This window comes from Leifsonia sp. NPDC102414, assembly GCF_044765685.1.
In the GTDB taxonomy this organism is placed as follows: Bacteria; Actinomycetota; Actinomycetes; order Actinomycetales; family Microbacteriaceae; genus Leifsonia.
Genome location: NZ_JBIWKN010000004.1, coordinates 290,193 through 347,508, shown reverse-complemented (window position 1 = coordinate 347,508; position 57,316 = coordinate 290,193). Strand labels below are relative to the sequence as shown.

Here is a 57,316-nt window from a genome sequence, read left to right as displayed (position 1 = left end):
ACGCGTCGATGTTCAGGATGTCCGGCTGCTTGCCGGCCTGGATGCGCGTCTTGATGACGTTGTTGATGTCCGTCCACGACTCGACGTCGAGGTTGACCGTGATGCCGCTGTTCTTGGCCTCGAAGTCCTTGATGATCTGCTGCCACTCGGCCTTGGTGTTGTCCGAGTAGCTCGCCACCATCAGGTTGAGGCTCTGCGCGCCGTTGGACGACCCGCCCCCGGAACCGCTGCTGAATCCGCAGGACGCGAGTGTCATGGTCGCGGCCGTCGCCATGGCGACAGCGGCACCCCACCGCAGTGACTTCTTCATTGACTTCCTCACTCTCGAAGGGAACGAACCGTCAGGTGCAATGGTGCAATCTCCTGCGCGACGGTGCGTCAGTATTGATCCTTTGTGACTTGTTTCTGCTCGAAACAATCACATGTATTCAATGGATGCTCGAATCATTGCGCGTAGACGACCGGTCGTCAAGGAATTTGCCCCAGATCGTTACACGTCGTTTACACACCCGCCCCAGATCCCGCCCACATCGAGCCACAGCGATTGAAGATGCTCACTAGACAGAGATATCGCTCATAAGCAATCATTGGCATGAAGCAACCCTCGATTGACAGGAGACGAAGCAGTGACGCAAGCATCCACGCTCGGTGCCGACATGGAGGCCGAACTCCGTTCGCAGCCGGAAACCTGGGCTCGCGCGGTCGACCTGCGCGCAGAGCAGGGGCTCCTGCCCGCTGCCGGTCAGCGCATCGCCGTTGTCGGCTGCGGGACCTCCTGGTTCATGGCGCAGTCGTACGCAGCGCTCCGCGAGACCGCCGGCCTGGGCGTCACCGACGCATTCGCCGCCTCCGAGGCGTTCGTCGACCGCGAATACGACGCCGTCGTCGCTCTCACCCGCTCCGGCACGACGACCGAGGTTCTCGAACTGCTCGAGCAGCTCCGCGCATCCGGAAGCAGCGCGAGGACGGTCGGGGTCGTCGGCGACCCGGACTCGCCTCTGGTCGACCTCGTCGACGACGTGATCAAGCTGCCGTTCGCCGACGAGAAGTCGGTCGTGCAGACCCGCTTCGCCACAACCTCCCTCGCTCTCATCCGCGCGTCGCTCGGCGAGAACCTGGATGCGGCGATCCTGGATGCGCAGACCGCGGTCGACGAGGAGCTCGACGACGCTCTCGTGGCCGCCGACCAGTACTCCTTCCTCGGCGCCAACTGGACCGTGGGCCTCGCCCACGAGGCCGCCCTCAAGATGCGCGAGGCCTCGCAGTCCTGGACCGAGTCGTACCCGGCCAAGGAGTACCGTCACGGCCCGATCGCCATCGCAGCCCCCGGCCGCGTCACCTGGATGTTCGGGGATGCCCCTGCAGGTCTCGCCGACGATGTCGCCGCCACCGGCGCGCACTTCGAGAACGGCACGCTGGACGGCATGGCCGATCTCATCCGCGCGCAGCGGGTCGCGCTCGCCAGGGCTCGCCGGTTCGAGCTCGACCCCGACCACCCGCGCAACCTGACCCGTTCCGTCATCCTGGCACCGTGACAACGCCGTCCACCTCATCGACCAGGTCGGCGCCTCTCGGCGCCGGCCGGGCCGTGCTCGCCTTCGACGTCGGCGGCACGGACATGAAGGCAGCGCTGATCGACGAGGACGGCAGGATCGTCGCCCTCGAACGCCGCGCGACCCCGCACGACGGAGACAGAACGGCGGAGGCCGTGGTCGCCGCCGTCGCCGAGCTGGCGTCGCGCTTCCGGGCGGAGTACCCGGAGGTGCGTCCGCTCGCGCTCGGCTTGCTCGTGCCAGGGCACGTCGACGACGAGGCCGGCATCGGGGTCTTCTCGGAGAACCTGCGCTGGCACGACTTCCCGTTCCGGGCTCGTGTCGAGGAGACGGTCGGCCTCCCCGTCACGTTCAGCCACGACGTGCGCGGCGCAGGAGAGGCCGAGCACAGGATCGGCGCAGCCGCTCCGTTCCGCGACGTGGTCGTGATGGCCATCGGCACCGGCATCGCAGGGGCGATCTTCGTGGACGGCCGGCTGCACACCGGAGGCGGCATGGCAGGCGAGATGGGCCACTCCCGCGTCGCAGACGGCCCGGAGTGCGCGTGCGGCGGCCGCGGCTGTCTGGAGGCGATCGCCTCCGCCGCCGCCATCGCGCGCCGGTACAGCGCCATCTCCGGCGTCACGGTCCCCGGGGCCAAGGAGGTGCTCGAACTGGCAGCCGCAGGCGACGTCGACGCGCAGTCCGTCTGGGAATCGGCGCTGGACGCGCTCGCCCTCGACCTCTCGCACACCGTCGCCCTGCTCGCTCCGGAGGCCATCGTGATCGGCGGAGGGCTCGCTCAGGCCGGTCCTAGGCTGTTCGAGCCGCTGGCCGCCCGGCTGGATGCGATCCTCACCTTCCAGCGCCGCCCCATGCTGCTCCCCGCGAGCATCGGTGAGAACGCCGGGGTGATCGGAGCCGCGCTGCGTGCCAGGGACCTGCTCGATGCGGCCTCCCCTGCCCAGGAGCAGACCGCATGATCCTGACCGTCACCCCCAACCCCGCCGTCGACCTCACATACACGGTCGACGAGCTGGACGTCGGCGAGAGCCATCGCGTCGCCGCGCCCGCGGCCCGCGCGGGCGGCAAGGGCATCAACGTCGCACGAGTGATCGCCCAGACAGGGGGACGCGCCTTCGCCCTGACGACGGCCGGTGGCCCCGCCGGGCTGCGCATCGCCGACGACCTCACCGCGAGCGGTCTCCCGCACGAGGTCGTCCCTGTCGCCGCCCAGACCCGGAGCAGCGTCGCCATCGTCGACAGCACGAGCGGACTCACCACGATCTTCAACGAGACGGGCGAAGCGCTCAGCTCCGCCGAGTGGACAGCGCTCCGGGATGCGGTCACCAGACTCGCTGTGCCCGCCGCCTGCATCGTCGGCTCTGGCAGTCTCCCTCCCGGCGCTCCTGACGACTTCTACGCAGAGCTTGTCGTCCTCGCGATTGCCAGGGGCATCCCGAGCATCGTGGATGCGGTCGGTCCCGGCCTCCTCCGCGCGGCGGAGGCAGGCGTCTCCGTCCTCAAACCGAACCGGCGCGAACTCGCCGAGAGCACGGGAGAGAACGATCCCGTCACCGGCGCACGCCTCCTGCTCGGCCGGGGCGCCGGCCTCGTCATCGTCTCGCTCGGCGCCGACGGGATGCTCGCCGTCGGCCCGTCAGCCGAGCCGATCCAGGCGCGCCTCCCCGAGCCGCTGCACGGCAACGCCACCGGTGCAGGAGACGCCGCCGTCGCAGCCGTGGCGGGCCTCCTGGCGGCCGGGGTCACCGATCCGGAGACCATCCTGCGTCGCGCAACCGCCTGGTCGGCCGCCGCCGTCCTCGCTCCGCTCGCCGGAGAGCTCGACCCGTCGTATCCGCAGCTCGAAGACCACGTCATCGTCACCCGCTGATCCAGCCGCCCCACCAGTAAGGAAGCCATGCCGCTCGTCCCCACCGCCGATCTGATGCACTCCGCCGCCGCCAGGCAGACAGGGATCGGCGCGTTCAACGTCATCCACCTGGAGACCGCGGAAGCGCTCGTCGCCGCCGCTGAGGAGACGCAGCTGCCCGTGATCCTGCAGATCTCGCAGAACTGCGTCACCTATCACGGCGGCCTCGAACCGATCGCGCGGGCGACCATCGCCGTGGCCGCTGCGTCGCAGGCGCACGTCGCCGTCCACCTCGACCACGCGGAGGACGAGGAGCTGACCAGGCAGGCCATCGACCTCGGCTTCGGCTCCGTGATGTTCGACGGCGCGAAGCTCGACTACGACAGGAACGTGGAGGCGACCATCCGGGTCGTCGACTACGCCCACGCCAACGACGTCTTCGTCGAGGCGGAGCTCGGTGAGATCGGCGGCAAGGACGGCGCGCACGCCCCTGGAGTGCGCACCGACCCGGACGAAGCGCGCCGGTTCGTCTCCGAGACGGGCGTGGACGCCCTCGCTGTTGCGGTCGGGAGCTCCCACGCGATGACGGAGCGGACCGCCTCCCTCGACCTCGACCTGATCGGCCGGCTGCACGCCACTGTGCCCGTTCCCCTCGTGTTGCACGGCTCTTCGGGCGTGTCGGATGAGACGATCGTCTCGGCGATCCGCTCCGGCATCACCAAGGTCAACGTCTCCACCCACCTCAACCGCTTCTTCACCGAAGCGGTGCGCGGTTATCTGTCCGCGCATCCGGAGGTCGTGGACTCGCGGAAGTATCTGCGAGAAGGACGCACCGCGGTCACCGGGGAGGCGGCTCGCCTCCTCGCACTGTTCGCCGTCGAGCAGTCGCCCATCCGAACGGAGACAGAACGCCGATGAACAGAGCTGAGCGACTGAACGCCGTGCTCGACCTGCTCGCGGAGACGGGACAGCTCGAGGTCGACGAGCTCGTGTCGAAGCTCGATGTCTCCGCTGCGACCGCCCGCCGCGACCTCGACGCGCTCGCCTCCCAGCAGCTCCTCACGCGCACCAGGGGCGGCGCGGTCGGTCAGTCCGTCGCGTACGACCTCCCCATCAGGTACAAGCGCGAGCAGCACGCGCCGGAGAAACTGCGGATCGCGCAGGCGGCGAGCGCTCTCGTCCCGCGCGGCGCGGTGGTCGGACTGTGCGGCGGCACGACCAGCACCGCGGTCGCCACCGTGCTCGGCTCCCGCCCCGACCTGATGGAACCGTCGCCGCACCCCAACCTCACCGTGGTGACCAACGCCATCAACATCGCCGCTCAGCTCGTGATGCGCCCTCAGATCAAGACCGTCGTCACCGGGGGCGTCGTGCACGCGCGCTCCTACGAGCTCGTCGGCCCGTACAGCGACGTGGTGCTGGAGAAGATCACCATGGACATCGCGTTCATCGGCGTCAACGGCATCGACCCTCTGATCGGCGCGACCGTGCACGACGAGGGGGAGGCCAGCGTGAACTCGCTGATGGCCAGGCGCGCCACCCGCGCCGTCGTCGTCGCCGACTCCAGCAAGATCGGCCGCAAGGCGTTCGCGACACTCGGCGGCCCGAAGGTGCTGAACACGCTCATCACCGACGCCGGCATCACGGCCGAGCAGCGCGCCGCTTTCGCCGACGCAGGCTTCGAGGTGATCGTCGCCTAGGCGACGGTCCCCTGCACCACCGCCCGATTCGGTATCGTCGACACAATGCCTGCGCACGTCATCCACTCCGCCCGCCTCGTCAGCGAGGGCCGCATCCTGCACAACGGCTGGGTCCGTTTCGAGGACGACACGATCGCCGAGGTCGACACAGGCGACGACTGGCGCATCTCCGTCGCGGGCGACCAGCCGGATGCGGTGACCGACGCGGACGGCGCGTGGCTCACGCCCGGTTTCGTCGACATCCACAATCACGGTGGCGGCGGCGCATCGTTCGACGACGGCGACGACAGCATCAGCACCGCGCTCGCGATGCACCAGCGGCACGGCACAACGCGATTCGTGCTCTCCCTCGTCACGGCGCCGGTGGAAGACCTCGCCGTGCGGTTGGCAGGGATCGCCGCGCTGACGGCCGCCGATCCGCGCATCCTGGGCTCGCACCTCGAAGGCCCGTTCCTCGATGTCGCCCACAAAGGGGCGCACGACCCCGCCTTGCTCCGGCCGTCCACCGGCGCAGACATCGACGTCCTCCTCGGGGCGGCAGGCGGCACCCTCCGGCAGATCACCATCGCCCCTGAACTCCCCGGCGGGCTGGATGCCGTCCGCGCCTTCGCGGCCGCCGGGGTCGCCGTCGCCGTCGGCCACACCGCCGCCGACTACGGGCGGACGCTCGCCGCGTTCGATGCGGGGGCGAGCATCCTGACGCACGCGTTCAACGGGATGGACGGCATCCACCACCGTGCGCCCGGTCCCGTCGCCGCGGCCACGCACACACCTGGCGTGACGCTGGAGATCATCAACGACGGCACCCACGTGCATCCGGAGGTCGTGCGGATGGTGTTCGCCTCCGCACCTGGCCGCGTCGCCATGATCACCGATGCGATGGCCGCGGCCGGTTCGAGCGACGGCGACTACGTCCTCGGATCCCTCGCGGTCGAGGTGCGCGACGGCGTCGCCCGTCTCGCGGATGGCGGGTCCATCGCCGGTTCCACGCTGACGCTCGACGACGCGCTGCGACGCGCCGTCACCGAGGTGGGCATCTCCGTCGAGGATGCCGTGCTCGCCATCACCGAGATCCCGGCGGCCGCGGTCGGCAGAGGGCACGACCTCGGCAGACTCGCGGCCGGATACGCGGCGGACGCCGTGATCCTGGACGACGACTTCCGCGTACTGCAGGTATTCGCGGCGGGTGCTCCGCTCCCTCACTGACGCTGCGCCGCGACCGGCGCGGCGGTGGGCCGGGCTAGGGTTCCCGACCCACCAGCGTTCCGCACTGCGGACCCCCTCGTCTGACGGACGTTCGGGTCGTCCATCAAACGCGGCGGAGTGGGCCGAATAAGAGCACTCCGCGCTGTGTCGGCCGTCGATCGTCGACGGCCTCAGTGGGAGAGACGCACCGCGTGGCTGGTTATGACGCCGGTTCGGCAGCTCTTTTCGCGGCTGTTTCCGCCGCAGCAGAACGCTGGAAATAACGGACGTCTCTCAGTCGGCTCCGCCAGAATGTGGGGATGCCCCCGGTCACCGAGCAGTCGGACTCTGCCCTCGTCGAGTTGACGCGCGCGGGCGACACGGAGGCCTTCGCCGAGTTGTGGAGACGACACGCGCGCGCCGCGCTCACCGTCGCACGCTCGCACACCTCGACGTTCGACGCCGACGACCTCATCTCAGAGGCGTACGCCAAGATCTACCAGGCGATCGCTGCCGGGGGCGGCCCGACGACCGCGTTCCGGGCGTATCTCTTCACCACCATCCGCAACATCGCGGCCTCCTGGGGGCGAGCGAAGCGGGAGACGGCCATCGACGAGCTGGACTCCGTCGAGGACCCGGCCTTCAGCGAGAGCGCCACTATGGAGGCACTCGACCGATCGCTGACCGCGAAGGCCTTCCACTCGCTGCCCACCCGCTGGCAGGAGGTGCTCTGGTACTGCGAGGTCGAGCGCATGACGCCGCAGCAGGTCGCGCCGTTGTTCGCGATGACGCCCAACGCCGTCGCGGCGCTTGCCTACCGCGCACGAGAAGGACTCCGCCAGGCCTGGGTGCAAGCGCACATCGCCACCCTGCCAGAGGACTCGGAGTGCCGTTGGACGACGGAACGCCTCGGCTCGTACGCCCGCAACGGACTCGGCAAGCGCGAGAAAGCCAGGGTGGACGCGCACCTCGCCGACTGCGCGAAGTGCACGATCGTGGCCTCGGAGGCGCACGATGTCGGTTCCCGTCTGGCGCTGGTGCTCCTCCCGCTCACGCTGGGCATCGGAGGGGCGGCAGCGTACTCCGCCTGGCTGCAGTCGGGCGCAGACGCCGCCGCGTACGCCATCGGCGAGTCCGGGGCCGTCGTGCCCGGCTCGGCCGCGCCTGCGACCTCCAGTGGCGCCGGCAGCTCGTCCGGCGCCGCGACGGGCGTGTCCGGCACAGGCGCCGGCAATGCGCTCGGCATCGGCCTGTCGGTCACCGGCGTTCTGGTCGCCGCGGCCGTCGTCGCCGGATTCGTCTTCGGACCGCAGCTGTTCGCGCCGGCGTCCGACACCGTCGCCGCTGCTGGGGCGGGCGCGGGCCGCACAGCCCCGTCTTCGCTCCCGGCCGCGCCCACCGCCCCCGACGCCGCCACGGCGCCCTCCCCGACAGCACCAGCTCCTGAGGCGGATGCCCCCTCCCCCGTTCTCGCCCCGGCTCCCGTCGACTCCGCGGACAGGCAGCAGGGCCAGACACCAGGTCAGCAGTCGCCCGTTCAGCAGGTGCCGGTTCAGCAGAAGCCATCCCCCGGCGTGCCGTCGACCCCCGCTCCCACCGAGCCGCCCGTCACCGCTCCGCCCGCTGCCCCGGCCGTCTCCTCCCCTGCCGGCAGCACGGAGACGGCGAGCACCGCTCTCCCCGCGTCCGGCACAGCAGCTCCGGATGCGCGGATCGCCGTCACCGCGCAGCGGACGCAGGGCGCCACTGGCGCGTCTCTCGCTTCCGCCGCTGCCTCCGCGCCGGGCCCCATCACCGTCGGCACGACCACGGCCGACGCAGCGGGAGCGTGGGAGCTGACGCTCGACCTCTCCGCCCTGGGCGACGGCGACTGGACGCTCGGCTTCGTCCAGACCACCGCGGCAGGCGCCTCGGCGGCGCAGAGCGTGGCCGTGCTGATCGACCGCACGGCGGAGCCTCCGGTGCTGAACGCCCCGGACACGGGCGCCGGCGCATCCGCCGGGCTGCTCGCGCCCATCCTGACCGGCACGGCGGAGCCGGGCGCAACGGTCCAGGTCTACGACGGCGACGCACTGCAGGCCACGGTGACCGCGTCGGACGACGGCGCCTGGACCTCCGGGCAGCTCACCGGTGTGCGACAGGACTTCGCCCTCACGGCCAGGCAGACCGACCGGCTCGGCAACGTGTCCGACCGCGCGACGCCGCGCACCGGCTCCGTCAGCATCCCAGGGGTCGCGCTGTCTGCGAGTGCCGGCATGACGTTCCTGATGACAGTCGACGGCACCCCGGGCGCCACGGTCCAGCTCTATGCCGACGGAAGCGCGATGCGGAACATCCTGCGGCTCGACCCGTACGGGCGGCTGTCCGCCCGGTTCGTCTGGCTCGTGGACACCAGCGTGGACCACCGGTTCGGGATGGTCTACGTCGACGGCGACCGCCGCGGACTGCTGGCCGACCAGCCGCTCACGCTGCGCTGACGGGCTCCGGCTCAACGGGCGCATCCACTGGTCGGGCCGATCGCGTCATCCGGCCGATGACGACGACGAGCACCAGAGACACCACGAGCAGCCCGATGTAGACGACCGGGAGCACCATCAGGCCGCCGAGGTCGAAGATCACCGCGCCGATCAGCGCGCCTCCTCCGATGCCGACGTTGAACGAGGTGGTGTACAGCGCGCTCGCGGTGTCGCGGAATGCGGCGGACGACGTGTGCAGCAGGCGGGTCTGCAGCAGAGGAGGGAGCGCACCGAAGGCGAGCCCCCAGACGATGAACGCGATGAGCGCGATCACCGGCTGGCCCGCGAACGCGGCGAGCGCCGCGACAGCCGCTCCGGTCACGATCAGGGCGACGATCAGCCCGAACTGCGGGCGGCGCCCGAGCACGGTGCCCGCGAGCACCAGACCGGCGGCGCCCGCGATGCCGTAGAAGAACAGCAGCCCTCCGACATCGCCGGCCGCCACCCCCATCGGCCCGGTCAGGAAGGGGACGACGAACGTGTAGAAGGTGTAGTGGCCGACCATCGTGACCGCGGCGACCAGGCACACCATGACGACGGCGAGGATCGTGGCGTCCGCGACCTTCGCCGGCCGCTCGGAGCGTGGGACGCCGCGGTCGCGCTTGGGGCGCGCATCCGATTCCCGTTCCACCTTCGGCAGCAGCTTCCAGACCAGGAGCGCGCCGACCAGCATGAGTCCAGCGAGGAATGCGAAGGACAACCGCCAGCCGAACAGGTGCCCGGCGAATGTACCGAGCGGAACGCCGAACACGAAGGCGAGCGTTCCCCCGCCGAGGGTGATCGAAACGGCGCGGCCGATCTGCTCCTTCGGAACGAGGTGACCGGCGTATGCGCCGACGATCGACCAGAACAGTCCGTGCGCGACACCGCCCAGGATGCGCGAGGCGACGACGAACCCGTAGTCGGGAGCCACGGCCGTGAGCGCATTGGAGAGACCGAGCGCGATCAGGATGCCGACGATCATCGCGTGCCGCGGCCAGCGCTTGGTCAGCGCGGTCAGCGGGGTGCTGGTGATGACGACGGTGAAGGCGAAGACGGTGACGAGCAGCCCGATCTGGGCCTCGCTGACGCCGAGCGACGAGCTCATGTCCGGCAGCAGGCCGGTCGGGATCATCTCGCTGGTGACGGACAGGAAGACCGCCCCTGCGAGCGCGAGCAGCCCGGCCCAGGGGAACTTCTGTGAGGTTTTCATTGGCGACGTTGAAGTGGCAGACATGACGAACTGTCCAACGAACGGCGTTCCCCGCCCATTCCGGTCGCCGTTGCGGCAAGACCTCGGATGGCGGGTCGACTACGCGCCGATGTGCGCGCCCAGGGCCGGCGTTCGAACCACCGACCAGGCACGAGTCTACCCGATGGATGCTCGCGAAACCCCGGTCAGCGTCCTTCCTGGCGGCGGATCGCGCCCCGCGAGAACAGCAGGGTGCCGAGGTAGCCGATCACGAGGGCAGCGAGCACCCCGAGGTTCGCGTACGCCCAGTCGCCCGTAGCGCCTCCCAGGCCGAACGGCCCGAGCAGGTATCCCTGCCAGGTGAGCCAGTTCGCCGAGGCGTTGGTGACGAGCCCCCAGCCGATCGCCGTCCCGACGACGATGAGGGCGATGGGCAGCCAGCGGACGCTTCCGTAGCGTCCCCGCCTGTCGTAGAGGTCGGCTTCGGCGTAGTCGCGCCTGCGCAGGCTGATGTCGGCGATGAAGATTCCGCACCACGCCGCGATGGGCACGCCCAGGGTGATGAGGAAGCCCTGGAACGGTCCGAGGAAGTCGTTGGCGAAGAACACGACGTAGACCGCGCCCGCGGTCATGATCACGCCGTCGATCCCTGCCGCGACGTACCGGGGCGCCCGCAGCCCGACGCTCAAGAGCGCGAGCCCGGACGAGTAGATGTCGAGTACGGCGCCGCCGACCAGGCCGAGCACGGCGACGATCACGAACGGAACGAGGAACCAGGTCGGCAGGAGCGACGCCAGCGCGCCGATCGGGTCGGCCGCGATCGCCGTGCTCAGCTTCTCCGATGAGCCGGCCAGCAGGATCCCGAACACTAGCAGGATGACCGGAGCGAGCGACGAGCCGAACGTGGTCCAGCCGATCACGCCCGAGCTGCGCGCCGAGCGGGGCAGATACCGCGAGTAGTCTGCTGCCGCGTTGACCCAGCCCAGACCGAATCCGGTCAGCATGAAGACGAACCCGCCGACGACGTGCGGGATGTCCCCCGCAGGCAGGGCGGAGACGGCGCCGAGGTCGATGTGGCCGAGCACCAGGACGATGTAGACGACGGTGAGCACGCCGGTCACGATCGTGATCACCATCTGCATCCGCATGATGAGGTGGAATCCGATGACGCCGCCCGCGATGATCAGCGCGGCGACGACGATGAGCGCCACCACCTTCGTGGCGACGCCGCCCTCCCAGCCGAGCTGCGTGAACACGGTGGCGGTGGCGAGCACGGCGAGCGCCGTGAGCACCGTCTCCCAGCCCACAGTGAGGAGCCACGACAGCACGGACGGCACCCTGTTGCCCTCGACCCCGAACATCGCCCTGCTGAGCACCATCGTCGGCGCTGAGCCGCGCTTGCCTGCGAGCGCGATGAAACCGCAGAACAGGAACGAGATGACGATGCCGACGATCCCGACGATGGTCGCCTGCCAGAACGAGATGCCGAACCCGAGCAGGAACGACCCGTAGCTCAGCCCGAAGACGGAGACGTTCGCGCCGAACCACGGCCAGAACAGGTCGCGCGGGCGGCCCTTCCTCTCGCTCTCGTGGATGGTGTTGAGCCCGTTCAGCTCGACGCCGAGGCCGGAGGCCGGTGTCGTCGGAGTGTCCGGGGTGTCCTCGCCGGTTGTGGTCATGCACCGATCCAACGGCACGGTGGCGCGCCGCGTCAATGGCGGAGCACGGTGTCGATGCTGCGCGCGCGGCCCCGATGGTGCGGCCGGGCGCTCCATAATCGCTACCCTGATGGGGTGACTCCCTCCGCATCCCCTGTCCCAGCCCCGCAGCCCAACCACTGGGTCCTCACCTTCAGCTGCGCCGACAAGCCGGGCATCGTGCACGCCGTCAGCGGCGCGATCGTCGCCGCCAGGGGCAACATCACCGAGAGCCAGCAGTTCGCGAGCACGGATACCGGGCGCTTCTTCATGCGCCTGCAGGTCGAGTCAGCGGCCGACCGCGCCGAGTTCGAGCGCGCGCTCGCCCCCGTCGTCCAGCAGTTCGGGATGCAGCACCGCGTCGACAACGTCGGCCGGCCTCTGCGCACGCTCGTCCTCGCATCCACGGCCGCGCACTGCCTCAACGACCTGCTGTTCCGGCAGCGCGCGGGCCAGCTCCCGATCGAGATCCCGCTCGTCCTCTCCAATCACGGCACGCTGCGCGACCTCGCAGGCTTCTACGGCGTCCCGTTCGAGTCACGTCCCGTGACGGATGCGGCGAGCAAGGCCGCGTTCGAGGCGCGCGTGATCGAGGCCGTGGAGGAGCACGATATCGAGCTCGTCGTCCTGGCGCGCTACATGCAGATCATCTCCCCGGAGCTCTGCGAGCGTCTGGCCGGCCGCGCCATCAACATCCACCACTCCTTCCTTCCCGGCTTCAAGGGTGCGAACCCGTACCGTCAGGCGCACGCCCGCGGCGTGAAGCTGATCGGCGCGACGGCGCACTTCGTCACGAGCGACCTGGACGAGGGCCCGATCATCGAGCAGAACGTGGTCCGCGTCGACCACTCGCGCACCGTGCACGAGCTGGTCGCGATCGGTCAGGACGAGGAGAGCCGCACCCTCACCCAGGCGGTCAAGTGGTTCGCGGAGGACCGCGTCCTGCTCGACGGGGCGCGCACGATCATCTTCCGATAGCATCCGGTGCCATGGCCTCCGACGCCGAGAACCTGTGGGATGCATACGCCGCCGAATTCGACGACGCGGCCGACCACGGCCTCCGCGACCCCGACGTCCGGCTCGCGTGGGATGAGCTGATCTCCCCCTTCCTTCCCGCGTCGCCCGCAACCGCCGTCGACCTCGGCTGCGGGACGGGCAGTCTCGCGCTCCTCATCGCCGGGCACGGGCTCCGCGTGACCGGCCTCGACATCTCCACCCGGATGCTCGACAGAGCGCGAGCCAAGGCGGGCGCGGAGGGCATCGAGCTCGATCTGGTGCACGGAGATGCGGCAGCACCGCCGTTCGCGCCTGGCAGCTTCGACGTCGTGATCGCGCGGCACGTGCTGTGGTCGTTCGACGACCGGGATGCGGTGCTCGCGCGCTGGACGGAGCTGCTCGCCCCCGGTGGTCGTCTCCTCCTGATCGAGGGCTCGTGGTCGACGGGGGCGGGGCTGTCCGCCGCGGAGTGCAGGCGGCTCGTGCTCCGGCATCGCGCGCGGGCGGACGTCCACGATCTCGCGGCGGACTCCAGGCTCTGGGGTGGTCCGGTGGACGACGAGCGGTATCTCCTGTTCAGCGCGCAATAGAATGGCTCCCGTGACATCCACGCAGCACCCGCAGAGCGACATCAAGGTCGGGCCGAACGACGTCCTCCGATTCCTGCTGGAGCTGTTCGCGATCTTCTCGCTCGGCTTCTGGGGCTTCGTGGCGTGGCCGCTGCCCTGGAACATCGTGGTCGGCATCCTCGCACCGGCGATCGCCATCGTGCTGTGGGCGCTGTTCCGCTCTCCGCGGGCCGTGCTGCACGTCGACCCGTTCGTGAAGGCGCTCGTAGAGATCGTCGTGTTCGCCTCTGCCGCCCTCGCCTGGTGGAACCTCGGCCAGCCGATCGTCGCCGCCGTGTTCGCCGTGATCGCGACGGCGAGCGGCATCGTCAACGGGCGCAAAGAGTTCTCGTGAGCGGCCCCGTCGTCCACAACGCCCGCAAAGTGGATGCGGACGGGCTGGTCGACGAGTTCTGGCTGGTCATCGACGGCGACACCATCGTCGCAACCGGCTCCGGTACGGGCTGGCACACCGCAGCGCAGGCGGGCGGCCGCGAGGTCGTCGACGCCGGAGGACACTGGCTGACGCCCGGTTTCATCGACCTGCACTGCCACGGTGGGGGCGGTCACCCGTTCGACGACGGCCCGGAGCAGATGCTCGCCGGCCTGGCCACCCACCGAGCCCACGGCACCACGCGGTCGCTCGTCTCGCACGTCGCCAACCCGCTCGCCTCGCTCCGCGAGAGTCTCTCGGTCGTCGCCGATCTCGTTGCGAGCGACCCGCTGGTTCTCGGCTCGCATCTCGAAGGCCCGTTCCTGGCAGCAGAGCGCCGGGGAGCGCACGATGCCGCGTTCCTGCGCGAGCCTGGGCCTGAGATGGTCGAGGAGCTGATCGGCGCCGCCAGAGGAACCATGCGCGTCGCGACCATCGCCCCTGAGCTGCCGAACGCGCTGGAGTCGATCGGCGTGCTCATCGAGGCCGGCGTGGTGGTCGGCGTCGGCCACACGGCGGCCGACTACGCGCAGGCGGCTCGCGCGTTCGAGGTCGGCGCCCGGCTGCTCACCCACGCCTTCAACGCGATGAACGGCATCCACCACCGCGCGCCCGGCCCCGTCGTCGCCGCGTTCGAGAACCCAGAGGTGACGTTGGAGCTCATCCTCGACGGGCTCCACGTGCATCCGCTGGTCGCCAAGATCGCCTTCGACGAGGCGGCGGGCAGGGTCGCCCTGGTCACGGACGCGATGGCCGCGGCGGGAGCGAGCGACGGCGACTACCGGCTCGGCGGCCTCAACGTCACCGTGCGCGACGGTCTGGCCGTGCTGTCCGGCACGGAGACGATCGCCGGCTCGACCCTCACCCAGGACATCGCGCTCAAGAACGCCATCACGCTCGTCGGTCTCCCCCCTGCTCGCGCGGTCGAAGCGCTCACGCTCGCGCCGGCCAGGGTGCTCGGCGAGGACCACCGGTTCGGCCGCCTGCGCGCAGGCTACGCCGCGGACGCGGTCATCCTGGACCACGACTGGAGCGTCCGCCGCGTCATCGCGGCCGGCCGCACGATCGCGGGCGACGCGCCGGACGCCTGAGCGCGCGAGCCGAGCCCTACAGCTTCTGCCAGGCCGGCTTGTTCGCGTACGCGTACCGGTAGTAGTCGATGTTCTTCAGCCGGGAGGCGGCGGCCTCGTCGACCAGCACGGTCACGTGCGGGTGCAACTGGATGGCCGAGCCTGGGTTGCTGGCAGAGACCGGTCCCTCGACGGCTCCGGCGACCGCATCCGCCTTGCCTTCGCCGAACGCGAGCAGCAGCAGGTGGCGAGCGCGCAGGATCGTCGACAGCCCCTGGGTGATGCAGTGCATCGGCACGTCGGCCTCCGAGGCGAAGAAGCGCGCGTTGTCCTTGCGCGTCTGCTCGGTCAGGGTCTTCACCCGCGTGACGGACGCGAACGACGACCCTGGCTCGTTGAACCCGATGTGGCCGTCCGTGCCGATGCCGAGGATCTGCACATCCACCCCGCCGGACTCCGCGATCGCCTTCTCGTAGTCCGCGCCGGCGTGCTCGATGGTCTCGATGGCCCCGTTCGGCACGTGGATGAGCGACGGCGTGAGCCCGAGCGGCTCCACGACCTCGCGGCTGATCACAGCACGGTAGCTCTCCGGATGACCGGCAGGCAGCCCGACGTACTCGTCGAGCGCGTAACCGCGAACGTGCGAGACGTCGACGCCCGCCGTCTGCACCTTCGCCGCGAGCGCGCGGTACAGCGCGAGCGGCGTCGAACCTGTCGCCAGGCCGAGCACGGCGTCCGGCTTGCTGGAGATCAGATCGAGGATGCTCTGCGCAGCGAGCTCTCCCGCTGCTGCCTGATCGGGGACGACGACGATTTCAGCCACTTAGTTCTCTCCTACGAGTGCGGCGCCGAGCGCTGCGACGGGTGAATCTTCCGGGACGAGGCGCACGCGGTCCTGCAGCGAGAGCGACGCCAGGAACGACGAGCTCCTCGACCAGGATTCGAGCACTTCGTGGACGTCGCAGAGCAGGCGGTCCCCGAGGTGACTGAGGCCGCCGCCGATCACGACGGAGTCGGCGTCGACGGTCAGCACGAGAACACGCACCGCGGAAGCGATGCCCTCAGCAAGCCTAGCCTTGATCTCCCTCGCCGTCCTGTCGCCGTCGGCTGCGGCGGCGAACACCGCGCGCACCGGCAGCGCGTCGTCCGTCTTCCACTGCCTGGCGACGCCGGATCCGCTCGCGACGGTTTCAAGGCACCCTCGCTGACCGCAGGCGCACAGCGCCCCGTTCGGGTCGACAGGGATGTGACCGATCTCGCCTGCGATGCCGCCGCTCCCCCGCCAGAGCTTGCCGTCGACGACGATTCCCGCCGCCATTCCCGTGCCGAGGTTGAGGTAGGCCATCGTGCCGTCGAGGCCGAGCACGTGATACGCGCCGAGGGCCGCTGCCTTCACGTCGTTCTCGATGCGCACGCCGACGCCGAGCCGTCCGGCGAGTTCCCCGCCGAGCTCGAGCTTCTCCAGTCCGAGGTTGACCGCGTGCGCGACGTGCCCCGATGTGCTGTTCACCAGCCCGGGGATGCCGATGCCGATCGAGTCGAAGCCTGTCGCGGGCAGGCCGGTCAGCTCGCCGATCCTGGCCACCGCAGCGACGGCCGTCTCGACCACCGCCGTCGATCCGAAGCCGGTGGAGAGCCTGACCCGCTGGGCGAGGGAGCCGGACTCGTCGACGGCGACCGCGTCCGTCTTGGTCCCGCCGATGTCGATTCCCAGTCTCACGATTCGAGACCGAGCAGGTCGAGGAGGGCGCGTCCGACCAGCCGGGATGCGCCGAAGGTCGCGATGTCTGCGTACGCGCGATCGTCGCTCGGCCAGCCCATGTCGACCACGAGAACGCTGTCGCGTTCGGCACGCAGCCTGTCGATCGCATCCCTGGCGAAGGCGTGCCTGTGGTTGTCCTTGCCGATGACGAGCACAGGAGACGACGCGGCGAGCACGAGCTCCGGATGGTCGCTCTCCGTGAACACCACCGTCGGGTTCGCGGCGAACGCGGCGGCGAACTCCGACTCCGGGTCGGCGGCCACCTCGGCGAACGGCCCCCACGGCGCGACGCCGACCGCGATGTTCGCGACGGTGTCGATGCGCACGACAGAGCACGGACCTCGGTGGGCGTGCATCCACTGTGCCGCGTGCTCGGAGATGTCGAAGGTACTGATCGCGACGACGACGTCCGACGGGTCGAGCCGCCCTTCCGGTGCGTCGATCGGCACCGGGACGGCGGCCTGCTCGGCGCGGAGCTCGGCGGTCAGCGCGAGCACGCGTCCAGCTGCCTCCTCCACCCTGGATGCGGGAAGCCGGCCACCCTCGACGGCCGCGACGATCGCGTCCTCGATCTCGGTGAGCTGGTCGTCGGTGTTCTCCGTGCCGATGCAGAGCAGATCGCAGCCGGCGGCGAGCGCCAGCACGGCGGCCTCCGGGATGCCGCGCTCTCCGCTCGCACCCCGCATGTCGAGGGCGTCGCTCACGACGACGCCGCGGAAGCCGAGCTCGCCGCGAAGCAGTCCTTCGATGATCGTCGGGCTGAAAGTCGCCGGTCGTTCTGCGTCGAGCTGCGGGAGCAGGATGTGCGATGTCATGATCGTGCGGGCTCCCGCCTCGATCACAGCGCGGAACGGCCGAAGCTCTCGCTCGCGCAGCTGTTCGATGCTGAGGTCGACCTCCGGCAGCACGAGGTGCGAGTCCTGCGCCGTGTCCCCGTGACCGGGGAAGTGCTTGGCGCAGACGGCGACGCCCGCCGACTGCAGCCCGCGCGTCCACGCTGCGCTCTGCTCGGCCACCAGCGTGGGCGACGAGCCGAAGCTGCGCACGCCGATCACCGGATTGTCCGGGTTGGAGTTGATGTCGACATCCGGTGCGAAGTCGAGGTTGCAGCCGGCCCTGCGAAGCTCCCAGCCGACGCGGCGCGCGACCTGCTCGGTGTATCCCGGGTTCCCGAGGCGCCCGAGGACGGCGTTGCCTGGGTACGGCGAACCGGTCTCGTAGTAGAGCCGGGTGACGTCACCGCCCTCCTCGTCGATCGCGACCACCGCATCCGGGTTGGCGGCGTAGATCGCATCGGTGAGCTCGCGCAGCTGGGCGACGGACAGGACGTTCTGGCCGAAGATGCACACCCCGCCGAGGCCGGCGCGCAGACGGTTCTCGAGCCAGCCGGGCAGCGTCGTCCCCACGAAACCGGGAACGAGGGTCGCCGCGATCCTTCTGCGGAGATCGGCGGTCGCGATTCCCGGGTCTGCGGTGTCCTTCTGGTCGGCGATGCTGGGGCCGCTCACCCCTTCACCGCCCCGCTCACCAGGCCGCTCGTCATCCGGCCCTGCACGAAGAGGAAGAAGATGATGACGGGCACGGCGACGAGGGTGGAAGCGGCCATGACTTGGCCCCAGTCCGTTGCGCGGGACGCTGACTGCTGGATGAAGCCGCGCAGCCACAGCGGCAGCGTCTGGCTGGAGTTCTCCTGCAGGATCACGAGAGCGACTGTGAACTCGTTCCACGCTTGCAGGAACGCGTACACGCCGGACGCGACGAGCCCAGGTGCCAGCAGGGGGAACGTGATGCGCATGAACGCCTGCGTGCGGCTGAGCCCGTCGACCATCGCGGCCTCTTCGAGGTCGGCCGGGATGCCGGCGACGAAGCCGCGGAGCATCCAGATGGTGAACGGCACGACCGCGGCGATGTAGATGATGCTCACGCCGACGACCGTGTTCAGCAGGTTGAGGCTTCCCATCAGCTTGTACTGCGCGATGAAGAGGCCCTCTGCCGGGAGCATCTGGATGAGCAGCACGGCCAGCACGAACGACTTGCGCCCGCGGAACTTGAACCGGCTGATCGCGAGAGCGGCGAGGAACGCGAACAGGATGCAGAACACGACAGTGACGACGGCGATGATGACGCTCATCCCGAGCGCGGGGAAGAAGGTGCCGCCGTTGATGACCTCGCTGAAGTTGTCGAACGACCCGCCGAACGGCAGCCAGGTGGGCTTGGTGTTCTGCAGGACGACGTTCGGCAGCAGCGACGAGTTGACCATCCAGTAGACGGGGAAGACCCAGATCAGCGAGATGACGACACCGACGATGCCGAGGATCACCCGGGACGGCTTGATCTTCTGGCGGAGCTTGCGCGGCGGCTGCGGCTTCGCGTCTGCGCCGGCGATGGACGTGGCCGGGGGAAGCGTACTGGTCACGATTCGTCCTCCTTGAGCAGGTTGCGCACGTAGAACCAGCTGATCGCGATGGTCAGGATGAGCACGAAGACGCTGACGGCGCTGGCCATCGCGAAGTCGCTCGATCCGACGCCGAGCTGATAGATGTACGTGCCGAGCAGGTTGGTCTCACTGGCGATCGAGCCCTTGTCCTGGAGCAGCCGGATCTGGGTGAAGACCCGGAGGTCCCAGATGATCTGCAGCAGCAGCACGATTCCGAGCACGGGCCGGATCATCGGCAGGATGATGAAGCGGAGGCGCTGGAACCCTTTCGCGCCGTCCATCTGGGCCGCCTCCAGTACTTCGCCGGACACCTGGGTGAGACCGGCGAAGACGGAGAAGGCCACGAACGGCACGCTCATCCACACCACGATGATCATCGCGACGAAGAAGAAGGAGAGCGGGTTCTGCAGCCAGTTGTGGTTCTGGAAGTCGAGGCCCCACGACGTGAGCGTGTAGTTCACGATGCCGCGGCGCCAGTCGAACAGCCAGTTCCAGACGGTCATCGCTGCGACGACGGGCATGGCCCAGGCGAGCAGCATGGAGATCTGGATGATGATGCGCACGGCCTTGTTGACTGCGTTCATCAGCAGCGCCATCCCGACGCCGACGACGACGGTGACGGCGGCGGTGACCAGGCAGAACGCGATGGAGCGTGCGACGACGACCCACATGTACGGGTCGGAGAAGAGGGTGATGTAGTTCTCGAACCACACGAACGGCGCCGGCTGGCCGAACTGCTGGGCGAGCCCGAAGCTCTGCATCGACGTGATGAGCTGCCACACGATCGGGTAGCCGAGCGCGAGGATGAGGATCGCGACGGACGGGATGAGCAGAGCGTACGGGGTGAACTGGAACTTGCGTTTGCGGGGCGTCGGGGCGCCGGGACGCTCCGGCCGGGATGCGGCCGTCACGGCCTCCTGAGTCGTCGTCACGTCTGTCCTCCTTCCTGAGAGAGTCTGGTGGCAGGACCAGGGGGCGCGGAAGGTCTTTCCGCGCCCCCGGCCTGCTCGGTGGTGCTGTTCTTCTGGTGGTGCTACTTGCCGGACTTGACGTTCATCAGAGCGTCGAGCTTGGTGTTGTACTCCTGCGCGAGGCTCTTGAGATCGGTGGAGTCCTTGATCTTGCTGAAGAACTCCTCCATCACGTTGCCCGCCTCGACGGACGCCCAGCCGGGCGCTGCCGGGGTCAGCTTCGAGTTCGACGCCGACTCGATGAGAGCCTTCGCGAACTGGTCGTCGCCGAGCGAGGAGGTGTAGTTGCTGTTGGCAGGGCCGAGGCCGTTCTTGCCGAGCATCTCCTGGTAGTCCTTCGAGAAGATGATCTTCAGGAGGGTCTTCGACAGGCCGGGGTTCTTGGTCTTGGCCGAGATCCCGATGTTGGAGCCACCGGCGAAGACCGGGGCCGGCTTGCCGTCGTTGCCCGGGAGGACGAACGTTCCGAAGGTGTCATCGTTCCAGGTGCGGACGACCTTGCCATCCTTGGTGGATGCGTCGCCGATCGACCAGTGCGCCCATCCCGGAGCCATGATCGTCGCGGCGGCGAGCGAGGTGTCAGCGGTCTTGTTGCCGTTGGCGTCCACGGTCTGGTCGCTGTCGTTCAGGTAGATGTACTGGTTCGAGTCCTTGGCGTCGTTCGGAGCCTTGGAAGCGTTCTTGTACAGGTCCTGGAGCTGCTGGAGACCCTTGAGCGAACCCTCGGAGTCCAGCGTGGCGACCCACTTGCCGTCCTTCTTCTTCGCGATGTCCCCGCCGTTGGCGAAGACCCACGAGATGCCGTTGCGCCAGTCCTGCCCGCCGAGGTAGAAGCCGGAGAAGTCCGCGATCCCCTTCGGGTTCTTGGACGTGATGGTCGCGACGTCGGTGTTGAACTGGTCGAGCGTGGTCGGCACGGAGACTCCGGCAGCCGACCAGACGTCCTTGCGGTAGAACGCGTAGCGCGAACCGAAGTAGTACGGGAGGGTGTACTTCTTGCCGTCGACCTCACCTGCTGCCACGAAGGACTGCAGCAGGTCGTCGCCGCCGAGGTCCTTGTACATGTCGGAGATGTCGAGGAACGCGCCGACGTTGGTGAAGGTCGGCGACTGGGTGTTGCCGATCTCGGTGACGTCGGGCGTGTTGTTCGCGTCGGGGAGCGAGGTCGTCAGCTTGGTGACGATGTCTCCCCAGTCCTGCTGCTGGATGTTGAGAGTGGCGCCTGTCTCCTTCTTGAACTCGTCCTTGAGGTAGGTACGGAGTGCGTCAGGAGTGTCGGCGCCGACGAGCCACAGGGTGACCGTCTTGCCCTTGCCGTCCGTGCTCGGGGCGGTTCCTCCGCCGGAGGCGCATCCCGCGAGCACGAGAGCGGAAGCCGTAGCCACTGCGGCGAGGCCGACGAGCTTTCTCTTCATTGCTTTGTCCTTTCGTAGTGAATGGGGCTTTTCTTGGGTGGTCAGTGTGTGCGATTGCCACACCGTGGTGCTGGGGTCGGATTGGTTCATGATCGGGCGGTACTGTGTTACGAGACCCCGAGTTGTCCGGAGAGGACGAGTACGGCCGCGCCGCGCAGGACGATGTCCTGCCCGAGCGTGGTCATCCGGAGCGCGAGCGTGGCGTGGTTCTCTGCCATCGTCCTGTTCCGGAGCGTGTTGATGGTCGCCTCGGCGAGGGGGCCATCGAGCAGGTGGGTCGGGCCGCTGAGGACGATCTCCGACAGGTTGAGTGCACCGACGACCGGTGCGAGGGCGATGCCGAGCCGCTGCCCTGCCTCGCGCAGGATGGGCGTGGAGTCCGAGCCGGCGGCCTCCGCCTCGTCGATCCGCTCCTGCAGCCGCGGAACGCTGAGCCAGTGCTCGAGCACCTGGTCGCGGTTGTACGTCGTCTCGAGCCCCAGGTCGGTGCCGACCATGACCTGGCCGATCTCGCCTGCGGCGAACCGGCTGCCGTAGACGAGCGCGCCCGCGACGATGAGTCCAGCGCCGATGCCGTGCCCGACCGTGATGAGCATGAGGTCGCCCGCTGCATCCCCATAGCCGTGTTCGGCGAGGACGGCGACGTTCGCGTCGTTGGCGACGACGACAGGCAGCCCTGTGCGCTCCTGCAGGCGCTGCTGCACGCGCTCGTCGACCCAGCCGAGGTTCGGAGCGGTGAGCACCGTGCCGCTGAGGTCGACGACACCGGGCGATCCGACGCCGATGCCCAGGATGGGGGCGGTCGCCGCGGCGATGAGCGTGTCGGCCAGCTCTGCCACCTTGGCGTACGCGGCCTCGCCGGTCGCCCCATCGAGCGGGATGTCCGCCCTGCTGAAGATGCCGCCGTCGATGTCGAGCACGGCGCCGCGGAACATGGCGTGGTCGCTGAGGTCGATGCCGACGATCTGGTATGCGGTCCTGTTGATGTCCAGCAGGACCGCAGGCTTGCCAGGTCGCGCCGTCTCCCGCTGGCCGAGCTCGACGACGAGTCCCTCGGCGAGCAGCTCGGCGACGAGGTCGGAGATGGTGACGCGGGTCAGTCCGGTCTCGCGGGCGATGTCGGCCCTGCTGCGCTCCCCCGCGCGGTACAGCGTCTGAAGCACGAGCGAACGGTTGTGGCTGCGGGCGTGCTCCGGGAGCACCTTCGCACTCGGCCGCAGGGCCCTGCCAGGCGCGAATCCGCGACCGGGCTGCGACGGCTGCACGTGCGCATCCACGGCCCCAGCCGCGGTGCTGCGTTGCACGTCCGTCGCATTCATGTTTGTTAGTAAAGCTTACGAACAAAAGACGCGCAAGTCTTTAGGCGCATTTCCTGCGTTGTTTACCGAGTCGTAACACGCGCGAGCGTCTGCTGCTCCGCCGGGACGGTCCTCCTCGCGGCCGAAAGCGGGCGTGTCCGATGTCAGCCGGCCAGGCGGCGCACCTGGGCCGCCCCGATCTCCGTCACCGAATGGCGCACATCCACAGATCGTCGAGTTCGGGGATGACGGCGGAGGGACCGCCGACGATCGTGAAGTCCGTGACCTTCCCTGTCGTGAACTGGGCGCCGAGCGGCGCTGGCAGGCAGGAATTCTGGACAGCGTAGACCGGGGAGTGGGTGGAGGCCGCGAGCACCGCGCCGCTCATCGCGTCCGGGAAGTTCTCCCCTGAGGCGAAGAACGCCGACGTGCTAGAGGGGAACGCGGCCTTCGCGACGGCCAGAGAGGTCGCATATCGGTCCTCCCCCGCGATGCGGCTGGTCGGCGCGATCCGGCCGAGGGAGGCGACGATCGTGGCGGTGACAGCACTCGGTCCGCCGACCACGACGATGCGTGCGGGGTGCAGTCGTGCGATCGCCGCTGCGGTGGATGCGGCTACCCCGGGCGACGACGGGTCGACGAGGAGCAGCGGGTCACCCTGCGATCCGGCGGCCGCGCCGGCCCCGAGCGCATCGGGGAATGTGGCGCCCGACGCCACGTACACCGTGCTCGCGGAGTGGAACACGGCACCGACCAGCTGATTCGCTGTCTCGTATCGGGTGGCGCCCGACCGTCGTTGCACTGTCGCGGACGGCAGCAGACGATGCACCGACCGTTCGACCGCCGACCCGATGGATGCGGTTCCGCCGACGATGACGACCCGTCCAGGTGCGAGCGCCTTCAGTTCGGTCGCCGTCGGCGCAGGCAGACCGTCGGACGTGGTGAGGAGCAGGGCTGCGTGCTCAGCGGCGGCGGCAGGTCCTGCGGCGAGCGCATCGGGGAAGTTGGCGCCCGCAGCGAGATAGACGACAGGCGCGCGCGTGGGGAACGCCCGCTTCGCCACGGCGACCGCCGTCTCGTAGCGGTCGTCTCCCGACAGGCGGGTGACGGTCGCGGGTGCCGTCGTGAAGATCTGCACCGGCAGGAAACGACGAGAGACTTCCAGCCAGGTCGCGCCATCGGCGCTGACGCCCCACGCGAAGATGTCGTCGCCTAAGGCGATGGGCCGTCGGGAAATGACGGTTCCATCCGAACGAACATGCACCTGGCCGGAATTCGCCCACAACGTCCCGTCCGGCGCGAGTTCGAAGCCCCCGAAGTTGGAGACGTGTGTGACTCGCCCGTCCTCGGCGATCGCGTCCGTTGCGTAGCTCCCCTCATGGGGACTGCCATCCGGCGGGGGCACGTACGTGGTCAGCCACAGCGAGCGCGAGCCGGGAACCCAGAGGGCGCTGTCCAGACTGGTCAGCGACGGGTCGATCACGGCGTGCCACCCCGGCATTCCGAGCCGGTGCAGGGTTTCATGCCCTGCGTCGAGACGCGTTGTGTAGAACCCCTGATCCCCTGATGAGACACGTTGCTCCACATTGGTGGCGACCGTGGTCAGCGATCCGTCGGAGTTGACCCGCGCGATCACCGTGCCCAGCGACGTCTGCGAGTACGACACGTACTCGACCCCCGCGGCCTGGAACGGCCACATTGCGACGTTTCCGGCGTGAACGGTGTGACCATCGGGATAGATGCCGACCACCCCCGTGTACAGATTGGTCGCCCACACGCTCCCTTCCGGACCGGCATCGGCGTATCCCGTGCCTCTGTGGCTCTCGTTGAGAAACGGCTCGTCGCCGGACTCGGGGAACGCCGTCTGCGTCCCATCCGCTGCGATGCGAACGGCCATCCATCCGCCGCGCGGCGCCAACTGGGTCACCCAGGCCGCACCGTCCACGGCGACTGCCAGGTCCGAGTCCGTGTACGTCCCCTGCACGGGGAAGCTCGCGAACGAGCCGCCCGGCTCGACGCGAGCCACCACCGTCTTATCCTCGGACAGCAGCCACAACGACTGATCCGGTCCCGTCGTCACTGACGCGCGTCGCCACTGGCCCCCTGCTGGAAGCGGATGCGTCACCAGCGCGCCGTGCGAGACGGTCTTGAGCGCAGCGGACTCCACCCACCACGGTTGTCCGCCTGGACCATCGAGGAGTCGATCATCCGTTGGCAACGTCGCTCCAGGAACGGCCGCCGCCACGGCGACGTCGGTCGTCGTCACCCGATCGGCCGCCTGCGCGCTCGAAGCCCCGGTCAGCGCCGCTGCCGGCACCGTCCCGGCCACGACAGCCGCGGCGACGGCCGCACCGATCCACCAGCGACGTCGTTCCGCCACGATATCCCCTCACCCGGCCCTCCGGGCCCCGGATCAATCTAGCTTCTCGAGAGCTCCGCGTCTGACCCCTCATCGAGTCAGTCGGCGTCGCCGCGCTCCCGCCGCAGGAAGAACGCCGGCGCAACCCCGGTCGTCACGCCCACCGCGAGCGCGGATACGACGGTCACGAACACCGGAAGCTGCATCAGGAACCCGACGAACGCGATCACGACGAGCCCGAGCAGTACCACTGACGCATACTTCTGCGTCCGGTAGGCCAGGTCGCGAGGGCCGGACCGCCAGAGGGCGTCCCCCTCCGCCCCTCGACCTCCCGCGAAACGGGTGATCGTCATGCTGGCGACGACGAAAAGAAGTGCCAGCCACGACCAGCGCAGCCCGAACGGGTCGGCGACGCCGAACGAGACGATGGGCAGGAACACCGCGGCAAGCACCACAGGCACGGCGACGCTGAGGAAGCCGAACGGCCCGAACGTCACCGCCGTCGGACGTCGCCCAGCCCCCATGGTCGCCCCCGCGACCTCGCGATTCTGCAGCATGTGCCCGACCATACCCCTTCGCGCGATCGGGATGCACCCGCTCAGCCCGCGGCCGGAGCTGCGACTACGCGCACTCCTTCTGCACGGCCGTGAACTTCGCCGCCAGTTCCTGCGCCTTCGAGGTGATCTCGTTCACGTCCAGGTTCGCCGGGTTCTCCATGACGCCCTTGAGGTACGTCGAGTACGCGTGCACCGAGGTCGCAGCGTCGCTGGTGAGCGATTTGACCTTCTCGTTCGTCACCTTCTCGTCGATGGCGGCGACCTTGGCGTCGACCTCCGCGAGGATCGCGAGCGACTTGGTCGGATTGTCGGTCGAGACCTCGCTCTGCAGCGACGCGACGTCCTTCAGCCCGGCCGCCACGATGGTGCACGCCGCCTCGTGCGTCTGTGTGGAGGCCTGCGCCGTCTTCGTCGGCGTCGCAGCCGCGGTGGCCCTCGGCGCCGGTGCCGACGTGCATCCGGTCAGTGCCGCTGCGGCGACGATGACGGCGGAGACGACCAGCGTCGATCGGAGTGCGTACTTTCCCACGGTTCCCCCTTGATGGTTGCGCTCCCCCGCGATGGCGGAACGCGTCCACGATACAGAACCACCATGCGAATACCGAAAGGCCCTGTGGATGCGGGCATCCACAGGGCCTTTCGACGTGCGTTCGAGCCTTAGCCCAGGCGCGCCTTCAGGTTCTCGCCGAGGGTCGCGAGGAATTCCTCGGTGGTCTGGTACGGCTGCTCAGGGCCGACGAGGAGCGCGAGGTCCTTCGTCATCTTGCCGGACTCGACCGTCTTGATGACGACGTCCTCGAGGGTGTGCGTGAAGTCGATGAGCTCCTGGTTGCCGTCGAGCTTGCCGCGGTGCGCGAGGCCGCGCGTCCAGGCGTAGATCGAGGCGATCGGGTTGGTCGACGTCGGCTTGCCCTGCTGGTGCTGACGGTAGTGGCGCGTGACCGTGCCGTGCGCAGCCTCAGCCTCGACGACCTTGCCGTCCGGCGTGGTCAGCACGCTGGTCATCAGGCCGAGCGAGCCGAAGCCCTGCGCGACGGTGTCGGACTGGACGTCGCCGTCGTAGTTCTTGCAGGCCCAGACGTATCCGCCCTCCCACTTGAGGCTGGATGCGACCATGTCATCGATCAGGCGGTGCTCGTACGTGAGGCCCGCCGCGTCGAACTTCTCCTTGTACTCGGCGTCGAAGACCTCCTGGAAGAGGTCCTTGAAGCGGCCGTCGTACGCCTTGAGGATGGTGTTCTTGGTCGACAGGTACACCGGGTACTGACGGTCGAGGCCGTAGTTGAACGATGCACGGGCGAAGTCGCGGATCGACGCGTCCTGGTTGTACATCGCGAGCGCGACGCCGGCGCCGGGCGCCTGGTACACCTCGAACGACTTGGCCTCTCCGCCGTCGCTCGGCTGGAAGCTCAGCGTGAGCGTTCCTGGGCCGTCGAACGTGAAGTCGGTGGCGCGGTACTGGTCGCCGAAGGCGTGACGGCCGATGACGATCGGCTTGTTCCAGCCCGGCACCAGGCGCGGGATGTTCGAGATGATGATCGGCTCGCGGAAGACGACGCCGCCGAGGATGTTGCGGATGGTGCCGTTCGGGCTCCGCCACATCTTCTTCAGGCCGAACTCCTCGACGCGGGCCTCGTCGGGCGTGATCGTCGCGCACTTGACGCCGACACCGTGCTTCAGGATGGCGTTTGCCGCATCCACGGTGATCTGGTCGTCGGTCTCGTCGCGCTTCTCGATGCCGAGGTCGTAGTACTCGAGGTTCACATCGAGGTACGGGTGGATGAGGGAGTCTTTGATCGCCTGCCAGATGATGCGAGTCATCTCGTCGCCGTCGAGTTCGACGACGGTGCCTTCAACCTTGATCTTGTCCAATGGATCTCCTGTGGTCTGTGCCGTTTTTCAGCCGTCGACAGCTTACCGGAGGCACGCAACTATCTTGACATCGAGACAAATTCGCTCAGCGGATCGGCAGGCAGCGCGACTATGCCAGTATCCCTCGCGCACGTTACCCTTTCGTTATGGCTGAGTTGAGACTTGAAGAGTTGAGCGCGTCGAACGTTGTAGCGGCGAACGCTCTCACGCTGAAGCCGGGCCAGGAGCAATTCGTTGCTCCCGTCTCGTACTCGGCTGCTGCTGCGGTGACCAACCCGCAGACCTCGTGGCAGCGCGTCGTCACCGACGGCGAGGAGGTCGTCGGCTTCATCATGGGCAACTTCGACCCCGACGCCGAGCACGAGGAGTTCCGCGCCATCCTGTGGCGCATCAACGTGGATGCGGACGACCAGGGCAGAGGCATCGGCACCTTCGCGGTCCGCTCGCTGGCCGACGAAGCGCGAAACCGAGGACTCTCGCGGCTCTACGTGATCTGGGAGTCCGGCGAGCTCGGCCCTGAGCAGTTCTTCCTGCGAAGCGGATTCCAGCCCATCGGCGAGACCCAGTACGGCGAGACGATCGGTGCCCTCGAGCTCTGACAGGCGGCGCGACAGCGGCGACCAGGAGCCGTTCGTCGAGCGCGTCCTTTCCGTCGTCGAGTCCATCCCGCCCGGCCGCGTCATGACGTACGGCGACGTCGCGGCCACGCTCGGATCCCGCGCCGCGCGCATGGTCGGCCAGATCATGGCGTACTACGGCAGCGATTACCCGTGGTGGAGGGTCGTGCGGGCGAGCGGGCATCCACCGGTCGACCACGAGCACATCGCGCTGCAGTATTACCGCGCGGAGGGCACCCCTCTTCTCGGTGGAGGCAACGTCGCGTACCGCATCGACCTGCGGGCGGCCAGATACACTCCGTAGGAGGATCATCCCAACGACCGATGAACGTCACAGCTTGATCGTGTTGACTAAGGGGGTCTGTCTACCGCACCTTCAGGAGTTTCTGTGCCCCGTATGCGTCTCGTCGGTCTCGCCGCGTCTGCTGCCGCCATCGCCGTGACCCTCTCCGGATGCTCCGTCGTCGCCGCGTTCGTCCCGCACGTCGACGCGGCCATCTACGACTCGGCCAAGGAGTTCAAGGCGGCGTCGACCGCCGCGTTCGGCTCGCCGACGTTCGTCCCAGACGACGCCACGATCATCCGGGTGGACTACGACACCAAGGGCGGTGGCGCGATCCTCACGTACACGTCGAAGACGCACTTCGTCGCCGGAACCTGCGAGAAGGCCGCGGCCATCCCGAAGCCCACCGTGCAGGACAGCTGGTGGCCTGTCGACGGCATCCCAGCGCAGGGGGTGAGCTGCCCAGGCGGCTGGTCGGCGTTCCTGATCGGCGACCAGGTGTACGCGGCGACCCCGAAGAACTAGCGCGCTAGCTCTCCGCTGCCCCCGCCGCGGCGTGCTGCACGGGGATGGTCAGCTCGATGATCGTCCCGAGCCCGGCGACCGACTGCACCACGGCGTGACCGTCCACGGCTTCGACCCTGTCGCGGATGCCGCCGAGACCGCCGCCCGGTTCGACCCTGGCTCCGCCCTGGCCGTCGTCCTTGACGATGACCGTCACCGTCCCGTCCGACCGGCTCACGCTCACCGAGCAGTTGCGCGCCTGCGAGTGCTTCGCCGCGTTGGCGAGCCCCTCCGACACGCAGAAGTAGATGGTCTCCTCGATCACGTCGGACAGTCGCTCCGGCATGTCGACGTGCACCTCCACCGGCAGGTGGCTGCGATTGGCGAGCTCTTCGATCGCCGACGTCAGATCGCCGTCGGTGAGCACGGTCGGATGGATGCCTCTCGCCAGCTCCCGCAGTTCGCGCAGCGCGTCAGCCAACTGGGTGGATGCGCGCTCCAGGTCGCCCGCCAGCTCCCCGCTCCCCGCCGCCTCGGCCTTCGCCGTCGCGATCCGCAGGCTGATCGCGAGCGACACGAGCTGCTGCTGCGACCCGTCGTGCAGGTCGCGTTCGAGCCGCCGTCTGGCGAGGTACCCCTCTTCCACGATGCGGAGACGCGACTCGCGCACCTCCTGGAGGGTGCGCTCCAGCTTCTGCCGCAGCCGGTCGTTGTCGACGGAGAGCAGGAGGGCTGAGGAGACCGCGTCCAGGAGCCTGTCGTCCTGACTGAGAGCGACGTCGTGCTCGATGAGCGCGATGGGGCCCTGGTCGGAGTCGATCGTGAGCGTCGAGCGGCCGGGCCGTTGCGGCCCTCCGCCGTCCGCGATGCGCTCCCCGTCGCTCGTCTCGTACCCTTCGAGGTGGTCGTCCCACCAGTAGACGCGCAGCGAGCTGTCGTGCAGCGTGCGCGCGAGACTCGACTCCCAGAGCGCCCTGTCGACCTTGTCGCGGGCGACGATCACGAGGTCGGCGACACGCGAGCGGAGTCCGCGCGCATAGAGCACGCCCCCGACGTAGGACGGCGGAATGAGGGCGATGGCGACGGGTGGGACGAACTGCAGCCACCCGCTGTCCCAGCCGAGCGTGAAGCTGACCGAATCCTGCACCGTGCCGTAGCACCAGAGCAGCAGGGCGAGCGGCATCACGAAGGCCACGCGCCTGGCGGGCAGCGTGGACTGGAACCAGCGCATGGCGAGTCGCACCGCCACCGTCAGCAGCAGCGCGAGGCCGGCCAGCCGCCAGCCGACGCCGAGCCAGAAGTCCGCCCCGTCGCTCGGGACGATCGCGTACGCATTGGCCACGCATCCGCACGCGCTCTGGGACGGGGACGAGAACAGGAGGATGCCGCCGAACCGGATCAGGAAGGCGACCGACACCGCGAGGACGACCCAGCGGTCGAACCTGGAGACGATCCGCCCTGTCGGATACGACAGCACCAGGATGCCGACCAGGACCGCCCAGAGATCCGTCACCCCTGCCAGCAGAGGCCACAGCCAGCCGATGTCTCTGACCAGGGGGTACCAGGCGCCTGCCGCCCAGAACAGGGACGCGCCGACCATCAGCCACCCGGCGATCGGGCTGCGGACGACCTTCCACGCGACGATCGCGCATCCGGCATAGACCAGCGCGACCAGGACGAACACGATCGCCCAGCCGAGCCCGTGCGGCCGCGGCCCGTAGTCGCCGGTGACGGCGCTCGCCACCTGGGCGACCACGTTCGCCGCCACGGCGGCCACGACGGCCAGTGAACGGAGCCAGATCCGCGCGGCCCTCATCCCCGCTCCGGTCTCCGCCTAGACGTCCCTGCCGAGGAAGCGCAGCACGGCGAGCACACGACGGTGACCCTCCGCCGAGTCCTCGACGTCGAGCTTGGACATGATGTGGCCGATGTGCGACTCCACCGTCCGCAGGCTCAGGTGCAGGTCGGCCGCGATCCCCGCGTTCGACTTGCCCTCCGCCATCAGCCGGATGACGTCGCGCTCCCTGGCGGACAGGGTGTCGAGCGAGACCCGCGCCGAGCGGGCGGACACGAGCAGCTGCACGACCTCCGGGTCGACCACAGAGCCGCCTGCGGCGACACTGCGCACGGCGTTCACGAGGGTGTCGGCGTCCGCGACGCGATCCTTCAGCAGATAACCGGTGCCGCTGCCGGCGCTCATGGCGCGGATCGCATACGAGGCCGTGGTGTACATCGACAGCAGCAGCACGCCTACAGACGACCCGGATGCGCGCAGCTGCTCCAGAGCGCGCAGCCCCTCGTCCGTGTGCGTCGGCGGCATCTTGATGTCGAGCACGACGGCGTCGATGTCCGCGTCGGCTTCGACGACGGCGAGAAGCTCCTCCGCCGTGTCGACGGACGCGACGATGTCCAGTCCGCCCGCGCGCAGAATCTGCCCGATCCCTTCGCGGAGCAGTACCGCGTCATCGGCGACGGCGACGCGCAACGAGCGCGGCTCGGTGCTGTTTCCCGCGACCACGCGCTTACCTTAGCAGGCTGCGAATCGCCTCGCCGGTCAGTTCTGCCTTGCTGATGAAACCCTCTGCCCCGCTGTCGGCGACGCGGTGTCCGTAGTCGCGCACGGAGCGGCTGGAGGTGAGCACGACGGCGGCTCCTGTCGCGTGCATGGCGGACACGAGCTCGAATCCGCTGGTGTCCGGCAGCGCGATGTCGAGCAGCACCAGGTCGGGGGTGAGGCGGCGGCTCAGCTCGACGCCGCGCGCTCCCGTGTCGGCGTCTCCGACCACGGTGAACTTCTCGAGCTTCAGCAGCTCGGCCGCCTGTGCACGGAAACGCGCGTGGTCGTCGACGATCACAACACGGAGGCACATGTCCACCATCATCGCCGAACGATGGCCGAGAACGCATCCGTGCCCCCACGCAAACGAATGGGGTGGACCCCCGGATGTGGGTCACGGCGGCCAGGGCCAGCATGTGAGTACGCCGACCAGAACCCGAGGGATGCCGCACGGCCCGACGAACGGCATCCCCTGGTCGGCAGAACAGAGCGAGGAGAAAGGCCATGTTCACCGCAACCCGACCCGCACGGTCGAACGGCGCGTCACCCGAAGGCGCGCCGCCGGCTGCGGGGGTGGACATGGACAGAACGGCGGGCACGCACAGCGGAGTGGACGAGACGGCCGCGGTCGAATTCGATCTCGACATCGAGGACCTCGTGGCGCGGCACAGCCTGCCGCTCGTCGTGATCGACGTCGCCCGCGCAGCGCGGCAGTACAGGGCGCTGCGGGAGGCGTTCCCCAGCGTCGAGGTGCACTACGACGTGAGCGCGCTCGCGCATCCCGCGCTGATCGCGGCCATCGCGGAGTCGGGCGGCTCGTTCGTCGCCGCGCACGATGGCGCCCTCGCCGCGTTGACGGCGTCGCAGACCGACCTGCGGCGTGTGCTGCACGCGACGGCCGCGACGCATCCCCACGAGGTGCTCGCCGCGTACAACGCCGGCGTCCGCCGGTTCGTCGTCGACGGACCGGCGGACGTCGAGAAGTTCGCCTCGGCACCGCACGACCTCGACCTCGTGGTGCGGTTGCAGCCCCACACTCCTCCGCGGGCGGCGCACGTCGCACCCCGCGGAGTGCCAGCACGGGATGCGCACCGCATCGTCCGCGACGCCGCCGCCCTTGGCGTCCGCGTCGCCGGGTTCTCGCTGAGCACGCGGCCGGGAGCCGCCTGCCAGGACTATGTGGCCGCGATCGCCAGGACGGCCGCTGTGATGGCCGATGTGCGAGCGGCGACAGGAGCGCGCCTCGACGTCATCGACCTGGGCGACGGCTTCCCAGGGCGGGCCGCCAGGCGTCCCGGCGAGCGGGCGGAGCTGGCACGAGCGATCCGCGCGATCGTCGCACCTGGCAGCTCCCGCGTCGCGATCACGGCGTCGGCAGGACTCGCGGTGACCGCTGGCTGCATCACGATCATCGGCGGCACGGTCGAGCACGACGTCGACCCGTTCACCGCCAGCGAGTGCATCGACGCTGGGGCGGAGGTCGCGATCCTGGTCGAGGGCGACCAGCCGCACCCACTGCTGCGCTTCCCCTTCTTCCGCGCGGTCGCCACCGGTGGGCACCGCATCCTCCGGGGCGCTCAGCGCGGAAACTCGACCGGGTCGACGGCGGGCTGAACTTCAACCCCTCTCCCGCCTCACACGGCGGTGGGGGAAGCGGCAGCTGCCGCTTCCCCCACCGGAACCCGCGTCGTTCAGAACGCTGCGATCACACCAGCGAATCCCTCCACGCTGCGTGCAACTGCGCGAACCGGCCCGTCCCGGCGATGAGGTCGGCAGGCGTGCCGTCCTCGACGATCGCGCCATGCTCCATCACCAGCACCCTGTCCGCGATCGCGACAGTGGACAGGCGGTGGGCGATGATCACAGCGGTGCGATCCGCGAGCAGCGTCTGCAGCGCATCCTGAACCAGGCGTTCACTCGGGATGTCGAGCGAGCTGGTCGCCTCATCCAGGATGAGCACGGCCGGGTTCGCCAAGAACGCCCGCGCGAACGAGATCAGCTGACGCTGACCGGCCGACACGCGTCCTCCGCGCTTGTTCACATCGGTGTCGTAGCCGTTCGGCAGACCCTGGATGAACTCGTCGGCGCCGACAGCGCGCGCCGCGGAGACGATCTCGTCCCTCGACGCGTCCGGCTTCCCGAGCGCGATGTTGTCGGCGACGGACCCGCTGAACAGGTACGCCTCCTGGGTCACCATCACGATCGCCCTGCGGAGATCCTTCGGGTGGAGGTCGCGCAGGTCGACGCCGTCGAGCGTGACGGAGCCGTCGCTCGGGTCGTAGAACCGGGAGATGAGCTTCGCCAGCGTCGACTTGCCTGCACCTGTCGATCCGACGAGCGCGATCGTCTGCCCGGCCGGGATGTCCAGGCTGAAGTTGGGCAGGATCACCCTGTCGCGCTTGTACGCGAACGTGACCTCGTCGAAACGGACATCGCCTCTCGCATCCCACAGGTCGACAGCCTGCACAGGATCGGGAACCGACGGCTCCTCCTCCAGGACACCGGAGATCTTCTCCAGTGCCGCCGCTGCCGACTGGTAGGAGTTGTAGAACATCGCCATCTCCTCCATCGGGTCGAAGAAGCGACGCGTGTAGAGCAGCGCGGCGAGGAGCACACCGATGGCGAGCTGGCCGTCGGCCACCCTGAATCCGCCGACGAGCAGCACGACGCCGACCGTGACGTTTCCGATCATCACGAGCCCTGGATCGAAGATCCCGAACAACTGGATGACGCGGGCGTTGACGTCCCGGTAGTCCTCGACGAGACCGCCGAACTCCTTCTCGTTGCGCTTCTCCTTGCGGAACGCCTTGACGGCGCGGATGCCCGTCATCGTCTCGACGAACTGCACGATCAGCTTCGCCGACGCCACCCGCGAGATGCGGAACAACGACTGCGAGCGCTTCTGGAACCAGCGGGTCAGGAAGTACAGCGGCACCAGAGAGCACACCAGCACCACGCCGCTCACCCAGTCGAGAGAGAACAGCGCGATGGCGATGAACAGCATGTACAGGAAGCCCTGCACGAGCTGGTTGATGCCCGAGTCGAGCAGTTCGCGGATCGAGTCGAGGTCGCTCGTCTGGCGCGAGATGATCCGGCCGGACGTGTACGACTCGTGGAACTCCAGCGAGAGCTTCTGCGTGTGCAGGAACACCCGCTTGCGCAGGTCGATCAGGATCGCCTGGCTGATGCGCGCGCTGAGCACGGTGTACCAGGCGATCAGCACGGCGCCGATGATGCCGGTGAACAGGTACGCGATGCCGGCGGCCGCCAACGGGAACCAGTCCTGCTTGAGCAGGGCCGGCAGGCCGTTGTCGATACCGAACGCGATGATCGCCGGACCGGCCACCTGGCCCGCGGTGCTGACCACGACGACGGCCGCCGTCAGGATCAGACGCAGACGCAGGGGACGCATCAGCGACCCGAGCAGGCGAAGGGAGCGCTTGCGGATCTGCTTGCTCTCCTCCTTGGTGAAGTCGTTGCGCTCTTCGCCCTCGACTCCCAATACGGTTGCGGTGCTCACAGGTTCACCTCCTGAAGGATCTCTTCGTTCTCATCGTCTTCGAGGCTCGAGATGACGAACTTGTAGTGCTCGTTCGTCTCCAAGAGCTCGTGGTGGGTGCCGACCGCCGTGATGCGGCCGTTCTCCAGCAGGGCGACCCTGTCGGCCAGCATCACCGTCGACGGACGGTGGGCGACGACGAGGGCCGTGGTGGCGGCCAGCACGCGGCGCAGCGCTGCCTCGACAAGCGCTTCCGTGTCGACGTCGAGCGCCGACAGCGGGTCGTCGAGCACCAGGATGGACGGGTTCGCCGCGACGGCGCGTGCCAGCGCGAGGCGCTGACGCTGACCGCCGGAGAGGCTGAGTCCTTCCTCGCCGACCTTCGTCTCCAGGCCTTCTGGGAGCTCGTAGACGAATCCGGCCTGGGCGATCTCGACAGCCTCGGCCAGCACGCGCTCCGCCTCGGCTGAGTTCGGGTCGAGGTCGTCGCGACCGAGCAGCACGTTGTCCCGCACGGATGCGGAGAACAGCGTCGCATCCTCGAACGCCATCGCGATGCTCTTGCGCAGGTCGTACCTGGTGAGGTCGCGCACATCCACGCCGTCGACGCGCACCGAACCGCCGGTGACGTCGTACAGGCGGGTGGTGAGGGCCGTGAGCGTCGACTTGCCGCATCCGGTCAGACCGACGAGCGCCATCGTCTCCCCCGGCTCGACCGTGAGGTCGATGCCGTCGAGGAGGTCGGGGAAGCGCTCCGGCGAGTCCTGGTAGCGGAAGTGCACGTCGTCGAAGACGAGCTCTCCGCGCGGGTTCGCGATCTTCTTCGGCTCTGCGGGGTCCTGAATCGTGTTGACCTCGTCCATCACCTCGAAGAAGCGGTCGGCCGCCGTGCGGGTGTCGAAGGTCATCGACAGCAGGAACCCGATCGACTCGACGGGGAACCGCAGCACGGTCGCCGTGGCGAAGAACGCCACCAGCTCGCCGACGGAGAGCTGCCCCTGAGAGGACAGCCAGACGCCGACGACCAGGCAGATGCCGAACGCCACATCCGGGACCAGCAGCAGCCAGAGCCAGATGCCGGCGATCGCCTTCGCCTTCTCGATCTCCGTGCCGCGCAGCTCTTCGGCCTGCGACTCGAAGCGCTTGAGCGCGTGCTTGCCTCGGCCGAACGCCTTGAGCACGCGGATGCCGTGCACCGACTCCTCGACCGCCGTCGCCAGGTCACCCGCCTGGTCCTGGCTGCGCCGGGCGATCACCGAGTACTTGCCCTCGAAGATGAACCCGTAGATCCACAGCGGGATCGAGCAGACCAGGAAGATCAGGCCGAGAATCCAGTTCCAGCTGATCAGGATGGCGAAGCCGACGACGATCGTCACGACGTTGACCACGAGCAGCACGATGCCGAACGACAGCCAGCGTCGGATGAGACCGAGGTCGCTGACGGCGCGCGACAGCAACTGGCCGCTCGGCCAGCGGTCGTGGAACGCGACAGGAAGGTCCTGCAGCTTCTCGTACAGGCCGTTGCGCATCTTCGCCTCGACGTGCGTGCCCGGGGTGAGCACGAACCAGCGGCGCAGTGAGATGAACACGGCCTCCGCAGCGCCGAGGCCGACCACGAGCAGCGCGGCAGGCCACACCGATGCGGAGTCACCCGTCGACAGCGGGCCGTCGACCAGCCAGCGAAGCACCTGCGGGATGCTCAGCGCGACCAGGCTGGCGAGAAGCGCGGCGACCATGCCGAGCAGGATGCGCGGTGCAGCCGACTTGGCGAACGGCAGGATGCGCAGCAGAGTCCGCACGGTGCCGAGGCGTGCCTTGGTTTCTTTTTGTGGGGGGTGCTGATGAGTTTCAGCGACAGACATTATCGATCCGTTTTCTTGTAGTGATTGCTTCGTGGGCCACTCGTTGACCCGATTCTGAGCGTGCTGAGAGGTCGTGCGGGGTCGTCAAAGACGTAAGTTCCACCGAGGGTGGACTCCGCGAACCATGGTTGGTCCGCGCGACGTGCCGACGACAGTCAGCCGGGAAGCATGTCCTGCCTGGGACCTACCAGGCGGGGGCTGGCTCCGGGGACGCATAAGCGACGGCGGCGACGAGTCCGAACCCGGTCATGGTTCGTGTGTTCTCTGTCGTTGTCATGGCGTCCTCCCTAGCCCGAATGCGTTCACGTAATGCCGCCTAGGCAGCCCTACAGCCTATGACGACGCACAGCAAATACACAAGAGGGAAAGAAGAGTTGTTATCTCCGCGCTACCGGATGCGGATGGAGAGGCAGGTCACGCATCCCTCGAGCTTCTCGAACTCGCTGATATCGACCTGCACGACCGTGTATCCGAGGTCCTCGATGAGCGCGACCGACGCCGGTGCGGACGAGGACATCAGCACGGTGTCGTCCGAGAGGACGACGACGGCGGTGCCGTGCGCCTCCGGAACGGGCAGGAAGCGCTCGAAGACGCTGGTGTTGTCGACCAGGGGCTCGTAGCCGATCACGGTGCCGTCCGGGAGGGCGGTCACCGCGGTCTTGAGGTGGAGCGCCTTGGTCACCGGCACGGCGACGACGGTGTAGCCGAGCGGCGAGACAAGCGCGCGGAGCTGGCGGATGCCCTCGGCGTTGGTGCGGCCGCCGCGACCGACGTAGACGGTCGAGCCGACCTTGAGGACGTCGCCGCCGTCGAGCGTGCCCGGCTCCTCGATGCGTTCGATGCGCAGGCCCTGGGCGCGCAGCGCCGCTTCGGTGCCCGGCGTCTCCGCGCGGCGGGAGTCCGCGCCGGGGAGGCTGATGACGGCGGTGTCGCCGAACACGATGGCGGTGTCCTCGACGAAGACGGAGTCGGCCAGGTTGTCAGCGCTCGTGACCTCGACGGTCTGCCAGCCGGCCTGCGACAGGGCGGCGACGTACGCATCCCACTGCTTGTCGGCGAGCTCCGCGTCGATCGCTTCGCGGTCGATGTGGGTGACCAGGCCGTCTGCCAGGTTGGTGGCGGGGATGCGCACGAGCGCGATCTTCAGCCCGGTGCCGAACGCAGACCCCTCGTCGATGGCCTGGTACACGGCGTAGCCAGCCGTCGGGATGGCGATGGCGACGGCCAGCCAGAACGGCAGGTTGAGTCCGATGAGCGACTGGAAGATCTGCTCCCAGACCGCGCCGGACAGCCCGACCTTCAGCGTGGTGAACAGCACGAGCGTGCCGAGCATGGCGCTCACCAGCGCCACGACGACTCCCGTGATGACGGAGACCCAGCGGCGGATCAGGCCGCCGAGGAGCGCCGCGGCGAAGGTGAGCACCAGCGCGACCAGCGCGTTGTACATCACGTACGGCGTGATGCTTCCGAGCGCCGCTGCGTTCAGCTGGTTTGCGGCCAGCAGAACGAAGGTCGCCGCGATGAACGCGATAGCGCCCACCGCGACGGCAGCGGACACGGATGCGATGAGCCGGCGGCCCCACGAAGTCGTCATGAGACCCAACCCTATCTGAGCGTTTCTATGCGTTAGCTGGCTCGCGGAGGCGCGCGAGCGCGATCTCCTCTGCGGCCTCCAGCGTGGTGATCCCTCGCTCCTCCGCGACGGCGAAGATCTCGGTGACCGTGTCCCCGATCCGCTCGACCCTCTCCTGGGTCGCTTCCGCCGACGCATCCTCCTCGTTCATCATCGACAGGAAGATCACACCGCCGGCGTTGACCACGAAGTCGGGCGCCCACAGGATGCCGCGCGCTGCCAGACGCTCCGCCCCGGAGCGGTGGGCGAGCTGGTTGTTCGCGGGGCCGACGACGGCCTTCACGCGCAGCTCGTCGATCACGCTGTCGGTCAGGACCCCGCCGACGCCCGCTGGGACGAACAGGTCGCCTTCGACGGTGTGCGCCTCGGAGGGCTCCACCCAGCGTGCGCCGAGCGCATCCGCCAGCGCCCGCTTCGCCGGGTTGACGTCAGTGACCGTGAGGAGCGCTCCCTCGCTCGCCAGTCGCATCGCGATGATCGAGCCGACGTGGCCGAGCCCGAGCACGGTCACGCGACGACCCGCGACGGAACGGGTGCCGAACGCACGCTCCAGCGTGGAGAGGAGCCCGGCGTACACCCCGGCGGCGGTCGCGTCGCTCGGCTCCCCGACGCCGCCCTCGGAGGACGGCAGGCCGCACACGTGCGCGGTGCGGGTGGACACGATCGACATGTCCTCTGCGGAGGTGCCGACGTCCTCAGCGGTCATGTATGCGCCACCGAGGCTCTCCACGGCATCGCCGAGGTCGAGCATCAGCTCGTAGCGCTGCTCGTTCGTCAGCACGGTCCCGCGCGGGAGGTAGACGACGGTCTTGCCTCCGCCGCGGTTGAGCCCTGCCGCGGCGTTCTTGAGCGTCATGCCCTCCGCGAGGCGCAGCGAGTCGGCCACCGCCTCTGCCCAGGAGTCGTACGTCCAGACACGGCATCCGCCGAGCGCAGGGCCGAGGATCGTGGAGTGCACCGCGACGCTGATCGTCAGGCCGCTCCGCCTCCCCTTCACCACGTGCAGCGTTTCGTGCGGCAGGTTCACTCCGGTCGTTTCGACCAGGTCAGCGGGCAGGACGGACATCGGTGTCTCCTTGTGGGATCGCGGTGAGGTGTTCAGCGGCCTTATGAGCCGCCGACAATTCTCCCACGAGTCCCGCCCGCGCGCCTCCCTCTAGTGGAAGAAGTGACGCTCCCCGGTGAAGTACATCGTGACGCCGGCCGCCTTCGCAGCCGCGATGACGTCCTCGTCCCGGATCGAGCCGCCCGGTTGCACGATCGCGCGCACGCCGGCGGCGATCAGGATCTCCGGACCGTCCGCGAACGGGAAGAACGCGTCGGACGCCGCGACAGAACCGGCAGCGCGCTCTCCGGCTCGGGTCACGGCCAGGTTGCACGAGTCGACGCGGTTCACCTGTCCCATGCCGACGCCGACGGATGCGCCGTCGTGAGCCAGCAGGATCGCGTTGGACTTCACAGCGCGGCAGGCCCGCCAGGCGAACTCGAGGTCGGCGCGCGTCGCCGCGTCCGCCTCGTCGCCGGAGACGAGGGTCCAGCCTGCCGAACTGCCGAACGACGTCGACTCTGCGTCGAAGCGGTCGGCGTCCTGGACGAGCACGCCGCCCGAGATCTGCCGGAACTCGGTGGTCTTCCTCGCGTAGCCCTCCGGGAGCTGCAGGATGCGCAGGTTCTTCTTGGTCTGCAGCAGCTCCAGCGCCTCCGGCTCGAAGCCGGGGGCGATCAGCACCTCGGTGAAGATGCCCTTCACAGCCTCGGCCATCGCCAGGGTGACGATGCCGTTCGCGGCGATGACGCCGCCGTACGCCGACACGGGGTCGCACTCGTGCGCCTTGCGATGCGCCTCTGCGATGTCGTCGGCGACGGCGATGCCGCACGGGTTGGCGTGCTTGACGATCGCGACGGCCGGCTGGTCGAAGTCGTACGCGCTGCGGAGCGCTGCGTCCGCATCCACGAAGTTGTTGTACGACATCTCCTTGCCGCCGAGCTGGGTCGCCTGGGCGATGCCCCTACCGGTCGGGTCGGCGTACAGCGCCGCCGCCTGATGCGAATTCTCGCCGTAGCGCAGCGTCTGCTTGAGTTCTGCCTGCACCTCGAAGCGCTCGGGGAAGTCGTCGGTGCTGGGCGCATCCCCGGCGAACCAGGCCGCGACGGCTCCGTCGTACGCCGCCGTGTGCGCGAACGCCTGCGCTGCGAACGCGCGGCGCTGCTCGAATGTCGTTCCGCCGGCCGCGATGGCGTCCGCGATGGCGCCGTAGTGCTCCGGCGACACGACGATGGCCACGTTGGCGTGGTTCTTCGCCGACGCCCTGACCATCGCGGGCCCGCCGATGTCGATCTGCTCCACGACGTCGTTGCCGACAGCGCCGGATGCGACCGTCTCCACGAACGGGTACAGGTTCACCACCACGAGCTCGAACGGCTTGATCTCCAGCTCCTTGAGCTGATCTTCGTGCGAGGCGAGCCGCAGGTCGGCCAGAAGGCCGGAGTGGATGGCGGGGTGCAGGGTCTTCACACGGCCGTCGAGCGACTCGGGGAACCCGGTGACGCTCGCCACGTCGGTGACCTCGTGTCCCGCATCCCGGATCGTGGATGCGGTGCTGCCCGTCGACACGATCTCAACGCCCGCGTCCGCGAGCGTCCTGGCGAGCTCGAGGAGCCCTGTCTTGTCGCTGACCGAGATCAGCGCGCGGCGGATCGGGACGATGTCCCTTTCGCGGTAGAGGCTGGCGTCGTGGCGGGGTCCACTCATGCTCTGGCAAGCTCCTTGAGGTCGATGTGTCCGTTGGCGATGTCGAGGACGGCGTCGATGAGCAGCCGTCGCTCCACAGGTTTGATGCGCTCGTGCAGGGCGGCCTCGGTGTCGTCCGGATGCACAGGCACGCGCTCCTGGCTGATGATCGGTCCTGCGTCGACTCCGTTGTCGACCACGATGAGGCTCGCACCGGTCTGGGTCACCCCGGCGGCCAGCGCATCCCGCACCCCGTGCGCCCCTGGGAACTCGGGCAGATACGCGGGGTGGGTGTTGATCAGGTTGGGCGAGAATGCCGCGACCACACGCGGCGGAACCAGTCGCATGAAGCCGGACAGGATCACGAGGTCCGGCTGCCACTGCTCGATCTGCCCGAGCAGTTCGTCGCCCCACTCGTCCCTGTCGTCGAACGACGAGAACGGGACGGTGAACGACGGGATGCCGAACTCCTCCGCGTGAGCGAGGCCGTCTGCGTCGCGATCCGCTCCGACCGCGACGACCCGTGCGGGGAATTCCGCATCCTGCGACGCTTCGAGAAGGGCGCGCAGGTTGGACCCGCCGCCGGAGATCAGCACCACAATCGAGAGCACGCCACCAGCCTAGCGGCGCGTCGCAGCGGGTTCAGACCAGCCGCAGCCCCCAGCGCGCGGGGGCGACACTGAAGATCTGCCGGTACAGCGCCGTGCCGACGAGGACGCCGAGCGCGATTGCGACGATCGAGCCGACGATGGTCGGGAAACTGTTCGCGTCGAAGTTGACCCGGATGCGCTCTGCGTCAGCCCGATCAGGCCGGTCGCCCCAGGAACGAGCAGCCAGAACGCGGGCAGGAAGCACACCACTGCCGGCGGAGCACCCCGGATCGACTGGATGAGGTAGGCGACGACCGTGAGCGCGAACGCTCCGAAGAAGCCGCTGAACACACTGCCCATGAGCACCGCGCCGATGAGCTGCGCTCCGTATGCGACGAGCAGCACGAGCGTCAGGAAGTAGACCGACCGCCGCGGGCCGCAGTAGTAGAGGAAGATCCCGAGCGAGAACAGCAGCACCCCCAGCCACGGCTGGAACGCCCCGAGCGCCGGATGCGTGGTGAGCAGAGCAGTGGATGCGGGAACGCCCGTGATCGTCAGCGCCGCCAGGATCCCGAACGACAGGAAGAGGAGCTGCGCGATGCCGGAGACCAGCCTGCTCGCACCCGCCACCATGTCACCGGCCGCCAGCTCCTGGATGCCCGTGGTCAGCACCGCGCCGGGCAAGAGGGTGACGAGCGGCGGCACCAGCACCTGCAGCGGCTCGGCGACCACGACGGTGCGTGCCGCGGCGAAGACGATGAGCGCTAGCGCGAACGCGGTGATCACGGGAAGCAGGATCGCCGCGTACGTGCCAGGCCGGACCAGCAGCTTGGCGACGCCGACCAGCACGCCGAGGACGAAGGCGTACACCATGCTGAGCGGCTCGGCCCCGAGCAGGACGAGGCCGACGCCGGCTGCCGCCAGGCCGTGCCCGAGCACCCGCACGAGCGTGTTGAAGCGCGGCTTGGCCGCTGTGATCGCCTCGATGGCTTCGATGCCCTGCGTCGCGGTGATCGTTCCGGCGAGCGCGTGATCGACCACCGTGTAGATGCGCGCCGCCCTGTCGAACCGCACCTCGCCGCCCGGCGACTCCGCGACGTCGAACCGCGTCTCCTTCTCCTCCGGCATCCCGACGAAGATCAGGGTCGGGAAGACGATGAGTGCAGCGTTCGGCGAGCCGAGCGCGATGGCGACGCGTTTCAGCGTGCGCTGGATGTCCGTCGCCGCCGTTCCGACGGAGAGGAGCGCGCTGCCCAGTTTGACGAGGAACTCCTGCAACTGCGCCGACGGGCTCTCCACGAGCTGCTTCGCCTCCACCGAACGCCGGTGGAGCTCCAGCTTCGGGAAGCGGAACGACGGCTGCCAGGGACTCATCTCCTCGCCCGACCTCCCGCCAACAGTCCGATGACCGCCGCGACAGCGACTTCCGCCGCCGCGATCGAACCCACCAGCCACGGATTCGGGCCGACGTCGTGCAACCGTCCTGGGCCGAGGGCTCCGGACGACCACCAGGCCAGAAGGCCCAGTTCGATGCCCGCAACGATACCGATGCCGAGAGCGGCGACCAAGAGTCCGGGTGTCCCGTGCAGGTCACGCAGCCTGGCCGCCCGCGAACGGAGCAGCGCCGCGGCGAGGAACCCGGCGACGAGCGGCACCAGGATGCCGACCAGGCCGAAGGAGAATCCGCCTCCGGGGATCACCCCGAACAGCGGCAGCCCCGGCAGCGGCCCGAGTTCCGTGCCGATCGGGCTGACCGACGATCCTGTGCCGATCGCGAAGCCGGGCCCGACCATCCACGAGGCCAGCCAGATCACGAGGTTCGGGAGGAACGCGAGCTGCCCGATGGTGAGCGCCGCGCCGCCGAGGGCACCGGCCTGGAGCTGCTCGTAGAGGCTGATGATGCCGCCGTAGTTGCCGAAGATGAGGACCGTGAGCACCAGTGCCGCGCCGGCGATCACGATGGCGGCCGCACCGGAGCCGGCGCGGAAGGCGGTGGCTGCCGCATCCCTGACCATCGGCGGGATGCGGGTGACCCAGCCGGTGAGCGCATCCAGCCGGCCGTCGCTTCCTGTCCGCGCTCCGCGGTCCTGTGCGTCCGCCCGCTCTGCGCGCAGCGCTGCGAAGCCGAACCCGATGGCGACCCCGACCGCATAGACGAACGGCGGGAGCAGGACGCCCTGCCAGACCGATGGATGCACGGGCGCGCTTCCCGCGGTGAACGTCACGATCGTCGTGAGCGCAGCGAACGCGACGATCGCGCTGACGGCGCCGGTCGCGCGGTACGGCGTCTCCGACGCGCGGAGCCCCGTGCGCATCCCGAGCCCGGCGGTGAGGGCGGCGAACCCCAGGGCGGCGATCGTCACCTGAAAAGGGATGGCGGCACCGGGGAGCCCGAGGGTCGCAGCGGTCTGCGCGTCGAGCGATACCGTGAGGTTGACGCCGTGTCCGACGAGCCAGATGTCGGCCGACGCGCGCCAGAAGCTGAACCAATCGGCCGCAAGATGGTACTGGGCCGCCCAGAGGATCGTGAGGGGCACGAGAGAGATCGCGAGACCGATCGCGACGACGATGGCCGCCTCCAGCGCGGCGAGCAGGGCGACGGTTGTGCGATTCATGACCGAATGGAGCCTACCGGTCGGGCACGACGGCGCCCCGCCGACACTTCGACGCTCAGGAGACGGTCATGATCGGCGTCTCGTCGTCCGCCGTCTCCGGCACTGTGATGACAGGCCGCTGCACCAGTTCGAGGATGGCGACCACCACGGCGGCGATCACCAGAGTCCAGATGATCAGCCCCGGTGTCAGCGGCCGGACGAAGAGGACGATGACGGCCGCGATCACCGCGACGGCCGCGCGGAGCAGAGCACGCTGAGCGTAGATCCACTCCCCGGTGCGGCCCGTCGTGATGCCGTGCCGTTCCGCAGCCTCTCGCACCCAGGCGACCCCCGATCCGAAGAAGCCGCGCAGCTTTCTCGGAACGCCGAACGGCCCCGAGTACCAGGCGACCACCGCCACCACGATCGCCAGCACGAGCACGGCGACACCGGTGTCCTTCATCGCCGTCGTGAGCGTGTCGAACACTGTTCGTGCCACCCCAGCGGGGATCAGCGACGGCGACACCGAGCCGACGAACACCAGTCGTCCGATGGCGATTCCGGCAACGATGATCACCATGGAGATGGCGAGCGCGACAGCGGCCCAGACAAGGGCAAGGCCGCGACGACGGGCGACGACCACACCGGCCGCGAGGAACAGCAGCGCCACCCACGGCAGCCATGCTCCCGCCGCGACGGCCACCCCGTAGAACAACTGGATGGTGGGGAGCGAGGAGTTCTGTGCGATCGTGATCGTGCGGTCCACGGACGGGATCTGCGACGCGAACGTGAGACCCTGCTTCACCAGGATCTCTTTCACCCTGTCGATGATCGGGCCGAGCTGAACCCCCACTGAACCGTCGGAGCCGACCGCGATCGCCGCCTTCGGGTCGTTCTGCATCGTCGCCACGAGCTGGGCGTGGCTGGTCCGCAGCGCCTCCTGCCAAACCTGCGCGAACGCGTCAGACCGGACGAACCCGTCCACGGTCGACCGCATCAACGAGATGATGCCCTGAGCGGCCGGTCCTTTCAATGCTTCGAGCGCCCTCGTCGCCGCCGGACCGGTGCCGAGCGACGTGATGCCGTCGACGACCTGCGACGTGATGGCAGGCACGTCGACATTCTGCTGGATCACATCCATCGTCTCGCTGGTGATGAACGACTGCACTCCTGGATCCTTCGCCAGCGGGGCGTACGCGGCGACGAACGCGTCCGTGTCCGTGAGCTGCACCTTCGCCCAGGAGGCGATGACCGAGACGGGGGCGAGCAGCGCGCCGATCAGGATGAGCACGGTGGCGAGCAGCGTCCACGCCCAGCTCCGCGCGTGCTTCCGTGGCGCTGCCGCGGTCGCTGCGGTCGTGCCGTCGACCGATGGGAGAGGCTGCGTCGGCCCGTTGTCGATCGCTTCGCGCAGCGTGGCGTTCTCGCTCTCGAGCTGCGCGATGCGCTGCAGCAGCTCGCTGTTGGTGATGCGCGCCATGTCGCTCCCCCTTTTCCCGATGCTGCTCACTGTAGCGCTCGGGTGCCAGGCACGACGGAAAAGAAAGGGACCCCGTGGAGAAGTCCACGGGGTCCCTTTCTGTGGAGGGATACGCTCCCTCGGGTGTCTTACAGCGCCGCGTAGACCTCGCGGAGCAGGGCAGCTGTCTCGGACGGCGTCTTGCCGACCTTGACGCCTGCGGCCTCGAGGGCCTCCTTCTTCGCCTGGGCCGTGCCGGCCGAGCCGGAGACGATGGCGCCGGCGTGGCCCATGGTCTTGCCCTCCGGAGCGGTGAAGCCTGCGACGTAGCCGACGACGGGCTTGGTCACGTTCGCCTTGATGAATTCGGCGGCACGCTCCTCGGCGTCTCCGCCGATCTCGCCGATCATGACGATCGCCTTCGTCTCAGGGTCGGCCTCGAACGCGGCGAGCGCGTCGATGTGCGTGGTGCCGATGATGGGGTCGCCCCCGATGCCGATGGCGGTCGAGAAGCCGAGGTCGCGGAGCTCGTACATCATCTGGTAGGTGAGCGTTCCGGACTTCGAGACGAGTCCGATCGGGCCCTTGCCGGTGATGTTCGCCGGGGTGATGCCGACGAGCGACTCCCCTGGCGTGATGATGCCGGGGCAGTTCGGCCCGATGATGCGAGTCTTGTTGCCCTTCTCCTGCGCGTACGCCCAGAACTCGGCAGAGTCCTGCACGGGCACGCCCTCGGTGATGATGACGAGCAGCGGGATCTCGGCGTCGATGGCCTCGATGACCGCATCCTTGGTGAACGCGGGGGGCACGAACGCGATCGACACGTCGGCGCCGGTCTTCTCGATGGCCTCTGCGACCGTTCCGAAAACGGGGAGCTCGACGTCGCCGTGGGTGACCGTCGTTCCGGCCTTGCGAGCGTTCACGCCGCCGACGACCTGGGTGCCGGCCTTCAGCATGAGGGCGGTGTGCTTGGTGCCCTCACCGCCGGTGATGCCCTGCACGATGACCTTGGAATCCTTGTTGAGGAAGATAGACATTGTTCGTCGCGCCCTTACTTCGCAGCCAGTTCGGCAGCCTTGTCGGCGCCTTCGTCCATGGTGAGAGCCAGCGTCACCAGCGGGTGAGCGGCTTCGGTGAGGATGCGGCGACCCTCGTCGACGTTGTTGCCGTCGAGACGGACGACGAGCGGCTTGTTCGCCTCGTCGCCGAGGATCTCGAGCGCCTTGACGATGCCGTTGGCGACCGCGTCGCAGGCGGTGATGCCGCCGAACACGTTCACGAACACGCTCTTGACCTGCGGGTCGTTCAGGATGACGTCCAGACCGGCGGCCATGACCGCCGCGGATGCTCCGCCTCCGATGTCGAGGAAGTTCGCGGGCTTGACGCCCTTGTGCTTCTCGCCGGCGTACGCCACGACGTCGAGGGTGCTCATGACGAGTCCAGCGCCGTTTCCGATGATGCCGACCTCTCCGTCGAGCTTCACGTAGTTGAGGTCGCTCGCCTTGGCCTTCGCCTCCAGCGGGTCGGCAGCTGCCTTGTCTTCGAGTGCCTCGTGGTTCGGGTGACGGAACCCGGCGTTCTCGTCGAGCGTGACCTTGCCGTCGAGGGCGATGATGTCGCCCTCCTCGGTGAGCACGAGCGGGTTGACCTCGACGAGCGTCGCGTCCTCACCCTTGTAGACCTCGTACAGCTTCACGAAGACGTCCGCGACCTTGCCTGCGAGCTCCTCCGGGAATCCGGCTGCCTTAGCGATCTCCGCCGCCTTGGCTGCGTCGATGCCCGCGATCGGGTCGACCTCGATGCGCGCGAGCGCCTCCGGCTTCTCGACGGCGAGCTGCTCGATCTCCATGCCGCCCTCGACGCTGGTCAGCGACAGGTAGGAGCGGTTGGCCCTGTCGAGCAGGACCGAGAAGTAGAACTCCTTGGCGATGCGGGCGCCACCGGCGACCATCACGCGACGGACGACGTGGCCCTTGATGTCGAGCCCGAGGATGGCCTTGGCCGCTTCCTCCGCCTCGTCGGGGTTCTTGGCGACCTTGACGCCGCCGGCCTTGCCACGACCACCGACCTTGACCTGCGCCTTGACGACGACCACTCCACCGAGCTTCTCCGCCGCTGCGCGCACCTCCTCCGGTGTGTCCGCGACGATGCCCGGAAGGACCGGGACACCGTACTGCTCAAACAGGTCTCTGGCCTGATACTCGTATAGATCCACGGTTATCCAATCCGCTGGTTCCGGCGCGCTCGTGGCGCTGCCGGCCGATTTCTCCTAGGCAGTTCGGCGGGAGAATAGCTCGACGCCGAGATAAATTTCGCCAGAAAGAACTCTAGCGCGTCCTGCTGAACGCCCGCGAAACGTGCTGCGAAATCCACAGGGATCGTGGATGCTCCCTCCACAGCTGAGCGGTCACTGCCCCTTCTCCACAGCTTTCGCCGCCGCCCCCACAGCCGCCTCGCGACCGACGACGGTGGATGCCATGACACACCGAATAACCACTCTCATCACATCGTTCGCCGTGGCCGGCCTGCTGTTCTTCTTCTCGGCCATCCACCTCGCCACGGGAGCGCACGCCCTCTCCGCCGTCGGCCACGGTCCCGGCTACCTCTCCGGCGACGGCTGGTGGCTCGGCACGTACGCGCTCGACGACGGGTCGCACGGCTTCTGCCTCCAGCCAGGCAAGCAGAGTCCGACCGGCCACGAGGTCGACCTCGTCGCCGGCTCGTCTCTCGACTGGTACACCCAGGAACAGGCGGCGAAGCTCGCGTTCATCTCGCGCTCGTGGGCCGGCACCGCCGACAGAGGAACGGCAGCGGCAGGCCAGCTGGCCACGTGGATGGTCGCAGGGCTCGACGGAGCGACGGCCGCGTCGTACGCGGCACGAGCGGGGGCGGATGCGGCGACCGTGCTCGGCTGGGCGCACTCGATGGTCGCCGACGCCGGAACGCTCGGCTCACGATCGGTCACAGCGTCGGCCATCGCCGAGCTCGGCGACGACGGCGATGGCCGGGTCAGGGTCGAGCTGACGGTCGACCGCCTCGGAGGAGCCGAGGTCCTTCCCCCGAGGAAGCACTGGGGAAAAGCGACGCTCGTCGGCGCGACCTTCGAGGACGGGTCGACGACGGCGGACATCCAGAACGGCGTCGACATCCCCATCGTGCCGAGCGGCGTGGACGCGAGCGTGACGGTCGCGGTGGACGCCGGCTTCGTCGGCCTCCCATACGGCGATCGGCTGACCGTCGCGATCCCGCGCGGGGATGCGCAGGCGCTTCTCGTCGCCGTGCCGGCCGACGCTGAGGCGCGGGCGGAGGCCGGGGTGACGGGCGTATCTCCCCTCCCGTTTCAACCGACGGTGTCGACCGTGACGAGCTCCGCCGTCGCAGAGCCTGGCGCGAGGATCTCCGACCACCTCACGGTCGGCGTGCGACAGGAAGACGGGCTGCTGCCCACCTGGGGCGTGTGGCTGTCGCCGGACGGACTCGCCCCTGTCCGCGCGACGATCAGAAGCCGCCTTCTCGGCCCGTTCGCAGATCCGATCGTCGAGGCGGAGGATGCGCCGACCGACGCGCCGACGGCGTGCGAGGTCGAGCTCGTAGTCGCAGGGACGGGGGCGTACGAGACGCCGGAGTGCGAGCTGACCGCCGCAGGTCACTACGTCTGGGTCGAGACGATCGCGCCTGAGGACACTCCGGCCGCGGAGGGCGGCAGCCGCTTGCGGCCGTGGCGGTCGGCCTTCGGAGTGGCGTCGGAGATCACCCGCATCGACGCGCCTGAGGTGCCGGAGAATCCCGAAGAGCCCCACGACCCAGAGGAACCGGAGAAGCCTGAGGAACCGGAGAAGCCAGCGGAACCGGAGAAGCCAGCGGAGCCGGAGAAGCCTGCAGAGCCCGAGACGCCTGCAGAGCCCGAGGTTCCCGCCGTGCCAGACGCGCCGGCACCCGAGCAGCAGAGGATCGAGCCTGCCGCTCTGCGCCAGCCGGAACTGGCCAGCACGGGCTCGGACACGACAGCGCTGATTCCGCTCGTCTCCGCCGGTGGCGCCGCACTCTCTCTCGGTACGGGGTTCTGCGGTCTCGCGCTCCGCAGCCGTGACCGCCGCGCAGCTGTGCAGGAGCGCCGCACAGCCACGGTGCTGCGATGAGCGGCGAACGGCTCCTGCTCAGTGTGGCTGCGCATCCCGGACCTTCGCAGACTGTCGCGGCAGGATGGTGCGATGCGAACCCGTCAGGCTCCGATCGGCATCACCGCGAAGGACATCGCGGCCGAGGCTGTCTATCTGGCAGGCGGTGGCAGAGCGCTGCTCCTTCAGATCGCCCACCCAGCGGTGGGGCGCGGTGTCGCAGAGCACAGCGACTTCGCCACTCGGATGATGGACAGGCTGCACGCCACCATGACCTTCGTCTATGCGTCCGTGTATGCGACGCCGGAGGAGTTCGCCGTCGTCCGCAGGTCGGTGAACCGCGCGCACTCCCCCGTCCGAGCTCAGGCGGCGGGCGACGCACCCGCGTACAACGCGTTCGATCCGGAACTCCAACTCTGGGTCGCCGCCACGCTGTACGCGACCATGATCGACCTGTACGAACGCTTCTTCGGCATGATTCGCGATGCGGACGCCGAGAGGATCTACCGGGAGTTCACCGTGCTCGGGTCCAGCCTCCAGGTGCCGCCGGATGCGTGGCCGCAGAGCAGGGCGGCGTTCGAGGAGTACTGGAGGGATCGGCTCGCGGAGCTTCGTCCGAACGCGGACACGAAGCGGGTGGCGAGACAGATCCTCTACCCGTCCGCCATCCCCTGGTGGATGCGGGCGCTGTTCCCGCAGGCCAGACTCGTCACGGTCGGACTGCTTCCTCCGGAGGTGCGCACCGGCTTCGGCCTCGCCTGGGACGACCGGCTGCAGACGCGATTCGACAGGTGGATGCGATGGGCCGTGCTCATCTATCCCCGCCTTCCCGCGCGCTTGCGGCACAGCCCGCGCGATGCGTACCTGAAGCGGCTGCGCGCCTCCATCGGCTGACCTTCCTCCCGGAACTGTCAGGAGGTGACGAGGCCGCGCGATCTCTCGACCCATCGTGCTGCCAGCACCGACAGGACTCCCACGGCGGCGCCCAGCACCGTCTCGAGCACCCTGTCGACCGCCAGTGTCGAGAGCACAACGGGGGCGGCGAGATACGAGACGGAGAGCGCCATCGGTGTGATGAACACCAGCGCCGTGCCGTAGTGCGCGCCGACGAGCACCTCGGCGAAGACCTGGCACACCACGATCACGCCGATCACGAAGAGCGGTGGAGGCGACCAGAACAGGAGCAGCACCGTCACGCCGACGCCGACGATCGTCCCGACGACGCGATGCACGGAGCGCGAGAGCGAGTGTGCGGCGCGGGCTGGCGGGATGACGGCCACCAGGCTCACCACCGCCCAGTACGCGTGCCCGAACCCGAACGCCAGCGCGATCCCGCCCGCGATGACCACCCCGACGACGTTCTGAGCGACGGACAACCAGACCCGCGCATCCCGGACGGCCGTTCGATCGACCGCGGGCGTGCGCCGCAGCTCCTTCAGGAAGACCGGGTTCGATGCTGTCCCCGCGAGCCGCCTGACCGCCCAGCCCGACATCGTCAGCAGCCAGGAGAACGCCGCGGAGACCGTTGCGAGGCCGATCCGGAGCCAGGCTTCATCCGCTGGAGTCGGCACCGCGGCGCACACCAGGAGGGCGAACACGAAGAACAGCGGTTGAGCAGGCAACAGCTGGAAGGTGGTCGCCAGCAGCGTGCCGCCTGCGACGACCACGATGAGCAGCGGCACGAGGAGCGCGAGCGGTTCGCCCAGGACGGCGACCGCGGTTCCCAGGGCGATGGCGGCCACGAGGGCCACCGCTGCCACGGAGACGCTCCTGATGCGCAACCGGTACGGCTCGTTCCTGCCGTACAGAGCGGTGAACGCACCGAAGGTCGCGTACGCGGCGAGGTCGAGGCGGCCGAGTGCCCAGAGGATCACCAGGGGAACCGCGACGGCGGTCGCGGCCCGCACGCCCACCTCGACGCTCAGCGACGTGAGCTTCGGAGGCCTCACAGCTTTTCGATGGGGGCGATCTTGATGAGCAGCTTCTTCGCCCCCACCTTCTCGAACTGCACGTGCGCGACGCGCTTTGCGCCCTCGCCGGTCACCTGCGTCACCCGGCCGTCGCCGAAATCGGTGTGCCGGATGCGGTCACCTGAGGCGAGCTCCAGGTCTCCGTTGTCGCGCACCTGCCCGGTGACCCGGTTCGGCCACTCCGCCTTCGGACGGTCCGACGGGCGACCTCCGGCTGAGAACCCGCCAGAGGTGAGGCTCTCATTCCAGCGCGATCCGCTGGAGGAACCAGAGCCGGTGCCCAGCCCCGGGCGCCTGGCATTGAGGGCGCGTGACTGGCTGCCCCCTCTGCCGTTCGCCGTGCCTGGCGACTGCCTCCAGTCGATGAGGTCGGCGGGGATCTCTTGCAGATAGCGACTCGGCATGGCGACAGCGGTCTCGCCGAACTGCGCCCTCGTCATGGCCAGCGACAGGAACAGCCGTTTCTTCGCGCGCGTGATGCCCACGTAGAAGAGGCGACGCTCCTCGGCCGGTCCCCCTGGCTCGTTCGCCGACATGCGGTGCGGAAGCAGGTCCTCCTCGATGCCGGTCAGGAAGACGGCGTCGTATTCGAGACCCTTGGCGGTGTGCAGGGTCATCAGCGAGACGGTGCCGCTGGAATCGTCGATCTCGTCGGCGGCCGCCACCAGAGAGACCTCGGTGAGGAAGTCGACCAGGCCGCCGTCCGGGTTGTTGCGGGCGAACTCCCGCGTCACCGCGACGAGCTCGTCGACGTTCTCCGCACGCGCCTCGTCCTGCGGGTCCCTGCTGTTGCGGAGCACGTCCAGGTAGCCGCTGCCGTCGAGCAGGAAGGTGAGCACATCGGAGACGGACGAGACGCCTGCCGGATTCGCCGGGTCGATCTTCGCCGCCGCGTCGTCGAGCAGCGCGGCGAGCTGCAGGATGGCCGCGGTGACCTTCGGCCCGAGTCCGAGCGAGCCTGCGTCGCGCATGGCCTGGCGGAAGTTGATCCCGTTGTCGTCCGCATAGCTCGCCAGCTGCGTCTCGGTCGCCGGGCCGATCCCGCGCTTCGGGGTGTTCAGGATGCGGCGGAGGGCCAGGGTGTCGTCCGGATTCGCCACGGCGATCAGGTACGCCATCGAATCCTTGATCTCTGCCCGCTCGTAGAACTTGGTGCCGCCCATGATGCGGTACGGCAGGGCGGACCGGATGAAGATCTCCTCCAGCGCACGCGTCTGGGCATTCGTGCGGTAGAACACGGCGATGTCTTTGTAGTCCATGCCGGCGCTGTGCAGCTTCTCGATCTCGTCCGCAACGAACTGCGCCTCGTCGTGTCCCGAGTATCCGGTGAAGCCGATGATCTTGTCACCGTCTCCGACCGCCGTCCACAGCTTCTTGTCCTTGCGGTCGAAGTTGTTCGCGATCACCGCGTTCGCCGCGCTCAGGATGTTCTGCGTCGACCGGTAGTTCTGCTCGAGCAGCACCACCTTCGCTCCGGGGAAGTCGCGCTCGAACTCGACGATGTTCCGGATGTCCGCGCCGCGGAACGCGTAGATCGACTGGTCGGAGTCGCCCACCACCGTCAGCGACGCCCCAGGGATCACCCCAAGCGCATCCCGCATCGACTCGACGTGGTGGCCCTGGGCTTCGAGCTCGTCGGCGATGGCGGGGGCGATCGGCATGGTCAGCTCGCGGATGAGCGAGTACTGCGCGTGGTTCGTGTCCTGGTACTCGTCCACCAGGATGTGGCGGAACCGCCGCTGATACAGCGCGGCGACCTTCGGGAACGCCCGGAACAGGAAGACCGTCTCCGCGATCAGGTCGTCGAAGTCGAACGCGTTGGCCGTGCGGAGCGCACGGGTGTACTGCCGGAAGATCTCGAGGAACATCACCTCCTGCGGGTCGCTCAGGTTGGCGGACCGGGCGAAGGCCTCGATGTCGGTGAGCTCGTTCTTGAGCTTGGAGATGCGCCCGGATGCCCCGGCCACCGTGAACCCGAGGGTGTCGGCGTCGAGGCCCTTGATGATGCGCTTCAGCAGAGCGCGGGTGTCTCCGGAGTCGTAGATCGTGAAGCTCTGCGTCTTGCCGATCGTCTCGGCCTCGCGACGCAGGATGCGGACGCAGGCGGAGTGGAACGTGGAGATCCACATCCCCTGTGCCTTGCCGCCCAGGAGCACCTCGACGCGCTCGCGCATCTCGGCTGCCGCCTTGTTGGTGAACGTGATGGCGAGGATCTGGCTCGGCCACGCCTCGCGGGTCTCGATCAGTCCGGCGATGCGGCGGGTGAGCACGCTCGTCTTGCCAGACCCTGCGCCCGCAACGATGAGCAGGGCGGCGCCACGATACTCTGCCGCTTCGCGCTGCTGGGGGTTCAGGCCGGCGAACAGGCGGTCGTTCACGGAGTCCCCGCCGTCGCCGGGGCGCCCGTGACCGGATCGGCCGTCGAGGATGATCGGGGTGGCGGAGGGAGAGGCGTCGGGGAGGCTCGTCATGTCTCCAACGATTTTAGCCTTCACCACCGTCATCCCGCCCGAGAGCTGTCAGGAGGTCGCGCGCGGTCAGCGTTCGTCGCGGACGGCTACCGCCAGATCGGGGTGGTCGGCGAAGACCCCGTCGACGCCGGAGTGCAGCAGGATCGAGTAGAGCCGCCGCCAGTCCCCCCACTCGTCGTCCCGACCGTGGCCGCGGAAATCCGTGGGCATCAGCGCGTTCTCCGGCCGAAGAGTCCAGCAGTACACGCCGAGCCCTGCCGAGTGCGCCGTGTCGACGAGGTCGGAGGTCACCGCGCCGATGTCGATGCCGGACGGGTCGTCCTCGAACAACGAGACGGAGACCGATCCGGACGCGAGCACCTGCGACACTTCGACGCTGATCCCGTCGACGCGATCGGGGGCACCCGCGGCGCCGAGCGCGTACAGACCGCGCGCGGTGAGGTCGTCCGCATACCCTGGCGCGGACGAGCCGAGGGAGGCCGCTCTGTCGGCTGGAACGCCGGTGTCCTCCAGCAGATACACGCAGCGCCCACGGAACCCGTGTCTGCGCACCTGTCCGAGCACGGTCTTCTCGAAGCTCTCCACGATCAGCTCCGGGTTGTCGCCCCAGCCGGTCTCGGCCAGCTCCGCCGTGAAGAGCTCGGCAAGCGGAAGGCCGATGGAGTCGAAGTACGTCGCGTGTTTGATCTCCGCCACGACGCCCAGCAGCCGGGCTGCGTCCTCCGACGCCCTGTCGACGAGCTCCAGCAGATCGCGCAGACGCAGCACCGGATAGCGACCGTCGAAGGTGGAGCTCGCCTGCCTGATCTCCGGCAGGCGCTCGGTGGCCCTCAGGGTCGAGAGCTCCTCCCAGGTGAAGTCCTCCGTGAACCAGCCGGTCAGCTTCGCCCCGTCGACCTCCTTGGTCGTGCGCCTCCCTGCGAACTCCGCCCGCGTCGCGACGTCTGTCGTGCCCGAGATCTCGTTCTCGTGACGGAGCACGAGAACACCGTCCTTCGTCGCCACGATGTCAGGCTCGACCGCGTCCGCCCCCAGGGTGAACGCGAGTTCGTACGCGGCCGCGGTGTGCTCGGGACGGTATCCCGAAGCTCCCCGATGACCGATCACCAAGGGTGCTGTCCGCGCTCGCATGGTGAGATCCTAGCCCGCGCCTTGGGGGTTCTCAGGCGCGCATCCGGGTGACAGAATCAAGCGGTGTCCGCAGCGGAATCGCCCTCTCCGAGCCGCTGGCGCGAGCCGGCCGGCCTGCTGGACCTGCACTGGGGCGCATACCGCCAACGACTCGTCATCGGGCTCGGGATGCTGGTGGCAGGCACCGGCTTCATCCTGATGACCAGCGCGTACACCCTCCCGTTCCTCCTGGTCGGCTCCCTGCTGCAGCCCGCGGGCTGGGCCGTCCTACCGTCGACGATCGGGCGCAGGGTGGCCGTCGCCGTCCCCGTGCTCGGCTTCACCTGGCTCATGCTCGGCGGCGCAGGCTTCGCCTGGTGTTTCACGGTGCCCCTCGCTGCCTGGCTCCTGATCCGGCTGCGTCCGCTGCTGAGCTACATCGTGCTGCTGCTGCCGATAGCGTCCAGCATCGTGCTCGCCAGGACCATCCACGACTACTCCCAGGGGTGGGTGTCGATCGCGGTGAGCACAGTGGTCATCGTCGCGGCCGCCTGGCTGGCACGCTGGGTCGCAGAAGCAGTTGATTCAAGGCAATCTGTCAGAACTCTCAGACGATAAATCGGTAGGTTTGAGTGCACCGATCCGGCTCGTCCGGACCCAATATGCGATCAGAGGAATCATGGCTACCTCCAACCCGGCATTCTCACAGAGCCCGGCCTTCCAGAACAGGTCGACGGCGGCTGCGACGCTCAGCGCCGAGAACCTCCAGGAGATGTACAACTCACCGTCCGCCGGCGCGGTCGAGACCGACCGCATGACCGTCGAGGACACGATCGTCAAGACCGCGGTCAGCTTCGGCGTCCTGCTGCTCGGCGCAGTCATCGGCTGGGTCGTCCCCGTCCTGTGGATCCCCGCGATGATCGTGGGCCTCGTCCTGGCCTTCGTCAACATCTTCAAGAACCGCAAGAAGCCGTCCCCTGCGCTCACCCTGGCGTACGCCGGGGCACAGGGCATCTTCATCGGCGGCATCTCGCTCTTCTACGAGACCGAGTGGAGCGGCGTGGTCCTCCAGGCCGTCATCGGCACCATCGTCGTGGTCGGCATCACCCTCGCCCTCTTCGCGAGCGGCAAGATCCGCGCATCCGCGAAGGCCACCAAAGTGTTCCTCATCGCGATGATCGGCTACGTGGTGTTCTCGTTCATCAACATCATCTTGATGCTGACCGGCGTCAACAAGGACCCCTGGGGCGTCCTCGGCACGCAGATCTTCGGCATCCCGCTCGGCATCGTCATCGGCGTCCTCGTCGTCATCATGTGCGCGTACTCGCTCGTGCTCGACTTCGACGCCATCCAGCAGGGCGTGAAGAACCGCGCACCGCGCGTCTTCGGCTGGGCAGGCGCTTTCGGCATCATGGTCACCGTCATCTGGCTCTACCTCGAGCTGCTCCGCATCTTCGCGCTCTCGCGCAACTAGCGGACCACGCACGCCGAAAGGGCGGGCAGGGAGCCGATGCTCCCTGCCCGCCCTTTCGTCTGACCGTCGTGCGCGAAGCAACGCCAGCGACCGTAGCGCCTCCAGCCCCGAACGGTCCACGAGGAAGCACGGCGTAGTTCTACGCGTTCCGGGACCAGGGTGCCACTGTCAAGGTCAGAGAGGCCCAGCCGAGCGCCTGCGGCACGGCATGACGCGAAGCGCACGGCCCGCCGCCGGCGTCTCCCTCGTCCGAGTTGCATGGCATACGCAGGGGCACGCTCGGCTCCTGCCGGAGCGCTATGACATCGGCAGTTCGAGAGCTATTTGCCGATCGCCGCACAGTCGAGCGTGCCGTAACTCGTGACGATCGGATTCACCATCGGAGTCACCGT

At 68.6% G+C, this 57,316-nt stretch carries 51 protein-coding genes (2 of these 51 only partly in view); 19 read left to right on the top strand and 32 right to left on the bottom strand.

Features of this window, described 5'->3' with window-relative positions:
* Window positions 1–310, bottom strand: partial view of an extracellular solute-binding protein gene (locus ACIRCZ_RS17010; protein ID WP_055894998.1) — the beginning only. Its footprint begins 935 nt before the window's first position; only the first 310 of its 1,245 coding nucleotides appear in the window; the start codon lies at window positions 308–310; its stop codon lies beyond the left edge, outside the window.
* 346 nt (window positions 311–656) lie between these two features.
* On the opposite strand from ACIRCZ_RS17010, the gene ACIRCZ_RS17005 reads away from it, so the two are divergent.
* The 7 genes from ACIRCZ_RS17005 (at window position 657) to ACIRCZ_RS16975 (ending at window position 8,767) form a co-directional block, all read left to right on the top strand.
* Window positions 657–1,535: an SIS domain-containing protein gene (locus ACIRCZ_RS17005; RefSeq protein ID WP_402855101.1), complete on the top strand. Its 879-nt coding sequence runs from the start codon at window positions 657–659 to the stop codon at window positions 1,533–1,535.
* A complete protein-coding gene (locus ACIRCZ_RS17000; protein WP_402855035.1) occupies window positions 1,532–2,515 on the top strand; it encodes an ROK family protein in 984 nt (327 codons plus the stop codon). The genes ACIRCZ_RS17005 and ACIRCZ_RS17000 overlap by 4 nt, the downstream gene beginning before the upstream one ends.
* Window positions 2,512–3,426, top strand: a complete 915-nt coding sequence (locus tag ACIRCZ_RS16995) for a 1-phosphofructokinase family hexose kinase (protein WP_402855033.1) — start codon at window positions 2,512–2,514, stop codon at window positions 3,424–3,426. Before ACIRCZ_RS17000 ends, ACIRCZ_RS16995 begins: the two co-directional genes overlap by 4 nt.
* 27 nt (window positions 3,427–3,453) lie before the next feature.
* A complete protein-coding gene (locus tag ACIRCZ_RS16990; RefSeq protein WP_055894993.1) occupies window positions 3,454–4,323 on the top strand; it encodes a class II fructose-bisphosphate aldolase in 870 nt (289 codons plus the stop codon).
* Window positions 4,320–5,105, top strand: a complete 786-nt coding sequence (locus ACIRCZ_RS16985) for a DeoR/GlpR family DNA-binding transcription regulator (protein ID WP_055894991.1) — start codon at window positions 4,320–4,322, stop codon at window positions 5,103–5,105. The genes ACIRCZ_RS16990 and ACIRCZ_RS16985 overlap by 4 nt, the downstream gene beginning before the upstream one ends.
* Before the next feature lie 45 nt (window positions 5,106–5,150).
* Window positions 5,151–6,311, top strand: coding sequence for an N-acetylglucosamine-6-phosphate deacetylase (gene nagA, locus ACIRCZ_RS16980; protein ID WP_402855030.1), 1,161 nt, complete (start codon window positions 5,151–5,153; stop codon window positions 6,309–6,311).
* 299 nt (window positions 6,312–6,610) lie between these two features.
* Window positions 6,611–8,767, top strand: coding sequence for a sigma-70 family RNA polymerase sigma factor (locus tag ACIRCZ_RS16975; protein WP_402855028.1), 2,157 nt, complete (start codon window positions 6,611–6,613; stop codon window positions 8,765–8,767).
* Here the strand turns inward: ACIRCZ_RS16975 and ACIRCZ_RS16970 are convergent.
* Both ACIRCZ_RS16970 and ACIRCZ_RS16965 read right to left on the bottom strand, forming a co-directional pair.
* Window positions 8,754–9,998: an MFS transporter gene (locus tag ACIRCZ_RS16970; RefSeq protein WP_402855026.1), complete on the bottom strand. Its 1,245-nt coding sequence runs from the start codon at window positions 9,996–9,998 to the stop codon at window positions 8,754–8,756. The genes ACIRCZ_RS16975 and ACIRCZ_RS16970 overlap by 14 nt on opposite strands.
* Window positions 9,999–10,183: 185 nt before the next feature.
* Entirely contained in the window at window positions 10,184–11,656 is a 1,473-nt protein-coding gene (locus tag ACIRCZ_RS16965; protein WP_402855024.1) for a purine-cytosine permease family protein, read from the bottom strand.
* 114 nt (window positions 11,657–11,770) lie between these two features.
* On the opposite strand from ACIRCZ_RS16965, the gene purU reads away from it, so the two are divergent.
* From purU to nagA (ACIRCZ_RS16945), 4 genes are read left to right on the top strand one after another with little or no spacing between them, the layout of a single operon-like run.
* Window positions 11,771–12,652: a formyltetrahydrofolate deformylase gene (gene purU, locus ACIRCZ_RS16960; protein WP_402855022.1), complete on the top strand. Its 882-nt coding sequence runs from the start codon at window positions 11,771–11,773 to the stop codon at window positions 12,650–12,652.
* Window positions 12,653–12,663: 11 nt separating this feature from the next.
* Window positions 12,664–13,260 carry a class I SAM-dependent methyltransferase gene (locus ACIRCZ_RS16955; protein WP_055894980.1) on the top strand — a complete coding sequence of 199 codons (597 nt, stop codon included), beginning with the start codon at window positions 12,664–12,666 and terminating at the stop codon, window positions 13,258–13,260.
* 1 nt (window position 13,261) lies between these two features.
* Entirely contained in the window at window positions 13,262–13,633 is a 372-nt protein-coding gene (locus ACIRCZ_RS16950; RefSeq protein WP_055894978.1) for a YrdB family protein, read from the top strand.
* The gene (gene nagA / locus ACIRCZ_RS16945; RefSeq protein WP_402855019.1) at window positions 13,630–14,802 is read left to right on the top strand and encodes an N-acetylglucosamine-6-phosphate deacetylase; all 1,173 of its coding nucleotides are present in this window, start codon (window positions 13,630–13,632) and stop codon (window positions 14,800–14,802) included. The genes ACIRCZ_RS16950 and nagA (ACIRCZ_RS16945) overlap by 4 nt, the downstream gene beginning before the upstream one ends.
* Before the next feature lie 16 nt (window positions 14,803–14,818).
* Here the strand turns inward: nagA (ACIRCZ_RS16945) and nagB are convergent, their stop codons facing one another.
* The 11 genes from nagB to ACIRCZ_RS16890 all read right to left on the bottom strand — a co-directional run bounded on the left by nagB (window position 14,819) and on the right by ACIRCZ_RS16890 (window position 27,452).
* Complete coding sequence (nagB, locus tag ACIRCZ_RS16940; protein ID WP_055894973.1) at window positions 14,819–15,604, bottom strand: glucosamine-6-phosphate deaminase; 786 nt, start codon at window positions 15,602–15,604, stop codon at window positions 14,819–14,821.
* Window positions 15,605–16,501 (bottom strand): ROK family protein, encoded by an 897-nt coding sequence (locus tag ACIRCZ_RS16935; protein ID WP_402855016.1) that lies wholly within the window; start codon window positions 16,499–16,501, stop codon window positions 15,605–15,607.
* A complete protein-coding gene (locus ACIRCZ_RS16930) occupies window positions 16,498–18,051 on the bottom strand; it encodes a glycoside hydrolase family 3 protein (RefSeq protein ID WP_402855014.1) in 1,554 nt (517 codons plus the stop codon). The genes ACIRCZ_RS16935 and ACIRCZ_RS16930 overlap by 4 nt, the downstream gene beginning before the upstream one ends.
* The gene (locus ACIRCZ_RS16925; protein WP_402855098.1) at window positions 18,048–18,962 is read right to left on the bottom strand and encodes a carbohydrate ABC transporter permease; all 915 of its coding nucleotides are present in this window, start codon (window positions 18,960–18,962) and stop codon (window positions 18,048–18,050) included. Before ACIRCZ_RS16925 ends, ACIRCZ_RS16930 begins: the two co-directional genes overlap by 4 nt.
* Window positions 18,956–19,912, bottom strand: coding sequence for a carbohydrate ABC transporter permease (locus ACIRCZ_RS16920; protein WP_055894967.1), 957 nt, complete (start codon window positions 19,910–19,912; stop codon window positions 18,956–18,958). The genes ACIRCZ_RS16925 and ACIRCZ_RS16920 overlap by 7 nt, the downstream gene beginning before the upstream one ends.
* Window positions 19,913–20,013: 101 nt before the next feature.
* Complete coding sequence (locus tag ACIRCZ_RS16915; RefSeq protein WP_055894965.1) at window positions 20,014–21,366, bottom strand: extracellular solute-binding protein; 1,353 nt, start codon at window positions 21,364–21,366, stop codon at window positions 20,014–20,016.
* A gap of 107 nt (window positions 21,367–21,473) precedes the next feature.
* Window positions 21,474–22,685 carry an ROK family transcriptional regulator gene (locus ACIRCZ_RS16910; protein ID WP_402855011.1) on the bottom strand — a complete coding sequence of 404 codons (1,212 nt, stop codon included), beginning with the start codon at window positions 22,683–22,685 and terminating at the stop codon, window positions 21,474–21,476.
* A 184-nt stretch (window positions 22,686–22,869) separates the two neighbouring features.
* Window positions 22,870–25,044 (bottom strand): cell wall-binding repeat-containing protein, encoded by a 2,175-nt coding sequence (locus ACIRCZ_RS16905; RefSeq protein ID WP_402855009.1) that lies wholly within the window; start codon window positions 25,042–25,044, stop codon window positions 22,870–22,872.
* A gap of 77 nt (window positions 25,045–25,121) precedes the next feature.
* A complete protein-coding gene (locus tag ACIRCZ_RS16900; RefSeq protein WP_402855007.1) occupies window positions 25,122–25,580 on the bottom strand; it encodes a hypothetical protein in 459 nt (152 codons plus the stop codon).
* Window positions 25,581–25,644: 64 nt separating this feature from the next.
* Complete coding sequence (locus ACIRCZ_RS16895; RefSeq protein ID WP_402855005.1) at window positions 25,645–26,109, bottom strand: hypothetical protein; 465 nt, start codon at window positions 26,107–26,109, stop codon at window positions 25,645–25,647.
* Window positions 26,110–26,237: 128 nt separating this feature from the next.
* Window positions 26,238–27,452, bottom strand: a complete 1,215-nt coding sequence (locus ACIRCZ_RS16890; protein WP_402855004.1) for an NADP-dependent isocitrate dehydrogenase — start codon at window positions 27,450–27,452, stop codon at window positions 26,238–26,240.
* A gap of 146 nt (window positions 27,453–27,598) precedes the next feature.
* On the opposite strand from ACIRCZ_RS16890, the gene ACIRCZ_RS16885 reads away from it, so the two are divergent.
* The 3 genes from ACIRCZ_RS16885 (at window position 27,599) to ACIRCZ_RS16875 (ending at window position 28,877) form a co-directional block, all read left to right on the top strand.
* Entirely contained in the window at window positions 27,599–28,051 is a 453-nt protein-coding gene (locus ACIRCZ_RS16885; RefSeq protein ID WP_055894955.1) for a GNAT family N-acetyltransferase, read from the top strand.
* Complete coding sequence (locus tag ACIRCZ_RS16880; protein WP_055894953.1) at window positions 28,035–28,373, top strand: MGMT family protein; 339 nt, start codon at window positions 28,035–28,037, stop codon at window positions 28,371–28,373. Before ACIRCZ_RS16885 ends, ACIRCZ_RS16880 begins: the two co-directional genes overlap by 17 nt.
* A 93-nt stretch (window positions 28,374–28,466) precedes the next feature.
* Window positions 28,467–28,877, top strand: coding sequence for a hypothetical protein (locus ACIRCZ_RS16875; protein WP_235500509.1), 411 nt, complete (start codon window positions 28,467–28,469; stop codon window positions 28,875–28,877).
* A gap of 4 nt (window positions 28,878–28,881) precedes the next feature.
* Here the strand turns inward: ACIRCZ_RS16875 and ACIRCZ_RS16870 are convergent, their stop codons facing one another.
* Genes ACIRCZ_RS16870 through ACIRCZ_RS16860 form a run of 3 tightly spaced genes read right to left on the bottom strand, consistent with a single transcriptional unit; the run spans window position 28,882 to window position 31,726 of the window.
* Window positions 28,882–30,672 (bottom strand): histidine kinase, encoded by a 1,791-nt coding sequence (locus ACIRCZ_RS16870; RefSeq protein ID WP_402855001.1) that lies wholly within the window; start codon window positions 30,670–30,672, stop codon window positions 28,882–28,884.
* A gap of 18 nt (window positions 30,673–30,690) precedes the next feature.
* Window positions 30,691–31,374, bottom strand: coding sequence for a response regulator transcription factor (locus ACIRCZ_RS16865; RefSeq protein WP_402855000.1), 684 nt, complete (start codon window positions 31,372–31,374; stop codon window positions 30,691–30,693).
* 4 nt (window positions 31,375–31,378) lie between these two features.
* Window positions 31,379–31,726: a response regulator transcription factor gene (locus ACIRCZ_RS16860; protein ID WP_055896366.1), complete on the bottom strand. Its 348-nt coding sequence runs from the start codon at window positions 31,724–31,726 to the stop codon at window positions 31,379–31,381.
* Between the two features lie 266 nt (window positions 31,727–31,992).
* Between ACIRCZ_RS16860 and ACIRCZ_RS16855 the strand changes: the two genes are divergently transcribed.
* A complete protein-coding gene (locus tag ACIRCZ_RS16855; RefSeq protein ID WP_055894949.1) occupies window positions 31,993–33,027 on the top strand; it encodes a hypothetical protein in 1,035 nt (344 codons plus the stop codon).
* Window positions 33,028–33,118: 91 nt separating this feature from the next.
* Here the strand turns inward: ACIRCZ_RS16855 and ACIRCZ_RS16850 are convergent, their stop codons facing one another.
* The 11 genes from ACIRCZ_RS16850 to sucC all read right to left on the bottom strand — a co-directional run bounded on the left by ACIRCZ_RS16850 (window position 33,119) and on the right by sucC (window position 47,996).
* Window positions 33,119–34,933: an ABC transporter ATP-binding protein gene (locus ACIRCZ_RS16850; protein ID WP_402854997.1), complete on the bottom strand. Its 1,815-nt coding sequence runs from the start codon at window positions 34,931–34,933 to the stop codon at window positions 33,119–33,121.
* A complete protein-coding gene (locus ACIRCZ_RS16845) occupies window positions 34,930–36,774 on the bottom strand; it encodes an ABC transporter ATP-binding protein (RefSeq protein ID WP_055894945.1) in 1,845 nt (614 codons plus the stop codon). Before ACIRCZ_RS16845 ends, ACIRCZ_RS16850 begins: the two co-directional genes overlap by 4 nt.
* 388 nt (window positions 36,775–37,162) lie before the next feature.
* The gene (gene ddaH, locus ACIRCZ_RS16840) at window positions 37,163–38,368 is read right to left on the bottom strand and encodes a dimethylargininase (protein WP_055894943.1); all 1,206 of its coding nucleotides are present in this window, start codon (window positions 38,366–38,368) and stop codon (window positions 37,163–37,165) included.
* Window positions 38,369–38,393: 25 nt separating this feature from the next.
* Window positions 38,394–39,473 (bottom strand): Glu/Leu/Phe/Val dehydrogenase dimerization domain-containing protein, encoded by a 1,080-nt coding sequence (locus ACIRCZ_RS16835; RefSeq protein WP_402854991.1) that lies wholly within the window; start codon window positions 39,471–39,473, stop codon window positions 38,394–38,396.
* A 90-nt stretch (window positions 39,474–39,563) separates the two neighbouring features.
* A complete protein-coding gene (gene purH, locus ACIRCZ_RS16830) occupies window positions 39,564–41,159 on the bottom strand; it encodes a bifunctional phosphoribosylaminoimidazolecarboxamide formyltransferase/IMP cyclohydrolase (RefSeq protein WP_055894939.1) in 1,596 nt (531 codons plus the stop codon).
* Window positions 41,156–41,749, bottom strand: coding sequence for a phosphoribosylglycinamide formyltransferase (gene purN / locus ACIRCZ_RS16825; RefSeq protein WP_055894937.1), 594 nt, complete (start codon window positions 41,747–41,749; stop codon window positions 41,156–41,158). The genes purH and purN overlap by 4 nt, the downstream gene beginning before the upstream one ends.
* Before the next feature lie 9 nt (window positions 41,750–41,758).
* Entirely contained in the window at window positions 41,759–43,102 is a 1,344-nt protein-coding gene (locus ACIRCZ_RS16820; RefSeq protein WP_402854987.1) for a threonine/serine exporter ThrE family protein, read from the bottom strand.
* Window positions 43,099–44,343, bottom strand: coding sequence for a DUF6350 family protein (locus ACIRCZ_RS16815; protein ID WP_402854985.1), 1,245 nt, complete (start codon window positions 44,341–44,343; stop codon window positions 43,099–43,101). The genes ACIRCZ_RS16820 and ACIRCZ_RS16815 overlap by 4 nt, the downstream gene beginning before the upstream one ends.
* A 55-nt stretch (window positions 44,344–44,398) precedes the next feature.
* Window positions 44,399–45,802: a hypothetical protein gene (locus ACIRCZ_RS16810; protein WP_402854983.1), complete on the bottom strand. Its 1,404-nt coding sequence runs from the start codon at window positions 45,800–45,802 to the stop codon at window positions 44,399–44,401.
* 128 nt (window positions 45,803–45,930) lie between these two features.
* A complete protein-coding gene (sucD, locus tag ACIRCZ_RS16805; protein WP_402854981.1) occupies window positions 45,931–46,818 on the bottom strand; it encodes a succinate--CoA ligase subunit alpha in 888 nt (295 codons plus the stop codon).
* Between the two features lie 14 nt (window positions 46,819–46,832).
* Complete coding sequence (sucC, locus tag ACIRCZ_RS16800; RefSeq protein WP_055894928.1) at window positions 46,833–47,996, bottom strand: ADP-forming succinate--CoA ligase subunit beta; 1,164 nt, start codon at window positions 47,994–47,996, stop codon at window positions 46,833–46,835.
* A 262-nt stretch (window positions 47,997–48,258) separates the two neighbouring features.
* Here sucC and ACIRCZ_RS16795 point away from each other — a divergent pair, with 262 nt between their 5' ends.
* Both ACIRCZ_RS16795 and ACIRCZ_RS16790 read left to right on the top strand, forming a co-directional pair.
* Window positions 48,259–49,920, top strand: a complete 1,662-nt coding sequence (locus ACIRCZ_RS16795) for a hypothetical protein (RefSeq protein ID WP_402854979.1) — start codon at window positions 48,259–48,261, stop codon at window positions 49,918–49,920.
* A 72-nt stretch (window positions 49,921–49,992) separates the two neighbouring features.
* Entirely contained in the window at window positions 49,993–50,793 is an 801-nt protein-coding gene (locus tag ACIRCZ_RS16790) for an oxygenase MpaB family protein (protein WP_402854977.1), read from the top strand.
* Window positions 50,794–50,810: 17 nt separating this feature from the next.
* Here the strand turns inward: ACIRCZ_RS16790 and ACIRCZ_RS16785 are convergent, their stop codons facing one another.
* The 3 genes from ACIRCZ_RS16785 to ACIRCZ_RS16775 form a co-directional block, all read right to left on the bottom strand.
* Window positions 50,811–51,848: an FUSC family protein gene (locus ACIRCZ_RS16785; protein WP_055894923.1), complete on the bottom strand. Its 1,038-nt coding sequence runs from the start codon at window positions 51,846–51,848 to the stop codon at window positions 50,811–50,813.
* Window positions 51,845–54,340 carry an ATP-dependent helicase gene (locus tag ACIRCZ_RS16780; RefSeq protein ID WP_402854974.1) on the bottom strand — a complete coding sequence of 832 codons (2,496 nt, stop codon included), beginning with the start codon at window positions 54,338–54,340 and terminating at the stop codon, window positions 51,845–51,847. Before ACIRCZ_RS16780 ends, ACIRCZ_RS16785 begins: the two co-directional genes overlap by 4 nt.
* Before the next feature lie 66 nt (window positions 54,341–54,406).
* A complete protein-coding gene (locus ACIRCZ_RS16775) occupies window positions 54,407–55,471 on the bottom strand; it encodes a glycerophosphodiester phosphodiesterase family protein (protein WP_402854972.1) in 1,065 nt (354 codons plus the stop codon).
* 63 nt (window positions 55,472–55,534) lie between these two features.
* Here ACIRCZ_RS16775 and ACIRCZ_RS16770 point away from each other — a divergent pair, with 63 nt between their 5' ends.
* Window positions 55,535–56,068 carry a hypothetical protein gene (locus ACIRCZ_RS16770; protein WP_055894915.1) on the top strand — a complete coding sequence of 178 codons (534 nt, stop codon included), beginning with the start codon at window positions 55,535–55,537 and terminating at the stop codon, window positions 56,066–56,068.
* A 61-nt stretch (window positions 56,069–56,129) separates the two neighbouring features.
* Entirely contained in the window at window positions 56,130–56,924 is a 795-nt protein-coding gene (locus tag ACIRCZ_RS16765) for a Bax inhibitor-1/YccA family protein (protein ID WP_402854971.1), read from the top strand.
* 320 nt (window positions 56,925–57,244) lie between these two features.
* On the opposite strand, the gene ACIRCZ_RS16760 is transcribed toward ACIRCZ_RS16765, so the two are convergent.
* On the bottom strand, window positions 57,245–57,316 hold the 3' portion of the coding sequence (locus tag ACIRCZ_RS16760) for a DUF4012 domain-containing protein (protein ID WP_402854969.1). Its footprint extends 1,665 nt past the window's final position; 72 of the gene's 1,737 nt are visible here — the last part of the coding sequence; the start codon falls outside the window, past its right edge — the gene reads right to left on this strand; it ends in the stop codon at window positions 57,245–57,247.

What these genes read in the sequence shown, in the direction of transcription:
- ACIRCZ_RS16995 (WP_402855033.1), top strand. Translation starts at nt 2,512, where the DNA reads ATGATCCTGACCGTCACCCCCAACCCCGCCGTCGACCTCACATACACG.
- ACIRCZ_RS16845 (WP_055894945.1), bottom strand. Translation starts at nt 36,774, where the DNA reads ATGTCTGTCGCTGAAACTCATCAGCACCCCCCACAAAAAGAAACCAAG.
- ACIRCZ_RS16815 (WP_402854985.1), bottom strand. Translation starts at nt 44,343, where the DNA reads ATGAATCGCACAACCGTCGCCCTGCTCGCCGCGCTGGAGGCGGCCATC.
- nagA (WP_402855030.1), top strand. Translation starts at nt 5,151, where the DNA reads ATGCCTGCGCACGTCATCCACTCCGCCCGCCTCGTCAGCGAGGGCCGC.
- ACIRCZ_RS16835 (WP_402854991.1), bottom strand. Translation starts at nt 39,473, where the DNA reads ATGTCCGTCCTGCCCGCTGACCTGGTCGAAACGACCGGAGTGAACCTG.
- ACIRCZ_RS16910 (WP_402855011.1), bottom strand. Translation starts at nt 22,685, where the DNA reads ATGAATGCGACGGACGTGCAACGCAGCACCGCGGCTGGGGCCGTGGAT.
- ACIRCZ_RS16975 (WP_402855028.1), top strand. Translation starts at nt 6,611, where the DNA reads ATGCCCCCGGTCACCGAGCAGTCGGACTCTGCCCTCGTCGAGTTGACG.
- ddaH (WP_055894943.1), bottom strand. Translation starts at nt 38,368, where the DNA reads ATGACGACTTCGTGGGGCCGCCGGCTCATCGCATCCGTGTCCGCTGCC.
- ACIRCZ_RS16955 (WP_055894980.1), top strand. Translation starts at nt 12,664, where the DNA reads ATGGCCTCCGACGCCGAGAACCTGTGGGATGCATACGCCGCCGAATTC.
- ACIRCZ_RS16810 (WP_402854983.1), bottom strand. Translation starts at nt 45,802, where the DNA reads ATGGCGCGCATCACCAACAGCGAGCTGCTGCAGCGCATCGCGCAGCTC.
- ACIRCZ_RS16790 (WP_402854977.1), top strand. Translation starts at nt 49,993, where the DNA reads ATGCGAACCCGTCAGGCTCCGATCGGCATCACCGCGAAGGACATCGCG.
- ACIRCZ_RS16780 (WP_402854974.1), bottom strand. Translation starts at nt 54,340, where the DNA reads ATGACGAGCCTCCCCGACGCCTCTCCCTCCGCCACCCCGATCATCCTC.
- sucD (WP_402854981.1), bottom strand. Translation starts at nt 46,818, where the DNA reads ATGTCTATCTTCCTCAACAAGGATTCCAAGGTCATCGTGCAGGGCATC.
- ACIRCZ_RS16965 (WP_402855024.1), bottom strand. Translation starts at nt 11,656, where the DNA reads ATGACCACAACCGGCGAGGACACCCCGGACACTCCGACGACACCGGCC.
- ACIRCZ_RS16885 (WP_055894955.1), top strand. Translation starts at nt 27,599, where the DNA reads ATGGCTGAGTTGAGACTTGAAGAGTTGAGCGCGTCGAACGTTGTAGCG.
- ACIRCZ_RS16855 (WP_055894949.1), top strand. Translation starts at nt 31,993, where the DNA reads ATGGACAGAACGGCGGGCACGCACAGCGGAGTGGACGAGACGGCCGCG.
- ACIRCZ_RS16915 (WP_055894965.1), bottom strand. Translation starts at nt 21,366, where the DNA reads ATGAAGAGAAAGCTCGTCGGCCTCGCCGCAGTGGCTACGGCTTCCGCT.
- ACIRCZ_RS17005 (WP_402855101.1), top strand. Translation starts at nt 657, where the DNA reads ATGGAGGCCGAACTCCGTTCGCAGCCGGAAACCTGGGCTCGCGCGGTC.
- ACIRCZ_RS16875 (WP_235500509.1), top strand. Translation starts at nt 28,467, where the DNA reads ATGCGTCTCGTCGGTCTCGCCGCGTCTGCTGCCGCCATCGCCGTGACC.
- ACIRCZ_RS16795 (WP_402854979.1), top strand. Translation starts at nt 48,259, where the DNA reads ATGACACACCGAATAACCACTCTCATCACATCGTTCGCCGTGGCCGGC.
- purH (WP_055894939.1), bottom strand. Translation starts at nt 41,159, where the DNA reads ATGAGTGGACCCCGCCACGACGCCAGCCTCTACCGCGAAAGGGACATC.
- ACIRCZ_RS16985 (WP_055894991.1), top strand. Translation starts at nt 4,320, where the DNA reads ATGAACAGAGCTGAGCGACTGAACGCCGTGCTCGACCTGCTCGCGGAG.
- ACIRCZ_RS16820 (WP_402854987.1), bottom strand. Translation starts at nt 43,102, where the DNA reads ATGAGTCCCTGGCAGCCGTCGTTCCGCTTCCCGAAGCTGGAGCTCCAC.
- ACIRCZ_RS16870 (WP_402855001.1), bottom strand. Translation starts at nt 30,672, where the DNA reads ATGAGGGCCGCGCGGATCTGGCTCCGTTCACTGGCCGTCGTGGCCGCC.
- ACIRCZ_RS16860 (WP_055896366.1), bottom strand. Translation starts at nt 31,726, where the DNA reads ATGTGCCTCCGTGTTGTGATCGTCGACGACCACGCGCGTTTCCGTGCA.
- ACIRCZ_RS16775 (WP_402854972.1), bottom strand. Translation starts at nt 55,471, where the DNA reads ATGCGAGCGCGGACAGCACCCTTGGTGATCGGTCATCGGGGAGCTTCG.
- ACIRCZ_RS16950 (WP_055894978.1), top strand. Translation starts at nt 13,262, where the DNA reads ATGGCTCCCGTGACATCCACGCAGCACCCGCAGAGCGACATCAAGGTC.
- ACIRCZ_RS16900 (WP_402855007.1), bottom strand. Translation starts at nt 25,580, where the DNA reads ATGCTGCAGAATCGCGAGGTCGCGGGGGCGACCATGGGGGCTGGGCGA.
- ACIRCZ_RS16970 (WP_402855026.1), bottom strand. Translation starts at nt 9,998, where the DNA reads ATGAAAACCTCACAGAAGTTCCCCTGGGCCGGGCTGCTCGCGCTCGCA.
- ACIRCZ_RS16765 (WP_402854971.1), top strand. Translation starts at nt 56,130, where the DNA reads ATGGCTACCTCCAACCCGGCATTCTCACAGAGCCCGGCCTTCCAGAAC.
- ACIRCZ_RS16990 (WP_055894993.1), top strand. Translation starts at nt 3,454, where the DNA reads ATGCCGCTCGTCCCCACCGCCGATCTGATGCACTCCGCCGCCGCCAGG.